Origin of the sequence: Deinococcus sp. NW-56 (assembly GCF_002953415.1) — a bacterium.
Taxonomy (GTDB): Bacteria; Deinococcota; Deinococci; order Deinococcales; family Deinococcaceae; genus Deinococcus.
On the sequence record NZ_CP026517.1, the window covers coordinates 57,672 to 114,567 of the forward strand.

50 protein-coding genes and 1 pseudogene (2 of these 51 only partly in view) are annotated in these 56,896 nt (G+C 71.7%); 35 read left to right on the top strand and 16 right to left on the bottom strand.

Going from position 1 to position 56,896, the window contains the following annotated elements; translation table 11 throughout:
• Positions 1-1,098, bottom strand: partial view of a dihydroxy-acid dehydratase gene (ilvD, locus tag C3K08_RS14155; RefSeq protein WP_104992135.1) — the 5' portion only. The gene continues 654 nt to the left of window position 1, outside the view; the window shows 1,098 of its 1,752 coding nt (coding positions 1-1,098); its start codon is at positions 1,096-1,098; its stop codon lies beyond the left edge, outside the window.
• 73 nt (positions 1,099-1,171) lie between these two features.
• Here ilvD and C3K08_RS14160 point away from each other — a divergent pair, with 73 nt between their 5' ends.
• From C3K08_RS14160 to C3K08_RS14190, 7 genes are all read left to right on the top strand, one after another.
• Positions 1,172-1,471 carry a hypothetical protein gene (locus C3K08_RS14160; RefSeq protein ID WP_104992136.1) on the top strand — a complete coding sequence of 100 codons (300 nt, stop codon included), beginning with the start codon at positions 1,172-1,174 and terminating at the stop codon, positions 1,469-1,471.
• 297 nt (positions 1,472-1,768) lie between these two features.
• On the top strand, positions 1,769-3,448 hold the full coding sequence (ilvB, locus tag C3K08_RS14165) for a biosynthetic-type acetolactate synthase large subunit (RefSeq protein WP_104992137.1): 1,680 nt from the start codon (positions 1,769-1,771) through the stop codon (positions 3,446-3,448).
• Positions 3,445-4,026, top strand: a complete 582-nt coding sequence (gene ilvN, locus C3K08_RS14170) for an acetolactate synthase small subunit (RefSeq protein ID WP_199777058.1) — start codon at positions 3,445-3,447, stop codon at positions 4,024-4,026. Before ilvB ends, ilvN begins: the two co-directional genes overlap by 4 nt.
• Positions 4,027-4,114: 88 nt before the next feature.
• Positions 4,115-4,453, top strand: a complete 339-nt coding sequence (locus tag C3K08_RS14175; RefSeq protein ID WP_104992386.1) for a cupin domain-containing protein — start codon at positions 4,115-4,117, stop codon at positions 4,451-4,453.
• 116 nt (positions 4,454-4,569) lie between these two features.
• Positions 4,570-5,580 carry a ketol-acid reductoisomerase gene (gene ilvC / locus C3K08_RS14180; protein ID WP_104992138.1) on the top strand — a complete coding sequence of 337 codons (1,011 nt, stop codon included), beginning with the start codon at positions 4,570-4,572 and terminating at the stop codon, positions 5,578-5,580.
• A 117-nt stretch (positions 5,581-5,697) separates the two neighbouring features.
• A complete protein-coding gene (locus C3K08_RS14185) occupies positions 5,698-5,886 on the top strand; it encodes a hypothetical protein (RefSeq protein WP_104992139.1) in 189 nt (62 codons plus the stop codon).
• A 267-nt stretch (positions 5,887-6,153) separates the two neighbouring features.
• Positions 6,154-7,701 carry a 2-isopropylmalate synthase gene (locus C3K08_RS14190; protein WP_104992140.1) on the top strand — a complete coding sequence of 516 codons (1,548 nt, stop codon included), beginning with the start codon at positions 6,154-6,156 and terminating at the stop codon, positions 7,699-7,701.
• Positions 7,702-7,730: 29 nt separating this feature from the next.
• Here C3K08_RS14190 and uvrA read toward each other — a convergent pair whose 3' ends face one another.
• A complete protein-coding gene (uvrA, locus tag C3K08_RS14195; protein WP_104992141.1) occupies positions 7,731-10,244 on the bottom strand; it encodes an excinuclease ABC subunit UvrA in 2,514 nt (837 codons plus the stop codon).
• 202 nt (positions 10,245-10,446) lie between these two features.
• On the opposite strand from uvrA, the gene C3K08_RS14200 reads away from it, so the two are divergent.
• On the top strand, positions 10,447-11,667 hold the full coding sequence (locus C3K08_RS14200) for an MFS transporter (RefSeq protein WP_104992142.1): 1,221 nt from the start codon (positions 10,447-10,449) through the stop codon (positions 11,665-11,667).
• Positions 11,668-11,922: 255 nt separating this feature from the next.
• On the opposite strand, the gene C3K08_RS14205 is transcribed toward C3K08_RS14200, so the two are convergent.
• Positions 11,923-13,827 (bottom strand): hypothetical protein, encoded by a 1,905-nt coding sequence (locus C3K08_RS14205; RefSeq protein ID WP_104992143.1) that lies wholly within the window; start codon positions 13,825-13,827, stop codon positions 11,923-11,925.
• A 225-nt stretch (positions 13,828-14,052) separates the two neighbouring features.
• Positions 14,053-14,406: an HD-GYP domain-containing protein gene (locus tag C3K08_RS14210; RefSeq protein ID WP_304529220.1), complete on the bottom strand. Its 354-nt coding sequence runs from the start codon at positions 14,404-14,406 to the stop codon at positions 14,053-14,055.
• A 2-nt stretch (positions 14,407-14,408) separates the two neighbouring features.
• Between C3K08_RS14210 and C3K08_RS14215 the strand changes: the two genes are divergently transcribed.
• Positions 14,409-14,645 carry a zinc ribbon domain-containing protein gene (locus tag C3K08_RS14215; RefSeq protein ID WP_158679949.1) on the top strand — a complete coding sequence of 79 codons (237 nt, stop codon included), beginning with the start codon at positions 14,409-14,411 and terminating at the stop codon, positions 14,643-14,645.
• Here C3K08_RS14215 and C3K08_RS14220 read toward each other — a convergent pair.
• Both C3K08_RS14220 and C3K08_RS14225 read right to left on the bottom strand, forming a co-directional pair.
• Positions 14,630-15,493 carry a hypothetical protein gene (locus C3K08_RS14220; protein ID WP_104992144.1) on the bottom strand — a complete coding sequence of 288 codons (864 nt, stop codon included), beginning with the start codon at positions 15,491-15,493 and terminating at the stop codon, positions 14,630-14,632. The two genes, C3K08_RS14215 and C3K08_RS14220, sit on opposite strands and share 16 nt — an antisense overlap.
• A 119-nt stretch (positions 15,494-15,612) precedes the next feature.
• Entirely contained in the window at positions 15,613-15,783 is a 171-nt protein-coding gene (locus C3K08_RS14225; RefSeq protein WP_158679950.1) for a hypothetical protein, read from the bottom strand.
• A gap of 543 nt (positions 15,784-16,326) precedes the next feature.
• Between C3K08_RS14225 and C3K08_RS18835 the strand changes: the two genes are divergently transcribed.
• The 6 genes from C3K08_RS18835 (at position 16,327) to C3K08_RS17995 (ending at position 21,032) form a co-directional block, all read left to right on the top strand.
• Positions 16,327-18,213, top strand: a complete 1,887-nt coding sequence (locus tag C3K08_RS18835) for a sensor histidine kinase (protein ID WP_104992146.1) — start codon at positions 16,327-16,329, stop codon at positions 18,211-18,213.
• Positions 18,206-18,859, top strand: coding sequence for a response regulator transcription factor (locus C3K08_RS14235; protein WP_104992147.1), 654 nt, complete (start codon positions 18,206-18,208; stop codon positions 18,857-18,859). Before C3K08_RS18835 ends, C3K08_RS14235 begins: the two co-directional genes overlap by 8 nt.
• Positions 18,860-18,926: 67 nt before the next feature.
• Positions 18,927-19,448, top strand: a complete 522-nt coding sequence (locus C3K08_RS14240) for a heme-binding protein (protein WP_104992148.1) — start codon at positions 18,927-18,929, stop codon at positions 19,446-19,448.
• A 74-nt stretch (positions 19,449-19,522) separates the two neighbouring features.
• On the top strand, positions 19,523-20,128 hold the full coding sequence (locus C3K08_RS14245) for an ankyrin repeat domain-containing protein (protein WP_104992387.1): 606 nt from the start codon (positions 19,523-19,525) through the stop codon (positions 20,126-20,128).
• Between the two features lie 276 nt (positions 20,129-20,404).
• Positions 20,405-20,812 carry a hypothetical protein gene (locus C3K08_RS14250; RefSeq protein ID WP_104992149.1) on the top strand — a complete coding sequence of 136 codons (408 nt, stop codon included), beginning with the start codon at positions 20,405-20,407 and terminating at the stop codon, positions 20,810-20,812.
• A 58-nt stretch (positions 20,813-20,870) separates the two neighbouring features.
• On the top strand, positions 20,871-21,032 hold the full coding sequence (locus tag C3K08_RS17995) for a gamma-glutamyl-gamma-aminobutyrate hydrolase family protein (protein ID WP_158679951.1): 162 nt from the start codon (positions 20,871-20,873) through the stop codon (positions 21,030-21,032).
• A 16-nt stretch (positions 21,033-21,048) separates the two neighbouring features.
• Here the strand turns inward: C3K08_RS17995 and C3K08_RS14260 are convergent, their stop codons facing one another.
• Genes C3K08_RS14260 through C3K08_RS14280 form a run of 5 tightly spaced genes read right to left on the bottom strand, consistent with a single transcriptional unit; the run spans position 21,049 to position 26,417 of the window.
• Positions 21,049-22,524 carry a glycoside hydrolase family 3 protein gene (locus C3K08_RS14260; RefSeq protein ID WP_234009253.1) on the bottom strand — a complete coding sequence of 492 codons (1,476 nt, stop codon included), beginning with the start codon at positions 22,522-22,524 and terminating at the stop codon, positions 21,049-21,051.
• Positions 22,525-22,526: 2 nt separating this feature from the next.
• Complete coding sequence (locus tag C3K08_RS14265) at positions 22,527-23,528, bottom strand: serine hydrolase (protein ID WP_104992150.1); 1,002 nt, start codon at positions 23,526-23,528, stop codon at positions 22,527-22,529.
• On the bottom strand, positions 23,525-24,460 hold the full coding sequence (locus C3K08_RS14270) for an N-acetylmuramic acid 6-phosphate etherase (protein WP_104992151.1): 936 nt from the start codon (positions 24,458-24,460) through the stop codon (positions 23,525-23,527). The genes C3K08_RS14265 and C3K08_RS14270 overlap by 4 nt, the downstream gene beginning before the upstream one ends.
• A complete protein-coding gene (locus C3K08_RS14275) occupies positions 24,457-25,641 on the bottom strand; it encodes an anhydro-N-acetylmuramic acid kinase (protein ID WP_304529221.1) in 1,185 nt (394 codons plus the stop codon). Before C3K08_RS14275 ends, C3K08_RS14270 begins: the two co-directional genes overlap by 4 nt.
• Complete coding sequence (locus tag C3K08_RS14280) at positions 25,638-26,417, bottom strand: GntR family transcriptional regulator (RefSeq protein WP_104992153.1); 780 nt, start codon at positions 26,415-26,417, stop codon at positions 25,638-25,640. The genes C3K08_RS14275 and C3K08_RS14280 overlap by 4 nt, the downstream gene beginning before the upstream one ends.
• Positions 26,418-26,535: 118 nt before the next feature.
• Between C3K08_RS14280 and C3K08_RS14285 the strand changes: the two genes are divergently transcribed.
• From C3K08_RS14285 to C3K08_RS14330, 10 genes are all read left to right on the top strand, one after another.
• The gene (locus C3K08_RS14285) at positions 26,536-28,311 is read left to right on the top strand and encodes an ABC transporter substrate-binding protein (RefSeq protein WP_104992154.1); all 1,776 of its coding nucleotides are present in this window, start codon (positions 26,536-26,538) and stop codon (positions 28,309-28,311) included.
• Positions 28,312-28,479: 168 nt separating this feature from the next.
• Entirely contained in the window at positions 28,480-29,451 is a 972-nt protein-coding gene (locus tag C3K08_RS14290; protein ID WP_104992155.1) for an ABC transporter permease, read from the top strand.
• Positions 29,448-30,575, top strand: coding sequence for an ABC transporter permease (locus tag C3K08_RS14295; RefSeq protein ID WP_104992156.1), 1,128 nt, complete (start codon positions 29,448-29,450; stop codon positions 30,573-30,575). The genes C3K08_RS14290 and C3K08_RS14295 overlap by 4 nt, the downstream gene beginning before the upstream one ends.
• A 27-nt stretch (positions 30,576-30,602) precedes the next feature.
• Positions 30,603-32,363: an ABC transporter substrate-binding protein gene (locus C3K08_RS14300; RefSeq protein WP_104992157.1), complete on the top strand. Its 1,761-nt coding sequence runs from the start codon at positions 30,603-30,605 to the stop codon at positions 32,361-32,363.
• 312 nt (positions 32,364-32,675) lie between these two features.
• A complete protein-coding gene (locus C3K08_RS14305; RefSeq protein ID WP_234009254.1) occupies positions 32,676-33,800 on the top strand; it encodes an exo-beta-N-acetylmuramidase NamZ domain-containing protein in 1,125 nt (374 codons plus the stop codon).
• Positions 33,797-35,386, top strand: coding sequence for a family 10 glycosylhydrolase (locus C3K08_RS14310; protein ID WP_104992158.1), 1,590 nt, complete (start codon positions 33,797-33,799; stop codon positions 35,384-35,386). Before C3K08_RS14305 ends, C3K08_RS14310 begins: the two co-directional genes overlap by 4 nt.
• Positions 35,387-35,390: 4 nt before the next feature.
• The gene (locus C3K08_RS14315; protein ID WP_104992159.1) at positions 35,391-36,275 is read left to right on the top strand and encodes a BadF/BadG/BcrA/BcrD ATPase family protein; all 885 of its coding nucleotides are present in this window, start codon (positions 35,391-35,393) and stop codon (positions 36,273-36,275) included.
• Entirely contained in the window at positions 36,272-37,300 is a 1,029-nt protein-coding gene (locus tag C3K08_RS14320) for an SIS domain-containing protein (RefSeq protein ID WP_104992160.1), read from the top strand. Before C3K08_RS14315 ends, C3K08_RS14320 begins: the two co-directional genes overlap by 4 nt.
• A gap of 89 nt (positions 37,301-37,389) precedes the next feature.
• Positions 37,390-39,225 carry an N-acetylmuramoyl-L-alanine amidase gene (locus tag C3K08_RS18310; protein ID WP_199777059.1) on the top strand — a complete coding sequence of 612 codons (1,836 nt, stop codon included), beginning with the start codon at positions 37,390-37,392 and terminating at the stop codon, positions 39,223-39,225.
• 116 nt (positions 39,226-39,341) lie between these two features.
• Positions 39,342-40,247, top strand: coding sequence for an ABC transporter substrate-binding protein (locus C3K08_RS14330; RefSeq protein ID WP_104992161.1), 906 nt, complete (start codon positions 39,342-39,344; stop codon positions 40,245-40,247).
• Between the two features lie 7 nt (positions 40,248-40,254).
• On the opposite strand, the pseudogene C3K08_RS14335 reads toward C3K08_RS14330, so the two are convergent.
• Positions 40,255-40,533 (bottom strand): annotated as a pseudogene (locus C3K08_RS14335) (zinc ribbon domain-containing protein); the annotation flags it as partial.
• Positions 40,534-40,570: 37 nt separating this feature from the next.
• Between C3K08_RS14335 and C3K08_RS18605 the strand changes: the two are divergent.
• The 10 genes from C3K08_RS18605 (at position 40,571) to C3K08_RS14385 (ending at position 50,394) form a co-directional block, all read left to right on the top strand.
• The gene (locus tag C3K08_RS18605) at positions 40,571-41,149 is read left to right on the top strand and encodes an HNH endonuclease signature motif containing protein (protein WP_234009255.1); all 579 of its coding nucleotides are present in this window, start codon (positions 40,571-40,573) and stop codon (positions 41,147-41,149) included.
• 204 nt (positions 41,150-41,353) lie between these two features.
• Positions 41,354-42,523 (top strand): ABC transporter permease, encoded by a 1,170-nt coding sequence (locus C3K08_RS14350; RefSeq protein ID WP_234009256.1) that lies wholly within the window; start codon positions 41,354-41,356, stop codon positions 42,521-42,523.
• Entirely contained in the window at positions 42,520-43,461 is a 942-nt protein-coding gene (locus C3K08_RS14355; RefSeq protein WP_104992163.1) for an ABC transporter ATP-binding protein, read from the top strand. Before C3K08_RS14350 ends, C3K08_RS14355 begins: the two co-directional genes overlap by 4 nt.
• Complete coding sequence (locus C3K08_RS14360) at positions 43,458-44,168, top strand: ABC transporter permease (RefSeq protein WP_104992164.1); 711 nt, start codon at positions 43,458-43,460, stop codon at positions 44,166-44,168. Before C3K08_RS14355 ends, C3K08_RS14360 begins: the two co-directional genes overlap by 4 nt.
• Before the next feature lie 368 nt (positions 44,169-44,536).
• Positions 44,537-45,355 carry a hypothetical protein gene (locus C3K08_RS14365; RefSeq protein WP_158679952.1) on the top strand — a complete coding sequence of 273 codons (819 nt, stop codon included), beginning with the start codon at positions 44,537-44,539 and terminating at the stop codon, positions 45,353-45,355.
• Between the two features lie 86 nt (positions 45,356-45,441).
• Positions 45,442-46,053: a hypothetical protein gene (locus C3K08_RS14370; RefSeq protein WP_104992166.1), complete on the top strand. Its 612-nt coding sequence runs from the start codon at positions 45,442-45,444 to the stop codon at positions 46,051-46,053.
• A gap of 54 nt (positions 46,054-46,107) precedes the next feature.
• The gene (locus tag C3K08_RS14375) at positions 46,108-46,347 is read left to right on the top strand and encodes a hypothetical protein (protein ID WP_158679953.1); all 240 of its coding nucleotides are present in this window, start codon (positions 46,108-46,110) and stop codon (positions 46,345-46,347) included.
• Positions 46,344-46,466, top strand: coding sequence for a hypothetical protein (locus C3K08_RS18755; RefSeq protein WP_255411736.1), 123 nt, complete (start codon positions 46,344-46,346; stop codon positions 46,464-46,466). Before C3K08_RS14375 ends, C3K08_RS18755 begins: the two co-directional genes overlap by 4 nt.
• 67 nt (positions 46,467-46,533) lie before the next feature.
• Positions 46,534-49,254 carry a phosphoenolpyruvate carboxylase gene (locus C3K08_RS14380; protein WP_104992168.1) on the top strand — a complete coding sequence of 907 codons (2,721 nt, stop codon included), beginning with the start codon at positions 46,534-46,536 and terminating at the stop codon, positions 49,252-49,254.
• Between the two features lie 6 nt (positions 49,255-49,260).
• Positions 49,261-50,394: an N-acetylglucosamine-6-phosphate deacetylase gene (locus C3K08_RS14385; RefSeq protein WP_104992169.1), complete on the top strand. Its 1,134-nt coding sequence runs from the start codon at positions 49,261-49,263 to the stop codon at positions 50,392-50,394.
• Positions 50,395-50,706: 312 nt separating this feature from the next.
• On the opposite strand, the gene C3K08_RS14390 is transcribed toward C3K08_RS14385, so the two are convergent.
• The 4 genes from C3K08_RS14390 to C3K08_RS14405 form a co-directional block, all read right to left on the bottom strand.
• The gene (locus tag C3K08_RS14390; protein WP_104992170.1) at positions 50,707-51,657 is read right to left on the bottom strand and encodes a tyrosine-type recombinase/integrase; all 951 of its coding nucleotides are present in this window, start codon (positions 51,655-51,657) and stop codon (positions 50,707-50,709) included.
• A gap of 130 nt (positions 51,658-51,787) precedes the next feature.
• Positions 51,788-53,473 (bottom strand): ATP-binding protein, encoded by a 1,686-nt coding sequence (locus tag C3K08_RS14395; RefSeq protein WP_104992171.1) that lies wholly within the window; start codon positions 53,471-53,473, stop codon positions 51,788-51,790.
• Positions 53,470-54,300: a protein-glutamate O-methyltransferase CheR gene (locus C3K08_RS14400; RefSeq protein WP_104992172.1), complete on the bottom strand. Its 831-nt coding sequence runs from the start codon at positions 54,298-54,300 to the stop codon at positions 53,470-53,472. The genes C3K08_RS14395 and C3K08_RS14400 overlap by 4 nt, the downstream gene beginning before the upstream one ends.
• 1 nt (position 54,301) lies before the next feature.
• On the bottom strand, positions 54,302-56,896 hold the 3' portion of the coding sequence (locus tag C3K08_RS14405; RefSeq protein ID WP_104992173.1) for a response regulator. It continues 2,328 nt past the right edge of the window; 2,595 of the gene's 4,923 nt are visible here — the last part of the coding sequence; its start codon lies beyond the right edge, outside the window; its stop codon occupies positions 54,302-54,304.

Below are 56,896 nucleotides of genomic sequence, written 5' to 3' on the forward strand. Positions count from 1 at the left end.
GGGAGCGGGCGCCCCTTCCACGTTGGCTTCCAGCGGCTGCCCGGTCGCCGTCATGCAGCCCCGGTGCAAGATGCCGTCCCGCTGAAACAGTTCGCGCAGGATCACGCTGACGCCGCCCACCTCGTCGAGATCCTGAATGTGAAAGTCGCTGCTGGGCGCGATCTTGCACAGGTTCGCCACCCGGTCAGAGACCTCATTGAGCCGCTCCAGCGGGTACTCCACCCCGATCTCGTGCGCGATGGCGAGGGTATGCAGCACCGTGTTCGTCGATCCGCCCATCGCCATGTCGAGCGCAAAGGCGTTGTCGATGGCCTCGGCGGTCACGATCTGGCGGGGGGTGATGCCCCTGTCCAGCAACACGAGCAGTTGCCGCGCCGCCGCCCGCGCCAGCTCATGCCGCCGGGGGTCCGTCGCGGGAATGGTCCCGTTGCCCGGCAGGCTCATTCCCAGCGCCTCGCACAGGCAGTTCATCGAGTTGGCGGTGAACATCCCCGAGCAGCTCCCGCAGGTGGGGCAGGCCTGTTCTTCGAGCTCGCGCAGTTCGTCGGCGCCCATCCGGCCCGCCTGAAAGGCCCCCACCCCCTCGAACACCGAGGCGAGGTCTACCCGCCGCCCCGACTTCGTGAGGCCGCGCAGCATCGGCCCGCCGCTCACGAAGATGGTGGGGATGTCGCAGCGCATCGCGCCCATCAGCATCCCCGGCACGATCTTGTCGCAGTTGGGAATGCAGATCATCGCGTCGAACTGGTGGGCCTGCACGACCGTCTCCACCGAGTCCGCGATCAGTTCGCGGCTGGGCAGGCTGTACTTCATGCCCGCGTGGCCCATCGCGATGCCGTCGTCCACGCCGATGGTATTGAACTCGAAGGGAATGCCGCCCGCCTCCCGGACCGCCGCCTTGACCACCCGCCCGAACTCCTGAAGGTGCACGTGCCCCGGAATGATGTCGATATAGCTGTTGCACACGGCGATAAAGGGCTTGCCGAAATCGCTCTCGCGCTCGATCACCCCGGTCGCCCGCAACAGGCTGCGGTGCGGGGCGCGTTCGAAGCCCGACTTGATGGTGTCGCTGCGGCGTGCTGGCGCGGAGTCTCCCATAGACCACCCTAACGCGCGGGGCGGGGCGTGGACTGGCAGTTGATCAGACGGGTGATAACTTGGAGCGCCTTCCATGACCCGCGCCCGTGACCGCCGCTTCCTGCTCGCCTTCAGCGTGGGCTTTCCCGCCTTTTTCATGACGCTGGGGCTGCATGTGCTGGTCGGCTCCGCCTTGCCGGGCCTCACCGTGGGAGAGAGGATCGACAGCTTTCAGGCGGTGTCGGGTGGGCTGATCGGGACCGGAGCGGCTCTGCTGTTGCTCGCGCTGCGGCTCAGGCCGGAAAGCACGGGAAGGGCCGCCGTGCTGGGTGGGGCGTTAGGGGTACTGATCGGCGGCGTGGCGGCGTGGTTTCTGGTGCCGATCTACGTCTGACCGGATTCAGCATCAGCCATTCGGCGCTGCTCCGGACCTGACCCCCCTCCCTACACTGCCCCACTCGTCTAGGTCGCCGCCGCGCCCGGCCCCCGCCCGCGCCGTACGGTGCTGCTATGCCGCCGCGCACCGTGATCGCGCTTCTTCTTGGCTCCGGGGTTTCTGGAGGCTGAGCGTCCGCGCGTTCCCACAGAACACCCCGCCCCCGAGTCCGAGGGCGGGATTTTCCGTCTTGTCACAGGAGGAAACGATGAACGCCTGCACCCAGTCCCCCCCGTTCCGAGCCGGGAGCCCCCGGTGACCGGCCCCACGCCCAACGGCGCCCAGGCCCTCTGGCAGACGCTCGCCGCGCACGGGGTCGGGACCGTCTTCGGCTATCCCGGCGGCGCGATCATGCCGGTGTACGACGCGCTGACCCTCTTCCCGGACATCCGTCACATTCTCGCGCGGCATGAGCAGGGCGCGATCCACGCGGCCGAAGGCTGGGCCAAGGCGACCGGCGACCTTGGCGTGTGCCTGGCGACCAGCGGGCCGGGCGCCACCAATCTGGTCACCGGCCTGGCCGATGCGATGATGGACTCGGTGCCGCTGCTGGCGATCACCGGCAACGTGGCCCGGCACCTGATGGGCACCGACGCCTTTCAGGAGGCCGACATCACCGGGATCACCCTGCCGATCACCAAGCACAACTACGTGGTGCAGGACGCGGCCGAGTTGCCGCGCATCGTGGCCGAGGCGATCCGCATCGCCCGCTCGGGGCGCCCCGGCCCGGTGCTGGTGGACATTCCCAAGGACGTGCAGCTCGCGGCCTTCTCGGGCGAGGTCCACGGCCCGCACGCCCCGCCCGAGGCGCCCGCCCCCCTGCCCGAGGCGCTGGAAGCCGCCGCCGCGCTGCTGCGGGAGGCCCGCAAGCCCGTCCTGATGGTCGGCGGGGGTGCCCAGGGAGCCGCCGCCGAGGTCACCGCCTTCGCGCGGGCCTGGCGCCTCCCGACCATCACCACCCTGATGGGCCTGGGGGCCTTTCCCGCCTCCGATCCGCTGTGGCTGGGGATGCCGGGCATGCACGGCTCGGTCGCCGCCAACCGCGCGATCTCGGAGGCGGACGTGCTGGTCGGCATCGGCCTGCGCTTCGACGACCGGGTGACGGGGCGGGTGAAGGACTTTGCCTCGCACGCCAGCATCATCCATATCGACCTCGACGCCGCCGAGATCAGCAAGATCGTGCGGGCACATGTGCCGGTGCGTGCCGACGCGGGGCAGGCCGCCCGGCTGCTCACCGAACGGGCACAGCCCCTGAGCCATCCCGAGTGGACCGCTGCGCTGGCCGAGTGGCGCACGCGCGGCGAGCACCCCAGCCACTGGGGCGCGGCGCAGGCGGTGCGGCAGGTCGTCTCGCGTCTGGGGCCGGACGACATCCTCAGCACCGACGTGGGCCAGCACCAGATGCTCGCCGCGCAGCTCGCCCGCTTCCAGAAGCCCCGGCGCTGGCTGACCTCGGGTGGCCTGGGCACCATGGGCTTCGGCTTCCCGGCGGCCATTGGCGCGGCGCTGGCCGAACCCGGCGTGACCAGCATGGTGATCGCCGGGGACGGCGGCTTCCAGATGACCGCCCAGGAACTCGCCACCCTGACCAAGTACGGGATTCGCAACGTCAAGATCTGCGTCGTGAACAACTCCTACCTCGGCATGGTCCGCCAGTGGCAGGAACTCTTCCACGGGCGCCGCTACTCGGAGGTCTACCTGGGCGACTCCAATCCCGATTTCCTGAAGCTGGCGGACGCCTACGGGATTTCCGGCTGGCGGGCCGACAACTCGGCCGACCTGGAGGGCGCCCTCGACGCCTGGCTCGCGCACGACGGCAGCGCCCTCCTGGAAGTCGTGGTCCCGAACGAGCACGGCGTCTTCCCGATGGTGCCCGCCGGAGCGGCCCTGAGCGAGATGATCGAGACCGAACCCGTGCCGGGAGGCCCCGCATGACCGCCGACCAGCAGGCCGCGCCGCAGGACCATCTGGTCAGTGCACTGGTGCGCGACGAGCCGCGCGTGCTGACCCGCATCACGTCCCTCTTCGGCCGCCGCGCCTACAACATTCGCAGCCTGTCGGTGGGCAGCACCGAGCAGCCGGGGGTCAGCCGCATGACCTTCGTCGTGACCGGCGACCGCGCGATCGTCGAGCAGGCGATGAAACAGCTCGAAAAGCTGCACGACGTGCTGCATGTGATCGATCACAGCCTGGAGAAGTTCGTGGACCGCGAACTCGTCCTCGTGAAAGTCGCCATCACCCCCGAAAGCCGGGTGGAGGTCCGCCAGATCGCCGAGGACTTCCGCGCCCGCATCGTGGACGTGGGCCGCCGCGCCCTGACCTTCGAGGTGACGGGCGACGAGGGCAAGGTCACCGCCTTTATCGAGCAGATGCGGCCCTTCGGCATTCTGGAGACGATGCGAACCGGCCGGGTGGCCCTCACACGCGGCTCCAACGCCGATATTCCGGGCCACGTCTACCACGGCGAGAAGCGGGCACTGGGGCCTCTGCTGGCCTCCGCTGCCGAGGACTAGCGCGACTGTAGCCCCGCTGACTTGCGAAGACATTCATGACCTTTTTCTGTTTTTCCGGTCGGGGCGGGGAATGAATACTGGGGGCACCATGTCAGACACCACCGCTCAGAAGGTCGATTCCCGCCACTCGCCCAAGGGTCCAGACGGCCAGAAATACCTCGTCAGCGGCAAGTCCCTCTCCATGCGGCTGTGGGAGGACCAGCAGCCGGGCGGGGGTGACGAGCTGCACGCCCGCCCCTACGAGACCGTCGGTTTCGTGATCTCGGGCCGCGCCGAGCTGCACGTCGAGGGGTCGATGCTGCTGCTGGAACCCGGCAACTCGTGGGTCGTGCCCGAGGGCGCCCAGCACCGCTACCAGATCCTGGAGCCGTTCACCGCCGTCGAGGCCACCCACCCGCCCGCCCAGGTTCACGGCCGGGACGAGTAGGCCTGCCTAGCGGGGCAGGGGAGGGCCGAAAGAGGCACCCCTGCCCCGCTTCTTTGCGGCGCACCTCTCCTAGCCCACCCCCGCCCCCCGACCGCACTCTGTAGGACAATGCACGTATGGCCGCAACCATGTACTACGACCGCGACGTTGACCTCTCGCCCATCGAGGACAAACTGGTCGCGATTATCGGCTACGGCTCTCAGGCCCACGCCCACGCCCAGAACCTGCGCGACAGCGGCCTGAACGTGGTCGTCGGCCTGCGCGAGGGGTCCGCGAGCCGCGCCAAGGCCGAGCAGGCGGGCCTGCGCGTGGCGACCGTCGAGGACGCCACCCGCGAGGCGGACGTGGTCATGCTCCTGATTCCCGACGAGGCGCAGCCCGGCCTGTACGAGGCGAGCATCGCTCCTCACCTCACGCCCGGCAAGGCGCTCGCTTTCGGGCACGGCTTCAACGTCCACTTTGGGCGTATCACGCCGCCCGAGGGCGTGGACGTGTTTCTGGTCGCGCCCAAGGGGCCGGGGCACATGCTGCGGCGCATCTATGCCGACGGCGGCGGCATGCCCGGCATCTTCGCCGTCGCGCAGGACGCCAGCGGCGGCGCCCGTGCCCTGGCCCTGGCCTACGCACGCGGCATCGGCTGCACCCGCGCGGGCGTGCTCGAAACCACCTTTAAGGAGGAGACCGAGACCGACCTCTTCGGGGAGCAGTCGGTGTTGTGCGGCGGCGTTACCCACCTGATCCAGGCGGGCTTCGAGACGCTGGTGGAGGCCGGATACCAGCCCGAGATCGCCTATTTCGAGACGCTGCACGAGGTCAAGCTGATCGTGGACCTGATCTACGAGAAGGGCTTTTCAGGCATGCGCCACTCGATTTCCAACACCGCCGAATTCGGCGACTATGTGACCGGCCCGCGCATCATCACGGACGAGACCAAGGCCACCATGAAGGACGTGCTGACCGACATCCAGCAGGGCCGCTTCGCCGAGCGCTTCATCGAGGACGCCGAGGCCGGATTCCCGTACATGCGGGAGCAGCGCGGGAAGATGCGCGGCCACCTGCTGGAAACCGTGGGCGCCGAGCTGCGGGGCAAGATGCCCTTTATCGAGAAGAAGGAACTGGAAGTTTAATTTCCTCCCGTTCCGGCCGCCTGCCCATGGGTGAGGCGGCCTCTCGCCGTCCACGCTCGCGGAACGCTTCCGTTTTTGGGGGTGGTGCGGTCCAGGTGCAGAGCGCACACTCAGGCCATGAAGACCTCGCAGATTCTCAAAAAACTCCGTTCAGAACACCTCTTTCGCCGCCCTGCCCAGCCGCGCCTGAGCTGGGAGCGTGGGGGAGAGGAGATCACCAGCCGCGCCCTGGTCGTGACCGAGGAAGAGGTCCGCACCCATCACCGGCTGGAGGCGCAGACCACGGCCGAACGCTACGCGAACTGACCCCCTGACGCTGCCCGCCCAGCCTTCCGTCCCGAAGCTGGGCGGGCGCATTTCTGGCACCGTCCGTATACTGCGTCGGCCCGTGCAGACAACTCGCGCCCGCTGCGCGGCCTGACCCGTACAGTGACCTATGCCCATGTTCAGCGGCCTGCTTCTTCTTCCCGTTCCTCCGGTGGAGTGAGCGGCGGAAAGCAGCGCCCGCCCGGCCCCCGGAGGAAAGCCTCTCCGGGGGCTTTTTCTTTTTCCCCTCGCGCGACAGGAGACCCCATGACCCAGCAGTCCCAGCAAGGCCGCATCCGCATCTTCGACACCACCCTGCGCGACGGCGAACAGTCGCCCGGCGTGGCCCTGAACCACGGGCAGAAGCTGGAGATCGCCCACCAGCTCGCCCGGCTGGGCGTGGACGTGATCGAGGCCGGGTTTCCCATCGCGTCCCCCGGCGACCTCGAAGGCGTGTCGCGCATCGCCCGCGAGGTGCGGGGGCCGGTCATCGCCGGGCTGGCCCGCGCGGGCCGCGCCGATATCGAGGCGGCGGCGAGGGCGGTGGAGGCTGCCGATAAACCCCGGATTCACACCTTCATCGCCACCAGCCCGATCCACATGGCCCGCAAGCTGAACCTGGAGCCGGACGCGGTGGTCGAGCGGGCGGTGGAAGCGGTGCGGCTGGCCCGCTCCTTCGTGGACGATGTGGAGTTCAGCGCCGAGGACGCCACCCGCTCCGAGCGCGACTTCCTGGTCCGCATCTTCCGCGCGGTGGTGGAGGCCGGGGCGAGCACCATCAACGTGCCCGACACGGTGGGCTACACCACGCCCGCCGAGATGCGCGAGCTGTTCGCCTACCTGAAGGCCGAGCTGCCGGAACATGTCATTCTCTCGGCCCACTGCCACGACGACCTGGGAATGGCGGTGGCGAACTCCATCGCCGCCGCCGAGGGGGGCGCCCGGCAGATCGAATGCACCGTGAACGGCATCGGCGAGCGGGCCGGAAACGCCAGCCTGGAGGAGATCGTGATGGCCTTTCACACCCGTGGGGACGTGTACGGCTACGAGACCGGCATCCGCACCCGCGAGCTGTACCGCGCCTCCCGGCTGGTGAGCCGCCTGAGCGGGATGCCCGTGCAGCCCAACAAGGCCATCGTGGGCGACAACGCCTTTGCCCACGAGTCGGGCATCCATCAGGACGGGGTGCTGAAGGCCCGCGAGACCTACGAGATCATGCAGGCCGAACAGGTGGGCCGCGAGGCCGCCGTGCTGGTCATGGGCAAGCACTCGGGCCGCGCCGCCTTCCGCAAGGCGCTGACCGACCTGGGGTACGCGCTGGACGAGGAGCGCATGGGGCCGCTGTTCGCCCGCTTCAAGGACCTCGCCGACCGCAAGGGGCAGGTCTCCGCCGACGACCTGCGGGCGCTGGTGGACAGCCGCAGCGACGTGCCGCAGACCTTCGCGCTGGAGGGCTTCCAGATCACTTCCGGCATGAACATGACTCCGGTGGCCTTTGTGCGCCTGAAGACTCCCGATGGTTCCGCCGAGGCCACCGCGCACGGCGACGGCCCGGTCGAGGCGGCGTTTCAGGCCATCGGGCGCCTCACCGGGATCAGCCCGGTGCTGGAGAGCTACCGCATTCAGGCGGTCACGGGCGGCGGCGACGCGGTGGGCGAGGTCAGCATCGGCGCCCGCTACGGCGAGATCAGCCTCCACGGCACGGGGGTCGCCACCGACGTGGTCGAGGCCAGCGCCCGCGCCTGGCTGCGGATCGTGAATCAGGTCGTCGCTGGAATGGGCAAGAGCCGCCAGGTAACGCAGGCCTCGGTGTAGGGACTGGCCTCCGCCCCACTGAGCGGGGGTCAGCCCAGGCCCAGCGCCCGTGCCAGGTAGGGGGCCGTCCGGCTGCCGGGCACCCGCGTCACCTCCCCCGGCGTGCCCTCGACCACGACCCGCCCACCCGCCTCGCCCGCGCCGGGGCCGATGTCGATCACCCAGTCGCTGACGGTCACCACGCCCATATCGTGCTCGACGGCGATCACGGTGTGCCCGGCGTCCACCAGCCGCCCGAGCTGCCGGGTCAGCCGCTCCACGTCGGCGGGGTGCAGGCCGGTGGTGGGCTCGTCGAGGACATAGACCGCGTGGCCGCGCCCGGCCCGCTGCAACTCGGTCGCCAGCTTGATGCGCTGCGCCTCGCCACCCGAGAGCTCCGTCGCGGGCTGCCCCAGCCGCAGGTACCCCAGCCCCACCTCCCGCAGGGTGTCCAGCGCGCGGAAGACCGCCGCGTCGTCCCGGAAAAAGGCCCAGGCCGCGTCCACCGTCATCCCCAGCACGTCCGCGATGCTTTTCCCCCGGTACTCGACCTCCAGCGTCTGGGCGTTGTAGCGCGTGCCGTGGCACACCGGGCAGGGCGCGTACACGCTGGGGAGAAACAGCAGCTCGACCATCACCCAGCCCTCGCCCTGGCAGTGCTCGCAGCGCCCGCCCTTCACGTTGAAGGAGAATCGGCCCGCCCCATAGCCACGTTCCCGTGCAAGCGGCGTGGCGGCGAACAATTTGCGAACCTGGTCGAACAGCCCCGTGTACGTCGCCAGATTGCTGCGCGGCGTGCGGCCGATGGGCTTCTGGTCCACCCGGACGAGGCGCGAGACGGTGTCTACGTCGCCCCCGAGGCTGGCGGTGGTCGGCGCGGGGGCATCCTCGGTGTCCTCCTCCTCGTCCCCCTGGGCCAGGTTTTGCCCCAGCCGGGCCGCCAGCGTCTCGACGAGCACCTGACTCACCAACGTCGATTTGCCCGACCCCGACACCCCCGTCACGCTCGTCAGGACGCCCAGCGGAAAGCGCACGGACAGGCCCCGCAGGTTGTGGCGGGTCACGCCCGTCAGCTCCAGCCAGCCGAAGGGAGAGCGCGGGTCGTGCGGTTCGCGGGCCTCCTCCCGGAAGAGGTAGCGGGCCGTCTGGGACGCTTCCACCGCCCGCAACCCTTCCGGCGGCCCGCTGTAGAGAATCTCGCCGCCCCCCTCGCCCGCGCCCGGCCCCACGTCGACCAGCCAGTCGGCCCGCCGCACCACGTCGAGGTCGTGCTCGACCACGAACAGCGAGTTCCCGGCGGCCTTCAGCCCCGCCAGCGCCGCGAGCAGCGCCTCCGTGTCGGCGGGATGCAGCCCGGCGGAGGGTTCGTCGAGGACATACACCACGCCGAAGAGGTGCGAATAGAGCTGCGTGGCGAGGCGCAGCCGCTGAAGTTCCCCCGGCGAGAGGGTGGGCGTCGAGCGTTCGAGGTGCAGGTACCCCAGCCCCAGATTCAGCAGCACCTCCAGCCGCGCGACGAGGTCCCCGGCGAGGCGCTGCCGGGCGAGGGCCTGCTCGGGGTGGGCCTGCGCCTTGCTGCCGTGCTCCTGTTCCCCCGCGTAGGGCCGCAGAAGGTCGGCCACCTGCGCCAGCGGCAGCCGCGAGAACTCGGTGATGTCGTGCCCCGCGAAATGCACCGCCAGCGCCTCTGGCCGCAGCCGTTTGCCGTGACAGACCGGGCACTCCGTGGCGATCATGTACTCCTGCACCCGCCGCTTCATGGCCGCGCTCTCGGTATGGGCGAAGGTGTGCAGGACATGCCGCCGGGCGCTGGAAAAGGTGCCCATGTAGTCGGGAGGGTCCCCGCGCTTCACGGCTCGCCGCGTCTGCTCCGGGGTTCGGCCGGGGTAGACGGGCACGACGGGCTGCTCGTCGGTGAAGAGAATCCAGTCGCGTGTCTCCTGCGGCAGCTCGCGCCAGGGCACGTCCACGTCGATGCCCAGCGTGACGAGGATGTCGCGCTGATTCTGCCCCCCCCACGCCTGCGGCCACGCGGCGACCGCCCGCTCGCGGATGGTCAGCGAGGGGTCGGGCACCATCGAGGCCTCGGTCACCTCGTAGACGCGTCCCAACCCATGGCAATGCGGGCAGGCGCCTTCCGGCGTGTTGGGGGAAAAGCCCTCGGCATAGACGATGGGCTGCCCCTGGGGGTAGTCCCCGGCCCGCGAGTAGAGCATCCGCACCAGATTCGACAGGGTGGTCACGCTGCCCACCGAGGAGCGGGTGCTCGGCGCCCCGCGCTGCTGCTGGAGGGCCACCGCCGGGGGCAGCCCCTCGATGGCGTCCACGTCGGGCGCCCCCACCTGATGAAAGAGGCGCCGGGCGTAGGGCGACACCGACTCCAGGTACCGCCGCTGGGCCTCGGCATACAGCGTCCCGAAGGCCAGCGAGGACTTGCCAGAGCCGGACACCCCGGTAAACACCACCAGGGCGTCGCGCGGAATCCGCAGCGACACGTCCTTGAGGTTGTGTTCCCGCGCCCCACGCACCTCCACGAACCCGGAATCCTCGCGCGAGAAGGTCATCGCCCCGCAGTATGGAGAGCCTCCGGCGCGGGGGCGAGCGAGTCCCAAGGTTGGCTGAATCCGGCCTCGTGCCTGCTGCCTGCGTCCACCTTCCCAGAACCGTCCGGACAAGACCCGTGTCACGGCATCTCCTGCTCTCGCCTGGTGTTGTCTCCAAGGTGGTGATATAGGCCCAAGAGTGGCGCCGCCTATGCTCCTTGCTGTGACCTCCGTCCCGGCTTCCCTGCGCCGCGTCTATGACGCCTACCCGGCGGGGTTCTGGGTGCTGTGGTTCGGCACGATTCTCAACCGGGTGGGCGAGTTCGTGGTCCCGCTGCTGGGGTTTTACCTCACGGCCGAGCGGGGGCTGCCGGTGGCGCAGGTCAGCGTGATTCTGGCGATGCTGGGCGCCGGTCGCTTCCTGGCCGAGGGGTTCAGCGGGTCGCTCAGCGACCGGCGCGGCCCGGCCTTCACGATGACGCTGGCGCTGTCGGGCGGGGCGGTGATGCTGCTCGCGCTGTCTGCGGCGGGCAGCTTTTCCACGCTGGTGCTGGGCGTGCTGGGCTTTTCCCTGTTCTCCGCGATGTACAAACCGGCCTCCAGCGCGGCGGTCGCGGACCTCACGAGCGGGGCACAGCGGACGCGGGCCTACACGCTGCTGTACTGGGCGATCAATGTGGGCGCCTCGGTCGCGCCCGTGCTGGGCGGCTGGCTCGCCGGGCTGTCGTATCGGCTGCTGTTCTACCTCGACGCGGCGACAATGGCGGCCTATGCCCTGCTGATCGCCCTCTTCTTTCCCCGGCGGCCCCGCCCGGCCCCCGCACCGGGCTCGCGGCGACGGCTGCTGCCCCGCGACCGGCTGCTGGGGCTGTTCTGCCTGGCGACCCTGCTCTACAGCCTGACCTATCAGAGCTACAAGCTGCTCGCGCTGGTCTTCGCGCAGGAGGGCTACACGCCCGTGCAGTACGGGCAGCTTCTGGCCGTCAACGGAGCGCTGGTGATCCTGCTGGGGCTGCCCGTCGGCGGGTGGATCTCGCGCCGCAACCATCCGCGCTGGCAAGCGGTGGGGGCGGCGCTGCTGGGAGTGGGGTTCCTGGGGCACGCCTTTGCCACGGCGCTGTGGCAGCACCTGCTGGCGGTGGCGGTGTGGTCGGTCGGGGAAATCGTCGCCTACAGCATCAGCAAGACCATCATCAGCGAACTGGGGCGGCCGGAGCAGCGCGGCACCTATATCGGTCTGGTCGGCAGCATGAGCGGCCTCGCCACCCTGCTCGCGCCCCTGCTGGGGGGCCTGCTGCTCACGCGCCTGGGTCCACAGCCCATGTGGCTGGTGATCGCGGGCCTGGCCTTCGCCGGGGCCGCCCTGTACCTGTGGTTGGAGCGCGACGTGGAGGAGCGCCGGGCCAAGACGGCGGCGCTGGAGCAGGCCCCTCTGGCCGGGTGACGGGACGGAGCCGGGGCCGCCGTCTCCCTTCACCCGGCCCCAACCTGGGCCATCCGGCCTGTTGCGCTCTCATGTTCCGTCCGTCACCCTGGGGGAACCAGCCTCCGAGGCCGCCGCTCGCGCAGCCCACGCAGGGAGGCCGCCCTCCGGCGAGCCGGGTGCCGCGCGGGGCCACTGGACCGGGCAGGGCCACGCGGCCCCGTAGACGCGCCCCTGCCCCCCGCACCACCCGCCGGAACCCGCCTCCCCCTTCTTTCAGGGCCGCCACCACGTCAGCGTGTTGCCGTCCCGCACCAGCAGGCGGCCATCCGGGGCAAACGCCGCGTCGGGAAAGGGCAGGTCCCGCCCGCAGCCTCCCAGCCGGTTGAAGCCGCCCGCGAGGCTGGCGGGCGCTGCCAGCCTCCTGCCACGGCTGAGGTCCGCCAGGGCGTACCCGTACAGCGCCCAGCCGCACGCGTCCCCGCTGCCCTCGCGCAGCAGGGCCAGGCGGCCGTCCGCGCTCAGCGCCGCCAGGCCCCAGCCCGAGTTGGGATCGGGGGTCGTCGGCTTCAGGCGCAGCACCGGCCCCGCCTGCCCGGTGGCCGTGTTCAGCCGCCAGAACTCCATCTCCACCGGATCGCGCCGGGCGTCCGGGGCCATGCTGGACAGCGCCGCCCAGCGTCCGTCGGCGGACACGCTCAAGCCGAAGCCGCCCCGCCGCCAGTCCGTCCTCCAGAGGGGTTTCCCGCTCAGGCTGGTGGCCGAGAGCCGTTCGCGGTACCCCTGTTCGGGGCCGTTCTTGTCGTCCGCCACCGTCAGGACCACGCGCGAAACAGGGAAAGTGGCCCCGGCCGTCAACGGGAGCGGCTGGCCCCCCGCCGTCCACGCCTGAGCCTGCTCTTGCCCGCTTCTTGGGTTCCAGACCTGGGCCGACACCACCGTCCCGTCGGGGCTGAAGGCGAGCCGCTGCACGTTCCCGGCGGCGTTCCACTGCCGCAGGACCCGGCCCCGGAAGTCGTGCAGGCGAATCAGGTTGGCCTGAGCGGAGGCGAAGCGGTCCCCACGCAGGGCGGCGAGGGCGTTCACGTTGAGGGGCACCACCGTTCGCAGGCCCTTTCCCTCCAGCAGCGCCACCCGGCCCAGCCCCCCACCCCGCTGTAGCGCGACCAGCGCCCGCTGCCCACTCAGGGGCACGGCGTCCGTCACGGCCTCGCCCAGGCCGCGCAGGAAGCCCCCGTCCGCGAGGCGGCGCACCTCCGGCACGCTCCCCTGGCGCAGGGTCACGAAGGCCCGGCCGTCGGGCGAGGGCCACGCGCCCCGCAGACCCACCTGCGGCGAGAGGTCCCACACCCTGGCGCCGTCCTCGCGGTAGAGGGCCAGGAACTGCCCGTTCCGCAGCGCCCCCGTCTGGCGGTCGTGGGCATTGACCGCCATCAGCAGGCCGTACCCTTCTGACGTGTTCCCCACCCAGGTCAGCGACGGCGAGGTGCCTTCCAGCAAGAGCTGGCCCAGCGCCACCGGCCGCCACGTCTCTCCTTCCCGGAGGAACAGGGTGGCGGTCCCGTGCAGGCCGTAGGAGTCTTTCGGCAGGATCGCCAGCAGCGCGAGCCGCCCCCCGTTGTCACTCAGGGCCAGGGCCACCGGCTTGACTCCCTTGGGCAGGGGAAAGCGGGTGGTCTTGCCCACCTCGATCCGAACGAGGTCCTGGCCCTCGACCCGTGCCCGGACCTGCCCCGCCTGGGTGCAGACCTGCAACGACAGGCTGGAGATGGGGCAGGGGTCGCTGCGGAAGGTCTTCCTGCTGCGGGGGCTGAAGGTATACCCCAGCCGCACTGGGCGGTTCTGGCGCCACCCACGCGCCTCCAGGTGAAGGAATTCGCCCGTCATGCCCCGCAGGCTCAAGGTGGGCGCGTCTCCCACCTCTCTCGGCATGGCGAGGACCTGACGCCCCAGCGCAGCCCCCGTCGCGGCCTGCCAGCGCCGCAGTTCTCCAGTGGTATCCAGGGTGTAGACCTCGCGGCTGTCGGGCGACCACGCGGCGCCGCCCGCCGGGACCCATTCCGGCAGGGCGAGGTGGCCGAAGGTACCAGCCGAGTGGCCCTGGACCGTGAAGGTGCCCGTGGGACCGGCGGCAGCGGCGACAGGCAGGGCCAGCAGAAGCGAGGTCAGCAGCAGGCGCATGGGCTCAGTCTGGGCGGGAAAAGCTGACCGGGCGTGAGCGGGGCCGTCCCGTCTCCCGCCTGGCCCGTCCCGCCGCCTGCGGCGCGGGGACTCATACGGGTTCCGTCCACTCCGTTATCCAACCGGGAGAGCGCTGATGGGCTAACTCCTTTCCCGGCAACCGTTTTTTCCTCCTCGCTCTGCTCGGATTGAACAGATTTCGTACCTGTTCAACCGGAATCCGTATCACTCGCCTGCCGGGTCCGGGGTGGGCGCGGGGGAGGGGCACTTCTGAACCTCCCCGGCAAAAGCGTCGACCACCGCCGCGTCAAACTGCTGGCCGCGCTGGGCCAGCAGCTCGGCCAGGGCCTGCTCGGGCGTCCAGGCCCGCTTGTAGGGCCGCTGGCTGATGAGGGCGTCGTACACGTCGCACACCGCGAAAATCCGCGCCAGCAGGGGAATGGCTTCCCCCGCCAGGCGGTCCGAGTAGCCCGTGCCGTCCCAGCGCTCGTGGTGGTGCCGGATGACCAGCAGGGCGCCGGGTGCCAGGGCGGGCATCCGCAGCGCCATGGCGTGGCCCGCGCTGGCGTGCGTCTGCATCTGTGCATCTGTGCCCAAGTGCCGGAAGGGCAGTTGTCCGCGTAGACCCCCGATTCACCTCACAGGCGTGTTCCCAGTGTGGGCATACCTGCCGAGAGAACCGGGTCAGTCAATCGCGGTTTGTGTGTCAGAGTCGCGGCCATACGGCGAATGCCGACCACAACGCCGCTCTGAACATTCATGCGTTCACCGAGAAGCCCCGCAATGAATCGCGGGGAGTAGGTCACTCCAGGCCCTGAATGCCGAGGGTGGCGCGGTACTGACCCTTGGCCGACTCCCCGATCAGCAGCAGGCCCACCCGCGCCTTCCCGTCCTGGGTCAAGGTCCACAGGCTGCTCGTCAACGTGCCCGCGTCGGCGCGGTTGCGCAGGGTCCACCCGGCCTGCCGGAGCTGCGCGGCGTAATGGTCGAAGAGGGCCGCCCGCGAGAGCGTGCTCTCGATCCCCGCGTACTGGGTCACGTTATCGCCGCCGCCCCCGCCCCCACGCGGGGAGACCGTGGCCTGGGCCGGGGGCGTCAGTCTCGGCAGCAAGCGGGTGGGGTCGAAGCGGTCGTCCTGGGCGTAGCGCAGAATCTGCGCCAGTTCGGGCGAACGTTGCCGACCCAGCGTGACCTGCGTGACCCCGCCGACCACGCGGGTCTGGATGGTCAGTTGCTGGTCGGGGTTCTGGCGGTAGTAGGGACGGCCCCCGACCGGCGTGCTGGGCAGGAATCCGCCCTCCGGGGACGGCCCGCCGGGGGGCAGGGGAAAGACCTTCCAGCCTGCCGGGGCCAGCACGCGGGCGAAGTGGGCGTCGACCTGCTCGGGGGACAGCGCCGTGTCGAAGTAGACGGTGACGCCAGCGGGGTAGGCGGGATCGGGCGTCTCGGTCACCACGCTGCCGATCACCCGGCTGCCCTGGGGCAGGGAAAAGCCGAGGTCCGCCGGAAGCTGTCCCACCAGCACGCTGCTCCGGAGCGAGGCGGGTCCCCACAGCGGCGTGACGACCCGCCCAAGAAGTTCACGCTCGGGCGAGGCGGCGGGAGTCTGGGCCAGGGCCGAGGACAACACCAGCGCACCCAGCAGGGCCAGCAACTTGGAGGACATGCCCCAGCGTCCGGGGCCGGGCCTGACGGGGCGTGAGGGCAGGGTAAAGACCGGGCGGGCCGTCCCCGGCTCATGCGGAACCCGGCGGGTCTGGGCCGTCGATCCCCTGACCGCCCCCGTCAGGGCCTGGGAAGGGAGGCCGCGTTGTAGGGCACGGGAGGGCGCCCGTCTCCCCAGTCCACCTCCACCCACAGGGCCGTCGCCTGCTGGACCAATGCCCGCTGCGCCTCGGCGGGGGAACCGAAGATCAGCATGGACATCCCCATGCCGGGCACGAGCTGCCGGTTCATGCCGGTGCGCGGCCTCCAGTGCAGAACCTCCTTCCCGGAGCCGTCGCGTAACACCAGCCAGGCCTGCCACCGCCCGACCTCCTGAAAGTCCCGGATGGGGGCGCCCAGAGGGTCACGCCGACCGGGGCGGGCAGGGCCTCCCCGGAGCTGAGCCTTGACTCGAACTCCTGGGCCGCCCGGACGGCCTCGGGGTATCTGGGGTCGGTCCGGGTACACGCTCCCCGCAGCGACTCGGCGGGCGGCGTGAACCAGACCTGCCGCTCTCCGGCCCGCTCTCTCGCGGCGTTCAACTCCGCCTCTGTTGAAGGCGTGTCCGGTGTGCGGCAACTCCGCAGGCGCTCGGCCTGGGTGGGATACAGCAGGCGTTCCGGGGAGGGCGCCGGGGCCGTGCCCAGGCCACCCGCGAGCACCAGCGGGAAAAGCCACATGGGGCCAGTCTGCCTGCCTGCGAACGCCCGGTCATGAGGGAGCGGGGCAGGGGTGGGCGGGGCGCCCCACCGCCTCCCTTGACACGCCCGCGCCGTCCGCCGCCATCATGGGCGGGTGAAGCCTCTGCGCCGCGCCGCGCTGCTCGCCTGGCTGGGGGCGACGCTGGCCGTGGGATGGCTGGGGTGGACGGCCTCGGTCCGGGACGCCCAGGCCCGGTTCGAGACCGGGGCACGCATCCTGCACCGGGTGCTCTCGCAGCGCAGCGAGCAGCAGGAGACCGTGCTCGCCAGCCTGACGGCCCTGACCCGCGCGGGGGTCGGGGACGCCGCCCTGCACCAGTACGCCGCCGCCATGCGCGGCCAGTACCCGCAGATCGTGGGTGTGCAGCGCTGCCGCGCCCGCTGTGAGCTCCTGGGGCCGGGCGGGGCGGCGCTGCCGGACACGCCGCTCGCCCCGGATGGGGTGGGCCTGCGCTGGCACCCCACCTCGCCCACCCTGTACGCCCTCTCGCGGGGAGAGGTGCGGGTGTGGGTCGACGCCCGGCGCCTCTTCCGGGCCGACGACTTCACGGACCTGACCTCGACCTTTCGCCTGCGCCGCCCCGGCGACGGGCGGCTGCTGGCCGAGTGGGCCGGGGAGACCCCGGCGGGCCGGGCGGGCGGGCCGCTGCCGGTCCTGCGGGTGGGCAAGGTGCTGGGCAGCGCGGGTCAGCCCTTCGCCTTCGAGGGCGAGCACCCGCTGCGCTGGGCCGAGGTGCCCCTCGCGGGCCTGGCGCTCCTCGCCGGGCTGGCGGCCCTGGCAGCCATTGGCGGGGTCCGCCTGGTCGAGGGCCGCGAGCGTGCCCGCCGGGCCGCCCAGGCGGCCGAACGCGCCCTGGCGGCCGAACGTGCCCGCGCCGAAGGGGCCTTTCACGCGGTGGGCGAGGCATTGATCGTGACCGACGGGGCGCACCGGGTCCGCCTCGCCAACCCGGCCGCCCGGACCCTGCTGGGCGCCGCCCTGGCCGAGGGCCGCGACCTGCGGGAGGTCACGCACTTCCGGGCCACGCTCGACCAGGCGCCCTTCGACCCCGGCGCCTTCTGGGGCCAGCCCATCCCGGTGGAGCTGCCCGAGGGGGTCACGCTGGTCACGGAAGGCGGGGCACGGCGGGTGGAGGGAGCGCTGGCGCCCGTGCCCGTGCCGGGCGCGGGCGCCGGGTGGGTCCTCGTGCTGCGCGACGTGGGGCCGCTGCGGGCACGGGTGGTCGCGGCGCTGGAGGAGGGGGAGCGCCGGGTGCGCGAGCACGCCGAGACGCTGGCGCACGTGACCCGCCTCTCCACCCTGGGCGAGATGAGCGCGGGCCTCGCCCACGAACTCAACCAGCCCCTCACGGCCATCGTGAGCCACGGGCAGGCAGCCCTGCGCCTGCTCGACGACCCCGAGCGGGACGACGCCCGCGTGCGCCGCTCGCTGGAGGCGACCGTGACCCAGGCCAAGCGGGCGGCGAGCGTGATCGCGCACCTGCGCACTCTGGTGCGGCGCGCACCCACCCAGACCCGCCCGGTCGACGTGAATCAGGTGCTGGACAACGTCTCAGCCCTGATGGCCCACGAGGCCGAGCGGGCCGCCGTGGCCCTGGTGACGCGGGCCAGCTCGCGGCCCCTGATCGTGCCCGCCGACCCGGTGCATCTGGAGCAGGTGCTGCTCAACCTCGTTCGCAACGGGGTGGAGGCCGCGCGGGGGCACCCTGGGGCCGGGGTGGAGGTCGTCGCCCGCCGCGAGGGAGCCCAGGCCCAGGTGGAGGTGCGCGACACCGGCCCCGGCCTGGCCGACAGCGTGCGGGGGCGGCTCTTTACCCCGTTCACCACCACCAAGCCGGGCGGACTGGGGCTGGGCCTCTCGCTGTCGCAGACGCTGATGCAGGGCATGGGCGGCGACCTGCGGGGCGAGAATGGCCCCGGCGGGGGCGCCATCTTCACCGTGACGCTCCCCCTGGACGTGGAGGCGCCCCAGTATGTCTGAGCTCCCGCCCACCGAGCCCACCGTGTTTCTCGTCGACGATGACGACGCGGTGCGCGACGCCCTCGCCACCCTGCTGGGGACGGTGGACCTGCGCGTGCGCGAGTACGGGGACCCGCTGACCTTTCTCGCGCAGCTCGACCGCGAGGCCATCGGCTGCCTGATTCTCGACGTGCGGATGCCGCACGTGAGCGGCCTGCACCTGCAGGAGCAGCTCACGCGCGAGGGGGTGGACCTCCCGGTGATCGTGATGACCGGACACGGGGACATCGACGTGTGCCGCCGCGCCTTCAAAGCGGGCGCGGTGGAGTTCCTCACCAAGCCGGTGGACGAACTCGCGCTGCTGGAGGCCACCGGCCTGGGCATCCGGACCCACCTCGCGCGGCGGTCGCGGCAGGCCGCGGCGCGGGAAGCCCGCGAGGCCCTGGCGGGGCTCTCCGCGCGGGAACGCGAGGTCCTGCGGCTGATCGTGGACGGGGCCAGCAACAAGCAGGCTGCCCGCACCCTGGGCATCTCGGCCCGGACGGTGGAGACGCACCGCGCGAGCATCCTCGGCAAGCTGGGCGTGGCCTCTCTCGCGCAGCTCGTGCGGGTGTACCTCGCCAGTGTCGGGGACAGCGCGGGGGCCAGCGCCGGGGAGGGTCCGTAATTCTACGGAGGCCGCCCCGCACTCGCCCGAATGGTGCGTGGCTGGGTCCCCACGTCAGAGTGGGGCCATGAACCGGACCCTGCTCGCCGCGCTCGCCCTGAGCCTGCCCGCCGCCGCCCTCGCCCAGACGGCCCCCGCCGCCCAGCCCGCGCCGCCGCCCGTGCAGCTCGCCACCACCGCGACCGTCACGCAGGCGAGCCTCAGCCTCGCCGCCGCCCTGCGCGTCGCCCAGCTCACCGTGCAGAACTGTGCCCGGCAGGGGTACAACGTCGCGGCGACGGTCGTGGACCGGGCCGGGATCACCCTGGCCGTCGCCCGCGCCGAGAACGCCGGGCCGCACACCGTGGACGCGAGCTACCGCAAGGCGTACACCAGTGCCTCGGCCCGCAACCTGACCTCCGCGCTGGCCCAGAACCTGGCGAACACCCCCACCCTGGCGGATATCCCCGGCTTCCTGATCCTGGCGGGCGGGGTGCCGGTGCGCGTGAATAACGTGGTGGTGGGCGCGGTCGGCGTGGGCGGTGCTCCCAGCGGCCTGACCGACGAGAAGTGCGCGGTAGACGCCCTGACCGCCGTCCTGGGCCGGTGAGACGAGCCCTGCTGGCCGCCCTGCTGCTGCTCCCCGTCGCGGGGGCAGGGGGGGCGGCCACCCCTCTGGGACAGATGAGTCAGCCGAACCTGAATACGGCCCTGTGGGCGGCGGCCGAACGGGGTGACGCCGCCCGCGTCCGCGACCTGCTGGGGCGCGGTGCCTCGCCGGATGCCCGGCGCCCGGACGGCCGCACCGCCCTGACGGCCGCCGCCCTCGGGAACCACGTCGCGGTGGCCCGGCTGCTGGTCGCGGCGGGGGCCGATCCCGACCCGCAGGACACGGACCGCAACAACGCCCTGCTCGTCACCGGCGAGACCGGGAGCGTGCCCATGCTGCGCGAGGTGCTGCGGGCAAGGCCGGACCTCACCCGCACCAACCGCTTTGGCGGCACGGCCCTGATTCCGGCGGCCGACCGGGGGCACGCCGAGTACGTCCGCGAGATTCTGAAGACGGGCATCGACGTGGACCACGTCAACAACCTGGGTTGGACCGCCCTGCTGGAGGCGGTGATCCTGGGTGACGGGGGGGCGCGGCACACCGAGATCGTGCGCCTCCTGCTCGCGGCGGGAGCCAGTCCCAACCTGGCCGACCGCGACGGGGTGACACCCCTGGCCCACGCGAAACGGCGCGGCTTCCGGGGGATGGTGGCCCTGCTGACGGCGGCGGGTGGGCGCTGACCCGGTGGGGGGGTGGCCCTTCTCACGTCCCCTGGGGGGTCACGGCGCCGGACGTGCGGTGTCGGGCGGGCCGGGTTCGTCCGGGAGGCTGAAGTGGAAGGTGGTCGTAAAACGGGCTGCCGGGCCGTGGCCCGTACTGGAGATGAGGCCGTTCTGTTGCGCAAAGCTGCCCTCAAGAACCCATGAGTGGGCCAGGGTATCCGTGGGCAGGTTTCACCGCAGCCGCCGGATGGCCGGTATCTCGCCCGGCGGCGGTGACGGGTACTCTGGGAGGCGATGACCGCCGACCCCCGGACCGACCGCATGAGTGCTTTCGCGCAGGCTTTGATGACCCTGATGGTGGGGCACGGGGTCGCGGCCATCCGGCCCCACGGTGGGGGCGGGACGCTGGGCCTGACCGAGAGCGGCGAGTTCGTCACCCGCGACCTCGCGTTCGAGTTCCTGGCCCCCGCCGACCACCGGGCCGCCGCTGGGGCGCTGGGCCTCGTGCCCGTGCCCGGCGACGGCCCGCGCGGCATGGCCGACGTGCAGGCCTTTGTCCGGGCGGCGGGGCAGGTCTACGACGCGCACGGGGTCCACAGCCTCGACCTCGGCCCCGGTGCCCTGCTGGGCTTCCGGCCGGGTCCCTCGGGCATGACCTTCGTGACCGACGGGGTCGCGGTGACCCTGCGGAGGGAGGGGTAAGCGCCCGGCCCCTGCTCGGCCTCGGCACCTCGCAACTTCTCCAGGTTGACCGCAGGACGTGAACGGCAGGCCCCGCCGCTCCGCGGAGGCCGTCCGCCTCGCCGGGGGCCTGCCGCTGTTGCTGCCCAACCTGCCGGAACTCGCCGCCGACTACGCCGTGCAGGTCGACGCGGTGGTCCTCACCGGGGGCGCCGGGCTGCTGGGCGTGCGGGTGGGGTGATCCCACTCAGGTGGTGCTACAGGAAGGCCCGGCCTCCCGCCGTCACCTTGCCCGCCAGCCACCCCTCCAGGGCGTCGAGCGCCTCCGGGCGCACGCCGTAGGTCAGCAGGGCGGGTGCGTCCACGTCCAGCATCGCGTACGGATTCCACAGCGCGAGGTGCAGGTCGGGGGTGGCCCGCCGCCACGCGGGGTGCCGGTGCCGGGAGGTCGTGGCGAGAATCAGGGTCCGCCCCGGCGTCCGCAGGGCCGCCCAGTCGAGCGTCTCCGGGCTGGCGGTGAGGCAGGCCTCCACGTCGTAGAGGCGCGAGAGCCGCCGCGCGAGGTCGTGCCCGGTCACGCCCGCCTCCGTGACGTTCTGGCCCGGCACATCGTCCAGGGCCACCAGCGTGACCGCCGAGCCGGGCGGCGGGGGCCGCGGGTCACCCCAGGCGGTCAGCCCCCGTCCCCACGCCTCGCGGAAGAGGGCACGGTTGGCGGCCTGCTCCCGCGCCGGGTACCCGCCGGGCTGCGGGCGGCTGGGAAAGCGCCGGGCCAGCGCGTCCAGCCGGACCAGCTTGCCGGGCACGTCCGGCACCCGCCCGGCGGCGAGAGCTTCTTCCACCGCCCGCAACGTCTCCTCCTGCGCCAAGCGGCGGCCCAGCGCCATCACCAGATCGGCCCCGGCCTGAAGCGCCCGCACCGCCGCCTCGCCGCGCCCGTAATGGTCGTCGATGGCCTTCATGCCCATCGAGTCGGTGACGACCACACCCTCATATCCCCACTCCTTCCGCAGTAGGCCCGTCAGTACGGCGGGCGAGAGGGTCGCGGGATGCTCCGGGTCCAGCGCGGGGTAGACGATATGCGCGGTCATCACGGCGGGCACGTCGGCCTCCCCCAGGGCGCGGCGAAAGGGCACGAACTCGCCCGCCTCCAGCGCGGCGCGGGGCTTGTCCACCCTCGGCAGAGCGAGGTGGCTGTCGAGGTGGGTGTCTCCGTGCCCCGGAAAATGCTTGACACATCCGGCCACGCCCTCGGGGAGCGAGCCCTCCAGCCAGGCGAGCGCGAGGTCGGTCGCCCGCTGCGGCTCCGACCCGAAGGCCCGGTCCCCGATCACCGGGTTGTGCGGGTTGACGTTCACGTCGAGCACCGGGGCGAAATTCCAGTTGATCCCCAGCGCCGCCAGCGGCCGGGCCACCGCCGCGCCGACCGCCCGCGCCAGCGCTGGGTCGTCCGCCGCCCCCAGGCTCATCGCGCTGGGCGGAAAGGGCCAGAAGGGGGTGCGGTACACGCCGCCGCCCTCCTGGTCGATGGCGATCAAGGCCCCCTCGCCCAGCACCTCCCGCACCTCCGCGACGAGGCGGGCGAACTGCTCCTGGGTCCCGATGTTCTTCCGGAAGAGGCACACGGCGCGGATACGCCAGCGGCGCAGGTGCTCGCGGGTGTCGGGGTCGAGGTCCGGGCCGGGGAGGTCCACCATCAGGAGGGGTCCGGCGTGGGGGGCATCAGGCAGCATGGTCACTCCCTTCCCGCGAGCAGCGTGTTGCCCACCGCCCGGCGCAGGGTCTGGATGTCGAAGGGGCCGTGGCGGCTGGGGTGGACCCGGTTGGTCAGCAGCACCCAGGCCAGCCCCCGCGCGGGGTCCACCCACAGCCCGGTCCCGGTAAAGCCGGTGTGCCCAAAGGCTCCCGCGCCCGCCAGGCTGCCCCCGCTCCAGCCTGGCTGCGCGGCCACGAAGGCGAGGGTGCGGCCCGGCGCCTGCGGGGAGAGCGCCGCCGCCTGCCCCGCCGGGGAGAGCCACCCGCCCCGCAGCAGGGATTCGGCCTGGGAGAGCACCCCCGCCAGCGTCCCGAACAGCCCCGCGTGTCCGGCGACCCCACCCAGCGCCCAGGCGTTCTCGTCGTGCGTCTCGCCGCGAAGTACCCGCCCGCGCCAGGGGCAGCACTCGGTGGCCGCCGTCCGCTCGGGGTCGGGCGTGAAGGTCAGGCCGGGGTCCAGCGCGAAGTCGCGCAGGGGCCGTCCCCGCACCCGCTCCAGCACCGTCCCCAGCAGCAGATACCCCAGGTCGCTGTACACCACCTCGCCGGGGGCCGAAACCGGCCAGGGTTCCTGAAGCAGCCGCGCCCGGATCGTCCCCGCCTCGCCCCAGGCATAGATCGGCGCCCAGGCGGGCAGGCCCGCCGTGTGGGTCAGGAACTGGCGCAGCGTCCGCGTCCTCAACTCCGTCTCCTGCATCCAGGCGAGGTCGGGGAGATGGGTCGAGAGCGGATCGCCCAGGTCCAGCACCCCCGCCTCCACCCCACGCAGCACCTCACGCGCGGTGAAAAGGGGCTTGGTCAGGCTGGCGAGGTCCCACCAGAACTCCTCGTCCAGCGGCACGGGCTCCGGTTCCAGCGCCGCGTGGCCCAGGGCCAGGGTCGCCCGCTCGCCCGCCGCGTCCACCACCCCCAGGGCCGCGCCGGGCAGGCCACTTTCCTCCACCGCCCGGCGTAGCACCTCGCGGGTGCAATTGGAAATCATTCTTCCCCCAGGGCGAGGCGGGCGTGGCCGTTCGCCGCCTCCAGCCGCGCCCGCGCCTCCGGTGCGTCCACGCCGAGCCGCAGCATCACGACCGCCGTCTTGACGTGACCCCCGGCTCCCGCGAGGGCGGCCCTGGCTTCCGCCTCCCCCGCGCCGGTCGCGTGGCAGGTCAGGGCCAGGGCGCGGGCTTCGAGCTTGGCGTTGCTGGCCCGCAGATCCACCATCAGGTTGCCGTAGACCTTGCCCAGCCGGACCATCAGGGCGCTCGACAGGGTGTTCAAGGCGATCTTCTGCGCGGTCCCGGCCTTGAGCCGGGTGCTGCCGCTGATCACCTCCGGGCCGGTGTCCAGCAGCACCGGGCAGTCCACCGCCGCCAGCAGGGGAGCGCCGGGGTTGTTGGCGAGGCCCACCGTCAGCGCCCCCGCCGCCCGCGCCCCCCGCGCCGCCCCCAGCACGTAGGGGGTGGTGCCGCTCGCCGCGAGGAGCAGCGCCACGTCCCCCGTCCCCACCCCGGCGCCGACCACATCCGCCTCGCCCCGCGCGGGGTCGTCCTCGGCGCCCTCGGTCGCCCGGCGAATCGCCCCGTCCCCTCCGGCGATGAGTCCCACGGCCCGCTCCGGCGGCCACGAGAAGGTGGGCGGCAGCTCCGAGGCGTCCAGGATGCCCAGCCGCCCGCTCGTCCCCGCGCCCAGGTACAGTAGCCGCCCGCCCGCTTGCAGCCGGGGCAGCGCCGCCTCCACCGCCCGCGCCAGCGCCGGGGCCGCCGCCTTCACCGCCGCGAGCGCCGCGTGCTGGTCGTCCACCAGCGCCTGCACCAGCGCGTCCACGCCCAGCCGGTCGAGGTCGGGGTGCCCCGGATGAACCGCCTCGGTGCGGCGGGGGTCGGCGGGAAGGGGCGGCGTGGCGGGGCCAGTCAGGGGGGGAGTCGTCATGCGGGGGTCTCCGGGGGAGGGGGAGCGAGGAGGCTTCCGGCGTGGGCGGCCCGCCGCGCCCCGGTCGCCCCCGGCAGCGTGTTGGGCCAGCCCTGCGCCCGCGCGTAGCCCAGCAGGGCGAAGGCGGCGGCCTCGCGGGTGGCGTCGGTGAAGCCGTGCTCGGCCCAGCCGACCTCCGAGAAAGTGCGGACAGGGACGGGTGAAAGAGCCCGGCGCAGGGCGGCCAGCAGCACCGGATTCCGCGCCCCGCCCCCCGCGACGACCACCTCGTCCAGCCCGCGCGGGAGGACCCAGCGCCGGTAGGCGTCCGCGACCGTCCGCGCGGTGAAGGCGGTCGCGGTGGCGGCAAGGTCGGGCACGGACAGGGCGGGGGGGGAGGGGAGACGCCCCAGGGTCCAGACCTCCCGCCCGGTGGCCTTGGGCGGCGGGGCCTGGAGTTCGGGATGCGCGAGCCACGCGGCCAGCGTCTCCGGATGAAGGGTCCCCGCCGCCGCCAGCCGCCCGCCCTCATCGCACGCCTGCCCGACGAGGGCGGCCACCTCGTCCAGCAGGCAGTTGGCGGGGCCGGTGTCGAAGGCGAGCACGCCGCCGGGGTCTTCCCCCGGCAGGAGGGTCAGGTTGCTGATCCCGCCGAGGTTGTGGACCGCCCGGCGCACCCCCGCCTGCGCGAACAGCGCCCAGTCCGCGAAGGGGACCAGTGGCGCCCCCTGTCCCCCCGCCGCGAGGTCGGCCGGGCGGAAGTCCGCCACGACGGGCTTCCCGGTTCGCTCAGCGATCACCGCTGCCGCCCCGAGTTGCAGGGTGGCGGGCCGCGCCCAGCCCCGCGCGGGGTCAGGCCGGGGATGGTGCGCCACCGTCTGCCCGTGCGAGGCGATCAGGTCCGCGTCCCCGGCGAGGGGCCGGGCGGCTTCGGCCAGCGCCTCGCCCAGCCACCAGTGCAACTGGGTGAGATCGGCCGTGTCCGCCTCGTTCCGCATCGCCCGCAGGACGGCGGCCCGCAGCTCCGGCGGGTAGGGGGTGAAGACGTGCTCCACCACCCGGCCACGCGGCACCCCTCCCGGCAACCGGGGAAAGCGCCCGCCCGCCCCCAGCGTGGGCCAGCCCGGCAGCTCCAGCAGCGCGGCGTCGATGCCGTCGGCGCTCGTGCCGCTCATCAGGCCCAGGACGCGGGGAGGGGTCAAGAGGTGCCCCCGGCGTGCAATTCCATCACGAAGTCGTAGCGGTCGCCCCGGTAATGGGCGCGGCCGTACTCGACCGGGCGCCCGTCCGCCGCCCACGACACCCGCTCGGTGGCGAGCAGCGCCGCGCCGGGAGAGACAGCCAGCCAGCCCGCGAGCGGCTCCTGGGCGTTTACCGCCCGCAGGTGCCGCACCGCCCGCACCGGGCTGAGGCCCCGCCCCGCCAGCAGCGCGTAGAGGCTGGCGTCAGTCACCTCGGCTTCGGTCAGGCGGCCCACCAGCGCGGCGGGCAGGGTGCTTTCCTCCACCGCGAGGGGCTCGCCGTCGGCGGTGCGGAGGCGGCGCAGGCGGTACACCGCGTCTCCCGGCGAGAGGCCCAGCGTCAGCAGTTCCTGCCCGGTGGGACGGCCCTCCTCGAAGCTCAGCACCCGCGCCCCCGGCGTCCCGCCCCGCGAGCGCACGTCCTCCGAAAAGCTGCTGAGCAGCCCCAGCGGACGCGGGCGCCGGGCGGGGTCCTCGTGGGGCGCGTTGACAAAAGTGCCGCTGCCGTGCCGCCGGGTCAGCAATTCCCGTTGCGCCAGCCAGTCCAGCGCCCGCCGCACCGTGACCCGCGAGACGCCCAGTGTCCCGGCCAGCTCGCGCTCGGCGGGCAGGGCCGTGCCGCCCGGCAACTCGCCCCCCTCGATGCGGGCGGCCAGCCCCTGCGCGAGTTGCAGGTAGGCGGGGGTGGCGCTCCCAGCGTCGATAGGCACCAGCCAGGGCAGGGCGGTCAGGGACATCCTGTCCACCGTACCACTTGCAGACCAATCTGGGGAGAGGGTTGCAGAGGTCTCTAAGTGGTCTTATGCTGGGGACGTTACCTCAACCACAATTCGCCCCGTTCCCTGGAGGATCCCCATGCCCACGCGCTCCCCGCTGCCGCGCCTTTGCGGCCTCGCCGGTCTCGTCACCCTCGCCCTGTGCGGCGGCGCCCTGGCCGCCCCCAAGAAAGTCACGGGCTACGGCAACCTCGGCATCACAAACGGCAAGCCCGGCGGCACCTACACCCTGGCGCTGGGGGACAGCCCGCAGAGCCTCTTTTACTACGGGGTGATCGACAACAACCTCGGGCTGATCTCGCAGCAGATGTTCGACGGGCTGGTCGAGTTCAACTACGCGACCTACAAGGTCGAGCCTGCGCTGGCCGAGAGCTGGACCGTCAGCCCCGACGGCCGCACCTACACCTTCCGGCTGCGCCAGGGCGTGAAGTGGAGCGACGGCCAGGCGTTCGACGCCGACGACGTGGTCTTCACCTACAGCCAGATCATCATGAATCCGGAAGCGCGGGCAGGCGACGCCGCCTCCTTCAAGCTCGACGGCAAGCAGGTCGAGGTCCGCAAGGTGAACGCCAACACCGTGCGTTTCGTGCTGCCGCGCCCCAGCCCGGCCTTCCTCCTTCAGATGCGCTCCTTCATCATGCCCAAGCACAAGCTGCTCAGATACTCGCAAGAAGGCGGCGCCAAGCCCGCCGACATCAACAGCGCCTGGCCCAGCAACGTCCGCGAGTCCGAGGTCGTCGGCACCGGTCCCTTCCGGCTCAGCAACTACACCGCCGGACAGAAGGTCACCCTGACCCGCAACCCCAACTACTGGAAGGTGGACGGGCGGGGCACCAAGCTGCCCTACCTGGCCGGGCTGGAATTCCTGATTATCCGCGACCCCCAGGCGCAGGTCGCGCAGTTCCTGGCCGGGAACCTCGACCAGCTCAACATCACCGGGGCACAGTTCCCGGACCTCAAGCAGAGGGAGGTGGCGGGGGCGCCCTTCAAGGTCTTCCGCTCGACGGCGCTGTTCGGCTCGCCGCCCTTCGTGGCTTACAACTTCGACGCGAAGAACGCGGCGCTGGCGAAGGTCTTCAGCGACGTGCGCTTCCGCCGGGCGATGCAGCAGGCGGTCAACCGCGAGCGCATCATCGACACCGTCTACAACGGCCTCGCCAGCCTGCCGGGACACGGGGTCGCGCCCATCAACAAGGAGTGGTACACCAACACCACCCGGCAGCTCGGCTCCTTTAACCTCGCGGCGGCGGGCGAGGCCCTCGACGCGATGGGCATCCGCGACACCAACCGCGACGGCATCCGCAACCTGCCCGGCGGCGGCAACCTGGAATTCGACCTCACCTACGGCACCGATTCCAGCGTGTACCCGGCCATCGCCACCATCCTCCAGAGCGACTTCGCCCGCATCGGCGTGAAGGTCAACCTGCGCGGCATCCTGTCCTCGCGCCTGCTCTCGACCGGGCAGAGCGGCGACTGGGAGATGATCCTGCACGCCTTTGGCGACCAGCCCGATCCCGAGTTGCGTAAGCCCATCTGGCAGCCCGGCGGCGCCCTGTACTACTGGCACCGCAGCCTCCAGCCCGCCCAGGACGGCGGACGGCCCAACCTGACCCGCATGGCCCCCTGGGAGCGCGAGATCTACAACATCTTCGAGGACGCGGCCGTCACCACCAGCGCCAGCCGCCGCAAGGCGCTGTACACCCGCTGGCAACTCCTCTTTGCCCAGAACCTGCCGGTCACGCCCATCGCCAAGCCGGAGAACATCGGCGCCGTCAGCAACAAGTTCGGCAACTATATCTACAACCTCGGCGTGATTCCCGGCTACAACCCGGTGCCGCTGATCTACCAGAAGTAGGGAGCGGTGAATGGTTGATGGTCTGAGGGGGGAGAACATCCCGTGTTTTGAGGGCGAGCTTCGCCCGCCACCCCCCTCCCCGGCCCTCCCCCACAAGGGGGGAGGGAGAAAAGATGGAGCTGCGCCCTTGTTCTTCCCCACACGCCACAAGCCACAGGCGACACGCCCATGCTGACCTACGCCCTACGCCGCATTCTCGGCATGTTGCCCACGCTGCTGCTGATCTCGGTGGTGTGCTTCGTGGTGATCCGGCTTCAACCCGGCAGCTTTATCGACCAGTACCTCGAAGACCCGCGCGTGACCCGCGAGACGGTGGAGTCGATCACCCGGCAGCTCGGCCTCGACCAGCCTGCCTACGTGCAGTACCTGACCTGGATCAAGGGGATCGTCACCGAGGGGGACTTCGGCTTTTCCTTCGTGAACGGGCGCCCCGTCAGTTCGCTGATCTGGGAACGGCTGGGCTGGACCGTGTTTTTGGCGCTGCTGACCCTGCTGGTGAGCTGGGCCATCGCCATCCCGCTGGGCATCTACACGGCCCTGAACCGCTACGGTCCCGGCGCGACGGTGCTGAACTTCTTCGGGTATGTCAGCCTCGCCACGCCGGACTTTCTGGTGGCGCTGCTCCTGATCGCGCTGGTGCTCAACTTCGGCGGGACGAATGTGGGCGGACTCTTCAGCCCGCAGTTTATCGACGCGCCGTGGAGCCTGGCGAAGTTTCTCGACCTCCTCAACCACCTGTGGATTCCGATGATCGCCATCGGGCTGGAGGGGGTTGCGGGGCTGATGCGGCAGATGCGGGCCTCCATGCTGGACGTGATCAACCAGGATTACGTGCGGACGGCGCGGGCCAAGGGGTTGGCCGGGGGCCGGGTGCTGTGGCGGCACGCGGTCCGCAACGCGGTCAATCCCCTGATCAGCCTCGCGGGGCTGAGCCTGCCTTCCCTGATCTCGGGCACCATCATCGCCTCCATCGTGCTGAACCTGCCCACCATCGGCCCCTTCCTGTACGACAGCCTGCTGAATAAGGACCAGTACGTCGCCATGACGCTGCTGCTGTTCAGTGCGCTGCTGCTGCTGGTCGGGAACCTCCTCGCCGACCTCGCGCTCGCGTGGGCCGACCCCCGGATCCGGTTCGAATGACGGCAATTCCCTCCTCCCCACCCGCCCCATCCGCCACCCCCCGCGCGGCCAGCCCGCTCGCACTGGCGCTGCGGCGCTTCCGGCGCAACCGGGTGGGCGTGCTCAGCGCCTGGGTGCTCGCGGGGCTGTACCTGATGGCGCTGCTGTCGGGCTTCCTGGCGCCATATTCCATCACCGCGCAGCATCCCGACTTTCCCAACCAGCCGCCGCAGCAGGTCCACCTGATTCACCAGGGCCAGCTCACGCGCCCCTTCATCTACCCGGTGGAAAAGACGCGCGATCCGGTGACCTTCGCCAGCACCTTCGCGGAAAACCGCGAGCGCCCCGTGCCCATCCTCTTTTTCGTGCGGGGGGACGACCCGGCCCGCTACGGATACTCCTTCCTGGGCGTCTTCCGCAGCCAGTGGCACCTCTTCGGCGTGCCGGAGGGCACCGTCTTCCTGCTGGGCACCGACAAGTTCGGGCGGGACCTGCTCTCGCGCACGCTGGTGGGCTCGCAGGTCAGCCTGACGGTGGGGGTGATCGGGATAGCGATCAGCTTTTCCATCGGCATCGTGCTGGGCGGGCTCAGCGGGTATTTCGGCGGCTGGGTGGACGGCCTGATTCAGCGGACGACCGAGGTGCTGCTGAGTTTCCCGAGGCTGCCCATCCTGCTGGCCCTCTCCACCATCATCCCGGCTCGCTGGCCCAGCACCTGGGTGTATCTCGGCATCATCGCGGTGCTGGCCCTGATCGGCTGGGCGGGGTTGGCGCGGGTGGTGCGCGGGCAGGTGCTCTCGGCCCGGTCGGTGGAGTACGTGCAGGCGGCGCGGGCGGTGGGGGCGTCCGACCTGCGGGTGATCCTGCGCCACATCATGCCCAACCTGAGTTCCATATTGATCGTGACCGCCACCCTCGCGCTGCCCGGTTACATCCTGGGCGAGAGTGCGCTGAGCTTCCTCGGGCTGGGCATCAAGGAACCGATGACAAGCTGGGGCCTGTTGCTCAAGGACGCGCAGAACTTCGAGACGCTGAGCCTCTATCCCTGGCTGCTCACGCCGGGGCTGTTCATCGTGATTTCCGTGCTGGCCTTCAACTTCCTGGGCGACGCGCTGCGGGACGCCGCCGATACCCAGAGCCGCTAACCCCGCGTCCGCCTCCGGAGGTTTCCCATGACTCGCCCCGCTCCACTGCTCGCCGCCCTCACTGCCAGCCTCGCCCTGAGCGCCCCCACGCAGGCCCAGGGCACCCAGGGAAAGGCCAACGTGCCCCCCTCCCTCTTCCAGACGGTCGGCAAGAAGGGCGGCACCCTGACCCTCTCCATCGTGTCCAGCCCGCAGAGCTTCAACTATTTCGCGGTGCTGGACAACAACACCTATGCGGTGATGAACAACGTCCTCGACCGGCTGATCACGCTGGACCCGCTGACCAACCGGCTCTATCCGGCGCTGGCCGAGTCGTGGACCTTCTCGCCGGACGGCCGCAGCGCCACGCTGAAGCTGCGCCGGGGGGTGAAGTGGAGCGACGGGCAGGCCTTCAACGCCGACGACGTGATCTTCACGCTGGTGGACGTGGCGAGCAACACCGGGCTGCGGGCCAACCAGTCCGCCGTCTTCAAGATCGGCAAGGACCCGCTGACCTTCCGCAAGGTGGACGCCTACACGGTGCGGGTGACGGCGCCCAAGCCCTACGGGGCGATGCTCCAGGCGCTGACCTTCGTGCCCATCCTGCCGCAGCACAAGCTGGCGAAATACCAGCCGCTCAAGGACCCGGAGGACTTCATGAAGGCGTGGGCGACGAACGCGCCCCTCTCCGAGATCGTGGGGACCGGCCCCTTCATGCTGAGCAGCTACACGGTGGACCAGAAGGTCTCGCTGGTCCGCAACCCCAACTCCTGGCGGCGCGACCCGCGCGGCACCCAGCTCCCCTACATGGACCGCCTGGAATACCTGATCATCAAGAGCCCCGACGCGCAGATCGCCTCCTTCCGGGCGGGGCAGCTCGACTCGGCGCCCATCACCGGGGCGCAGTTCCCGGACCTCAAGCGGCAGGAACTGGCCGGGGCGAAGTTCCGGGTGATTCGCGGCATCGGCCTGAACAACCCGCCGGTCCACTGGGCCTTTAACCAGGACAGCAAGGATGCCAACCTGAAAAAAGCCTTCTCCGACCTGCGCTTCCGCGAGGCGATGCAGCTCGCCGTCAACCGCGAGCGGATCATCGACACCGTCTATAACGGGCTCGCCAGCCTGCCGGGGCACGGGGTCGCGCCCATCAGCGAGTGGTACACCAACACCCGGAACTACCTGCGCAGCTACAACTTGCAGCAGGCGGGCGTGCGGCTCGACGGCCTGGGCTACCGCGACACCAACCGCGACGGCATCCGCAACTTTCCCAGCGGCGGGCCGAACGTGGAATTCAACCTGCTGCACGCCGCCGACAACGCGATCATGCCGGGCATCGCGGTGATTCTCCAGAGTGACCTCGCCCGCATCGGGATCAAGGTCAACCTCCAGGGCATCACCGGGAGCACCGTGCTGCCGACCGCGCTCGCCGGGAACTTCGAGTCGGTGCTGAACACCTTCGGGGACCAGCCCGACCCGCAGCTTCGCAAGGACATCTGGCAGCCCGGCGGCGCCCTGCACTACTGGCGGCGCAGCCTGCAACCCGCGCAGGAGGGGGGCACGCCCAACCTCGCGGCGATGACCCCCTCCGAACGTCGCATCTACGACATCTTCGCGCAGGCCGAGGCCCTGGGAAACCAGGCCCAGCGCAAGCGGCTCTATACCGAGTGGCAGTGGCTCTTCGCCCGCAACCTCCCGGTCATCCTGATCGCCAAGCCCGACTCGGTGGCCGCCTTCCACGACCGCCTGGGCAACTTCTATGTCAAGGACAACCGGGTGATTTCCAGCAACTACAGCGTGTTCGAGAAGTGAGAGGGATGACGTGAGGACGGTGGGTTTTGAGTTCTGCCTGGGTGCCCCCTCACCCCGCTGCTTCGCAGCGCCCCTCTCCCACGGGGGGAGAGGGGTAAAAGAGCCTCAAGACCTGAAAAAGGCTGGGGTGATCCACAGTCCGGTGAGCTCTGCCACCCCTTCCTCCAAGTGCTTAAGAGAAGTGCGTGTAGGAAGCAAAAAGCCCCTCTCCCCTTGCGGGGGAGGGGTTGGGGAGGGGGGTGGACGGCCACGCCGTCCCAACGCTGGGAGGAGCTTCTTCCTGATCACCGGGGAAGAACTGGGGAGCCCGGAGTGACCCACCGCACCGGCCTGGAACATCTGCTCGCGTCCCCCGAGCAGGCGGCGGGCTGGGGCCGGGTCGGCCTGCTCACCAACCCCAGCGGCGTCACCCGTGACCTGACCCTGGCGGCGGTCGCGCTGCTCCGCGCGGGGGTGGGGCTGACCCAGCTCTACGGCCCCGAGCACGGGGTGGACGGCAGCGGTGCCCCCGGCGAGGCCCCCGAGGTCGAGCGCGACGCGGCCTCCGGCCTGCCGACGGCGGTGCTGTACGGCCTCACGCCGGAGGAGACGGCCCGGCGCCTCGCCGGGGTGGACACGCTGCTGGTGGACCTTCAGGACGTCGGCGTGCGCTTCTACACCTACATCAGCACCGTGCGGGACGTGCTGCGGGCGGCGCGGGAACGGCCGCTGCGGGTGGTGGTGCTCGACCGCCCCAATCCCCTCGGCTTCACGGTGGAGGGACCGCCGCTGGACCCGGCCTTCCGCTCCTTCGTGGGGGTCACGTCGGCGCTGCCCCTGCGCCACGGCCTGACCCTGGGCGAGGTGGCCCGCGTCCTGGCCGCCGAGGAGGGGGTGGAGGCCGAGGTGGTCGGGACGGACGCGCCGGACGGCTGGCACGCGGACCGGCCCTGGGTGCCGCCCAGCCCCAACCTCCCGGACCTTCAGAGCGTGCGGCTGTATCCGGGCACGGCGCTCGTCGAGGCCCTGGACGCCAGCGAGGGACGCGGCACTGCGCTGCCCTTCCGGCTGGCCGGGGCACCGGGGATGGACGCGCAGGCCCTGGCCCGGCGGCTGAATGCCCTGGACCTCGGGGTGACCGCCCGGCCTGCCTTTTTCACCCCGACCACCAGCAAGCACGCCGGGAAGAGGTGCGCGGGCGTGCAACTCCACGAGACGCGCGGTGAGCTGCGACACGCGCTCCCCCTCGGTCTGGCCCTGTTCACCGCGCTGGAGGAAGCGGGCGCGACCCGCAATCCGGACTGGCTCCAGAAACTCCTCGGTGTTCCGGCGGACACCGTTCCCAACACGCCCGAAGCCGCGCTGACCGCCCTCGACGGGTGGCAGGCGTCGGGAGAACAGCAGGCCCTCGCCCTCGCCCCCCACCGGCTGTACCCGCGAAAGGAAGGTTCCCCATGACCGCATTCCCGACGACGCAGGCCCTGAAGTTCGCCCCGCTGCTGCTGGCCCCCCTCCTCCTGACCGCCTGCGGGGGCGGCCGCCCGCAGGCGGCCCCGGATTCCGGGCTGACCCCGCAGCGAATCCAGACGCCCGGCCCGCACGGGGCCCCGCGCGGCCTGGGCCAGCGCGAGCTGCGCGGCCTGTGGGTGGACGCCTTCGGCCCCGGCCTGAAGACCCCCGCCGAGATCGACCGGCTGGTCGCGGACGCGCGGGCGATGAACGTGAATGTCCTGTTCGCGCAGGTGGGCCGCCGGGGCGACTGCTACTGCAACCACGCCGCGATGCCGCGCACGAACGATCCCGCCGTGCCCGCCGGATTCGATCCCCTCGCCGACCTGCTGACCAAGGCGCACGCCCAGGGCATCCAGGTCCACGCCTGGATCATCACGACCGCCCTGTGGAACAGCGCGGTGGTCGCCCCGCCCCCCGGCCACGCCTTCCACGCGCACGGCCCGGCGGCCACCGGGCGCGACAACTGGCTGACGTACAAGGCCGACGGCGCCGTGCGGGCGGGCGCCGACTGGGTGATGGACCCCGGTCACCCCGACGCGGCCGAGTACATCAAGAACATGTATGTCTCGGTCGTGCAGAACTACGACGTGGACGGCGTGCAGTTCGACCGGGTGCGTTACCCCGATTTCAATCCGGTGGGCGGCCCGGTGCAGTGGGGCTACAACTCCACCGCGCTGGAGCGTTACCGCGCCGAGACGGGAACGGCGGGCACCCCCGCCCCCGCCGACCCGCAGTGGAGCGCCTGGCGCCGCCAGCAGGTCACCAACCTGGTGCGCGAGACGGCGCTGGCGGTCAAGGCGGTCCGCCCCGACGTGAGCGTGAACGCCGCGACCATCACCTACGGGGCAGGCCCGGCGGACGAGGCCGCCTTCCAGACCTCGCGCCCCTACGCCGAGGTGGGCCAGGACTGGCTGACCTGGGTGCGCGAGGGCTACCTCGACCTCAACGTGATGATGAACTACAAGCGCGACTTCGTGCCCGACCAGGCGCTGTGGTTCGACCAGTGGAATGCCTTCGCCGCCAGCCTGCTCCAGCGGTACCCCGACGTGGGGCAGGTCAGCGGGGCCGCGATCTACCTCAACGATCAGGCCAGCACGGTCAATCAGATCCAGAAGACGCGGGCGGCGGGCCTCAGCGGCTGGGCCGGATATTCCTACCGCACGACCGACAAGGACGTGAATGCCGGGACGCGCACGAAAGAGCAGGTCTTGCCCGAACTGATCGCCCGCCTCAGCGGTGAGGGCGGCCCCTTCGAGCGCCCCGCCCGCTGGGAGCGCCCCAACCCCGCGCACCTGCGGGCGGTGAGCGGTCAGGTCACGGTGCTGAGTGGTCCCCTGGGTGGCCGCACGGTGCGGCTGCTGGACCACCGGGGGGAAGAACTCGCCCGCACCGAGACGGACGGCAACGGGCGCTACGGCTTCCTGCGGGTGCCGAACGGCCAGCTCCGGGTGGAGGTCGGCGGGGTGAGCACGGACCGCTTCGCCGCCCCGCCCCGCCGGGTGACGGCGCTGCCCCCGCTCGCGCTGCCCTGACTCCATGACGGCGGCTCCCATCGTCCTGGGCCTCGACGCGGGCGGCAGCGGCACGGGCTGGACCCTGCTGCGCGGCGGGGCGGTCCTCGCGCGGGGGCAGGCCCCGCCCCTGACCGCCGCGCTGCTGGGCACCCCGGCGGGAGAGGCGGCGCTGTCGGCCCTGGCCGGGGCGCTGCCTGCCCCGCCGGGGGCCGCCCACGCGGGCCTGCCGGGCCTCCAGGTCGGTTCTCCCGCCGCCGAGACCGCCCGCGCGGCGCTGGCCGGGGCGCTGGGCCTGCCCCCCGCCCGCGTCTCGGTGGAGGGGGACCTCGACCTGGCCTACCGGGCGCACTTCCCGCCCGGCGGGGGCGTGCTGCTGTACGCGGGCACCGGGAGCCTCGCCTACCACGTCACGGCCACGGGCGAGGTCGTCCGGGCCGGGGGGCGCGGCTACCGCCTGGGCGACGACGGCGGCGGCTTCAGCCTGGGCCGCGCGGCGCTGAGGTGGCTCACGGACCGGCTGGATGCGGGCGAGGAGCCCGCCAGCCCACTGGCCGCCGAGGTCGCGTCGCTCACCGACGGCCTGGACTGGCCGACCCTGCGGGCCTTTGCCTACGGCACGCCGGGGGCCGCCGCCCTGGCCTCGCTCGCCCCGGCGGTGGGCCGCGCGGCGGACGTGGGCGACCCGGTCGCCCGTGCCCTGCTGGCGGAGGCTGCCCATGCGCTCGCGGACCTTGCCCGGCGGGTGCTGGCCCGCACCGGGCCGCTGCCGCTGCGGGCCACCGGGGGGGCGCTGCGGGTCAGTCCGCTCCTCCCCGCCATGCTGATGGAACACCTCCCCGGCCTGGAGGTCGTCTGGCTCGACCACGCCGAGGCCGCCGCCCGCCGGGCACTGGAGGCCCGCCCATGACCCAGGACCCCTTGATGCTGCGCGAGGCCCGCGAGGCCCCGGCGGTGATCCGCCGCCAGCTTCTCGACAACCGGGAGGTCATCCGTGCCCTGGGCGCCCGGCTGCGGGAGCGCCCGCCGCCCTACGTCGTGACCGTCGCGCGGGGCAGCAGCGACCACGCCTGCACGGTGCTGAAATACGCCCTGGAAACCACCCTCGCCCGGCCCGTCGCCAGCCTCGGCCCCAGCGTGCATACCCTTTACGGCGCCCGGCTGGACCTGCGCGGGGCGCTGATGATCGCCGTCTCCCAGTCGGGCGCGAGTCCCGACGTGGTGGAGACGGTCGAGATGGCCCGCCGGGGCGGTGCCCTGACGGTCGCCCTGGTGAATGTCGAGGAGAGCGACCTCGCCCGCGCCGCCGAGGTCGTGCTGCCCCTGCACTGCGGCGAGGAGCGGGCGGTCGCCGCCACCAAGAGTTACCTCGCCAGCCTGACCGCCCTGCTGCCGGTGGTGGCGGACCTCGCCGGGGACGCGGGGCTGACCCGCGCCCTGGAAGGGTTGCCGGACGCCCTGGAGCGCACCCTGGCCCTGGAGGCAGAGGCCCGCGACCTGGCCGAACGCTACCGCTTCGCCGAGCGGCTGATCGTGCTGGCGCGGGGGCACCACTACGGGGTGGCGCAGGAGGCGGCCCTCAAGCTCAAGGAAACCTGCGGCCTGCACGCCGAGGCGTCCTCGGCGGCCGAGTTCAGCCACGGCCCGAAGCGGCTGCTCGCCGAGGGGGTGCCCCTGCTGGGCTTCACGTCGGTGGACGCGGCGGGAGAGGCGACGGCGGCGGCCTATGCCGACCTCCTCGCCACCGGGGCGGACCTGCGGACCCTCGGCCCGGCGGCGGGGAGTGCCATGACCACCCCGCCCACCGGGCACGCCCTGACCGATCCGGTGGCGAGCGCCCTGGCGCTTTACCTCTTCGCCGCCGCCCTCGCCGGGCACCGGGGCCTCGACCCCGACCAGCCACCGCTGCTGGGCAAGGTGACCCGCACCCGCTAGGCCCTGCCGCCGCCCCGCCCCATCACAGGTGCGGGCCTACCCTCGGTCCTGTCTCCCGTCCCTTCGTCTTCTCCCCGGAGGTCCCCCCGATGCGCCGACTCCTGCTCACCACCGCCCTGCTGCTCACCGGAGCCGCGCTCGCCCAGGCCCAGTCCGCGCCCACCGCCGCGCCCGCGAGCGCGGCCACCCTGCTGCCCCCCATCAGCGACGCGCCCATCTTCGTGGCCTACCCTCCGAACGGACATACCGTTCCCTATGCCAACGTGCTGCTGGAAGGGAGCGTCAAGCCCGGCGCGACCCTGACCCTGAACGGGCAGGCGGTGGACGTGGGGGGAGACGGCCTCTTTATCGAGTGGGTGCCGCTGAAGCCCGGCGAGAACGTGCTGGTGCTGGAATCCGCCGGGGGCGGGCAGGTGGCCCGCCAGGAACTGCGGGTGACCAGCGCCCCGCCCCAGGTGCTGACCGGCGCGGCGCAGATCGTGGCCGCCAGCCTGACCCCCGCCGCCGACCGGGTGGCCTACCTCCAGACGCCCACCCTGGAGGCGCGGGCGGTGCCGGTCGCCTTCACGGGGACGGCGGGCGGCAAGGCGAGCTTCCGGGTGGGCGACCTCGGCCCCTTCGCCATGACCGAGGCGGCTCCGGGGCGGTATGAGGGCACCTTCCTGCTGCCTGGGCGCCTCGCCGCCGTGCCGGTCCAGGTCACCCTGACGGCTCCGGACGGCACGGCGGCCACCGCCACCAGCGCGGGCAAGCTCAGCGTGACGGGCACCGGGCCGCGCGTGGCCGAGGTCACGGCAACGATTCCGGGGCGCGGCCTCCAGGCGGGCACCTCCGTGTGGCGCAACGGGGTCGGCCGCAACTACGTGGTCTACCCCCGGCCGGGAGCGCTCGCGGTGGTCGTGGGTGAGGACGCGAACACCTACGTCGTGCAGGCGTCGGGCACCCTGACCCTCAACGCGCCGAGAAGCACCCTCACCCTGCGCCCGGAGGGCACGCCCATCCCCCGCGCGGTCTTCACCCGCATCGACGTGAAGGCGGGGGAGACCCACAGCGAGGTGCGCCTGAACCTGCCCACGCGGGTGCCCTTCACGGTGGAGCAGGAGGTGGGGCCGGGCGCGTCCAGCCTGGACCTGCGCCTCTTTCACACAGTTTCCGACGTGGATTACATCGTCTCGGACCTCCCGAACGGCACCGTGCGCGACGTGCGCTGGACCCACGAGGCGGACGGCGTGACCCGCGTGCGGGTGGACCTGAGGGGGGCGCCCTGGGGCTACGACGTGACTTACGAGGGCACCACCCTGGTGCTGCGAATTCGCAACGCGCCGAGGCTCGACGCCGGGGCGCCCCTGACCGGCCGCGTGATCGTCGTGGACCCCGGCCACGGCGGCGACGAGTACGGCGGGGCCGGGCCGCTGCGGGTGCCCGAGAAGAACCTGATGCTCCCGCTCTCCTTGCGGGTAGCCGAGCTGCTGCGGGCCAGGGGCGCCACGGTGATCCTGACCCGCGAGGCCGACGTGACGGTGCCCATCTACAACCGCCCCCTGCTGGCCGAGGAGAAGAATGCCGACCTCCTCGTGTCCATCCACGCCAACGCCCTGCCCGACGGGGTGGACCCCCGGACCAAGCGCGGCAGCGGCGTGTACTACTACCAGCCCCAGGCCCGTGCGCTCGCCGACGCCCTCCAGGCCAGCCTGGTGGGCACGCTGCCCGAGGTGGGCAACGACGGGGTGCATTACCAGAACCTCGCCCTGGCCCGGCCCACCACCCAGCTCAGCGTGCTGATCGAGACGGCCTTCCTGACCGACAAGGGCAACCTGCGGCTGCTGATGAGCGAAGCAGGCCGCGAACGCTTCGCGCAGGCCATCGCCCAGGGCATCGAGCGCTTCTACCGGGACGCGGCGGTCGCGCAGCGGCTGCGTCCCTGAGCGCGGGGCGGTCGTCCTGGCGACGGACCGGGGGCGGGCCGCTATCCTGGGGCGACTCACCCCCGCGGCGCCCCATGCCGGGCAGGCCCCTCCCCCCCCACCCCCAGGAGTTCCCCATGCACAAGCTCACCGCCCTGCTCAGCCTCTCCCTGCTCGGCAGCGCCCTCGCCAAACCCATCGTGGTCGGTTCCAAGCTCGACCCGGAAGCGCAACTGCTCGGCCAGATGATCCTGCTCACCCTCCAGAACGCCGGGCTGGAGGTCGTGGACCGGACCACCCTGGGCGACACCAGCGTCAACCGCAAGGCCATCCTGGCGGGGGAGATCGACATCTACCCCGAATACACCGGAAACGCCGTGTACCTTTTCCCGCAGGCGAAGATCAGCCCGGCCGTCAGCAAGAACGCCGCGCAGATCTACGCCCAGGCCAAAAAACTCGACGCGGCCAACGGCGTCACCTGGCTGCGGCCCGCCAACGCCAACAACACCTGGGCGCTCGCGGTGCCGCAGGCCCTGGCCCGGCAGCAGAAGCTGTCCTCGCTGGCGGACCTCGCCGCGTACCTGAAGCGCGGCGGCACCCTCAAGGTGGCCGGGTCCCCGGAGTTCTTCAACCGGCCCGACACCATGCCCGCCTTTGAAAAGGCCTACGGGTTCAAGCTCAAGGCGAACCAGAAACTCGTCCTGGCCGGGGCGACCCCGGTGCAGACCCAATCGGCCGCCGCGCGGGGCACCAACGGGGTAAACGCGGCGATGGCCTACGGGACCGACGGGACGCTCGGTGCCCTGGGACTGGTCGTGCTCAAAGATCCCAAGGGGGCGCAGCCCGTCTACCAGCCCGCGCCCATCATCCGCACGGCGACCCTGAAGGCGTATCCGCAGATCGAAGGACTGCTGAACCGCGTCTTCGCCACCCTGGACGGCAAGACCCTGCAAATTCTGAACGGCCGCATCGCCGTCGAGGGCCGCAGCGCCCGTGACGTGGCCGAGGGGTACCTGAGAAGCCGGAAGCTGCTGAAGCCATGACCCCGCTTTAACGAGCGAGGCTTGTGTCTGGACTCCACCGCAACTCCGAGTACCGTTTCAGGCGCTCAGCTTTGGCTTCAGCGTCCGACACATCGGGGGTGCATGACAAACACCCCATGCTTGCCCAGTCCTGCCGGACAAGCAATGCTCTGAGTCCCACATTCCTGCTTCCCACAAGGTCGGCATGCAACGAATACCCGCAACACTCGCAGACGAACATCAGCCCCTTCTGGGGACAGTTGTCGCGGCTGCAATGCCCGCACTTCGGGCAGGTTTGCGAGGTGTAGTACCTGCACATGTCAGATATGCTTAAACTGCTGAACATGAGCCATCGGCAGACAAAGCCCATCACGCCTGAAGAAGTGCCGCTGCATCTCAGCGCTGCTCTTGCTCTTTCTACCCAAAGAATGCGGGCTGATGGCAGTGGCAACCTCCGTGCATCCATCACCGCCGTTTGCTTGTCCTGTAAGAAGAAGCGTGATACGTGGGTCAGTACCACTCGCCATGCTCTCAGGCAGGGAAGCTTCACCGGAGATTGTCGCAGTTGTGCCGCCAAGAAAAAGCCCTCTCCCACAGGTGAAAAATCCCGCAATTGGAAGGGTGGGCGCAGGATTATGGGAGGGTACGTGATGCTTCGTGATGCTTCGCATCCAGCATCGCAAAACGGCTACGTGCAGGAACATCGCGTCGTTATGGAAAAGCATCTTGGGAGGCATCTCTACAGAGGAGAAACCGTACACCATAAGAACGGTATAAAGACTGATAATCGCCTGGAAAACTTGGAACTATGGGGGAAAAGTCATCCCGCAGGCCAAAGGTTTGAAGAAATGTCCTCCGACTGCCTGCGGATGCTGATCAAAGATGCTCAATCCATCCTTGAGTCAAGGGGAGAGTCTTGCTAGCAGTTCAGCGCATCCCGGTAGGCCAGCGTCACCGCATCCAGGGCGGCTTTCTGCCCCCTAGTGTGATTCAGCTTGAGCTTGGCGGTCAGCGTCAACTTCACCAGGAGAATTTATGCCCTATGTGTACACAAGGCAAGGCCGCCTGACGGTGGCGCTCCGGCTCCTCCCCATCCCTGAAGGCAGGGGCGTCCCCGGAGCATCTTGGTGAGCGCCGCCCGCCCGCCCCACCCCAGGCCCCACCCCAGCGGCGGGGCAGAGCTCCTGATCCGGCTGGGGGCCGCGCTGCTGCTCCTCAGCCTGCCCCTCCCCTGGCTGGAGCTGCGCCCCAACCGGATCGCGGCCGGGGAGCCCCTGCACCTGGGCGCCTGGGCCTGGGCGGAAGCGGCCCTGGCATTGGCGCTGCTGCTCGCGGCCCGCCGTCCCGGTCTGGCGGTGGGGCTGGGCAACCTCGCGGTGCTGGCGGGCGTGGCCGCGCTGGGGCAGGGGTCGGCCGCCGCGCTGGTCGGCCAGCTCCCGGTCGCCCGTGTCGCCGCCGGGGGCGGCTGGTGGCTGTGGCTGCTGGGGAGCGCGGTGGCCCTGTGGGGCGCGGCCTACGCGGGGCGGTTTCGCGGATGGGCCTGGGCGTGGCTGCCGGTCACCCTGGGGTATGTCCTCCTGGGCGGCCTGTCCTCCTGGTCGGTGTGGCAGGAGGGGCAGGTCGAGGCCGCCCGGCTGGGGCAGGAACTCGCCCAGCACGTGCGCCTGACGGCCACGGCGCTGGGCCTCTCGGTCCTGATCGGCGGCCCGCTGGCGGTGTGGTCGGTCCGGCGACCGGGCGCGGGGCAGGTCGTCCTGGCGGTGACGGGCGGCATTCAGACGCTCCCCAGCCTGGCGCTGCTGGGGCTGCTGATCGCGCCGCTGGGGGCCTTGAGTCAGGCGGTCCCGGCCCTGCGCTCCCTCGGCGTGAGCGGGATCGGGACCGCGCCTGCGCTGGTGGCGCTGACCCTCTACGCGCTGCTGCCGGTCGTGCGCAACGGGGTGGCCGCGCTGCGCGGGGTGGACGCCGGAACGCTCGACGCGGGACGCGGCATGGGCATGACGGCGGGGCAACTGTTCTGGCGGGTGCAGCTTCCGCTGGCGCTCCCGGTGTGGCTGGCGGGGCTGCGGCAGGCGACGGTGCTCCTGATCGGGGTCACGGCGGTCGCCGCCCTGATCGGGGCGGGCGGGCTGGGGGTCTACATCTTCCGGGGGCTGAACGCCTCGGCCACCGACCTGATCCTGCTGGGGGCGCTGCCCGCCTGCCTGCTGGCGATCCTGGCGGACGCCGGGTGGCGGGGCCTCGAAGGGGGACTGGCCCGCCGCCTGGGCCTCCCGCGCGGGGCGGGAGGGCCGTGATCGAACTGCATGGCCTGACCAAGCGTTACGGCGACACGTTCGCCGTGCGCGACCTCTCCCTGACCTTTCCGGCGGGCCGCGTGACCGCGCTGCTGGGTCCCTCCGGCTGCGGCAAGACGACCACCCTGCGGATGATCAACCGCCTGATCCTGCCCACCTCCGGCCACGTGCGGCTGGCCGGGCGCGACACCCGCGAGCTGAGCCCCGAGGCGCTGCGGCGCGGCATGGGCTACGTGATTCAGCGGGTGGGCCTCTTTCCGCACCTCTCCGTGGGACGCAACGTCGCGGCCGTGCCCGAGCTGCTGGGCTGGCCCGCCGCGCGGGTGCGGGCGCGGGTGGACGAGCTGCTGGGGCTCGTGGGGCTGGAGCCGGGCGCCTTCCGGCACAAGCGCCCCGCCGAGCTGTCGGGCGGGCAGGCGCAGCGGGTGGGCGTGGCGCGGGCGCTGGCCGCCGACCCGCCCGTCCTCTTGATGGACGAACCTTTCGGGGCGCTCGACCCCATCGCGCGGGAGGCGCTGCAGGGGAAGGTGCTGGAAATCCAGCGCCGCCTCGCCAAGACGGTCGTGCTGGTCACCCACGACATCCCGGAGGCGCTGCGGATGGCCGACCACATCGCGCTGATGCAGGCGGGTGAACTCGCCCAGTTCGGCACCCCGGACGACCTCGTGCGCCGCCCGGCCAGCCCCTTCGTGGCGCAGTTCATGGGCCTGGACGCGGCCCTGGAGCAACTCGGTGGGATACGGGTGGCGAATCTGGCCCGGCCCGGCGACGCCCACGGTCTGCCGCGCTTGCCCGCCGGGGCGGACGCCCGCACCGCGCTCGCGCTGATGCTGCGTCAGGGCACCGACGGGGTGGCGGTCGTGGGGGAGGGGGGGGCGGTGATCGGCGTCATCGGGTTCCGCGACCTGGGCCACGACCCCCGCTCCGGGGGAGCGTGAGGCGCCGTCCCTGGGCCGCGCTCGTCTGGGGCCTGCTGCTGGGGCTGTGCCTCTGGCCGGGGCTGCTGCCCCCCCTGCTGGCCCCACTCGCGGGGGGCGAGGCCCCGGCCCTGGAGGTTTCGCTGTGGCGCCTGACCGCCGCGCACCTCGGGCTGGTGCTGCTCGCCGAGGCGCTGGTCTTGCTGCTGGCGGTCCCCTTGGTCCTGTACGCCACCCGCCCCGGCCGCGGAGCCGTGCTGGGACTCCTCGAGGCGCTGGCCGGGCTGGGGCAGACGGTCCCCACCCTGGCGATTCTGGCGCTGGCGGTGCCGCTGCTGGGCTTCGGGGTGGCGCCCACCCTGCTGGGGTTGGTGCTGTACGGGCTGGTCCCGGTCGTCTCCAACGGGGTGGCGGGCCTGCGCGGGGTGGACGCGGACGTGCTGGACGCCGCGCGGGGCCTGGGCATGACCGCCGGGCAGCGCCTGTGGCGGGTGGAGGTACCGCTGGCCCTCCCAGTGTGGTGGGCGGGGGTGCGGACCTCGCTGGTGTTCGGGGTCGCCACCGCGGCGGTGGGCGCGGCGCTGGGGGCCGGGGGGCTGGGCCGCCCGATCATCGACGGGCTGTCGCAGCAGAACACCGCGCTCGTGCTGCTGGGCGCCCTGCCCGCCGCGCTGCTGGCCCTCACGCTCGACGCCCTGCTGGGGCTGGCGGCGCCGGAGGAGGGGTAAGCCAGAGAGGGGCGCCCCTCCAGGCCGGACCTGCGGGAGTCGGAAGGGCGGGACAACCGCAAGAACAGCTCCCCGTGGCAGGCTGAAAGAGCGCCCCACGAGGTTTATACTGGGTTCAAAAGGGGACTGAGATGACTGCGCCGACCCTTCTGCGTGTACCCGGTGAGGGAGCGACCCCCGCTCCTCCGGGCGGAGCGCGGGGCCTCCCCGCCCGCCCGGCGTGGGGTGGACTGCCGTGGCTGGCCGGGCCAGACGGGATTCATTCCAGGCGGACCCCCGGGAGGAGCGGCCCCTGAGCCACCGGCCACATCGCCCCCGGTACCTGTCCGCAGGAGCGGGCACCGGGCGGAGCGGAAAGGGGAAAGCCTATGAACACGCGTTCAGGTGTGCTGTTGACGGCGCTGCTGGTCGGGTCGGGGCTGGCGACCGACCCGCCCAAGGTCACCCGGGTCGGGGAGGTCAGTGTGGTGGTCACGCGAATATCCGTTCCCATGCTGGGCGACCGGGACATGGTCGTCGGCACGGGGTCCTTCCGCCCCGGGAGTGATGCGGGCGGCCCCCTGCGGTCGCAGGACCAGTGCTTCGTCGCGGAGATGGACGATGGGCAGGCGGCTCCCACCGGTCAGCCGCCCGGCGCGGCCAGCCCGGCACCCGGCCTCAGCCTCGACGCGGGCGACCCGCTGACCCTGCGGCTGGGCACCCAGGTGTACGCCACTCTGCCCCGGCGCCAGCAGGGCCAGGTGATCTCCTACGCCACGGACATGCCCAACCCCCTGAAAGCGCCCCCCGCGGGCCTGGTCCTCGACATCCCCGGCGCGGCGGGCGGCTTCCCGGCCATGAAGGACCGCGCCCTGCCCACCGCCGCCCTGCTGCGGCTGACCGCCCCGGCGGCGGGCGACCCGGTGACGCCGCAAACGGCGTTTCAGTGGGCCAACCCCAGCAACGACCCGGCCACCCAGGTGATGCTGAGCGCCCTGGACGAGGAGCGCGGCCTGGCCCTGACCTGCCTCGCGGTGGACGACGGCGCGTTCAGCCTTCCTGCCGCCACCGCCGCCGACCTGAAGGCCCGGGGCTGGGGGGAGGGGCTGCTGACGACCTACGGCCGCATGGCCACCCGCACCTACCAGCAGGGGGACGCGCGGCTGACCCTGAACTCCATCGTCATGCAGGTAAACACCGGGTTCTAGTGGGCCAGAGAGCGGCCTGGCTCCGGGCGGCGGGCCGCGCCCCCAGGAACGTCCGGATGGAAGCTGTGAAGAAAGGAGCTGGCCGTATGACAAGGTCCCTGTTCGCCCTTCCGCTGCTGCTGGGCCTCACCGCCGCCCCCGCGCAGAACACCGTGCAGGGTGCCGGGCCACTCGCCGGGGGAGAGGCCGCGCTGGGCAAGACCTACACGCTGTACCTGGGCACGGCGGACGCCCTGAACTTCACCCTGAACCGGGTGGAGTACCTCTCCGGGCGCTTTCTCACCGACCCCGGCACGGCGGACGAGCGCGACTACCTGCGCGAGGCCGGGAAGAAACTCGTCGCCCTGCACTACAGCGTCCAAAACCCGCAGAAGCGCGACTACAACTTCCGCGCCGACTCCTCGCTGAAGGTCACGGGCGTGGACAGCGATAACAAGGAGGTGGCCCGGACGCGCGGCAGCATGGCCTACGACGAGATCACCCGCAAGACCGCCTCCATGACCCTGAAGCCCGCGCAGAAGATCAACGTGATCAGCATTCTGGAGCTGGGCAGCCGCGCCAGCCTCCCGAAACTGCTGGTGGAGACGAACAAGGCCACCCGGGCGGTGTGGCGTTATGACCTGCGGGGCAAGGTCGCGGCCCTGCCCTACCCCTTCCGCGATCCCGGCGTGCCCGACGGCAGCGCCGCGCTGGACTAGGGCATCCCGCTGCGGCTCGGCCAGTTCGTCCCGGCGCGGGAGGTGGATTTCAGGGTGACGGGCGTGCAGTCCAGCACGGCGAACACGCTCGACCGCAAGGTGCCCCCCGGCGGCAAGATCCTGGTCGTCACCCTGACGTACCGCAACCCGCACTTCCGGCCCTTCAAGATCGGGAACGCCTTCCCGCCCGTGCGCCTGAAGGTCTTTGACCAGGACGGGGCGTGGCCGGGGGCGAGGTCGGGAAACTGTATTTCGCGTCCCGCGACCAGCAACTCGACGGCGAACTGGGGATGAACAAGGAAATCGGGGCGCGTGTCGCCGTCGCCCTGCCCGCGGGCCTCACGCCCAGGCGTCTGGAATTCACCGACGCCAACAAGCGCACCTTCTCCCTAGACCTGAGTGGCGTGAAGTAAAGCGGTGCAGGGTGCCCACGGCAGGCCGACGGCCCTGCCCAGGCGTCGGCCCTCATACTGGGAGCGCATGTTGCCCGCTAACTTTCCCACGGTCGATGCCCAGGAACTCGGTGAGACGCTGAACTTCCTGACCGAATGCCTGCGCGAGATGCTCACCGAGGCCGGGGAGGCCGAGCTGGCCCGCCGCCTGGGGTCGCCCGCAGCGGGGGGGCAGCCGGACGCGCCGGAGCCGCTGCGGGCGGCGTCCATCGCCTTTCAGCTGCTGGGAATCGCCGAGCGGCACGCGGCGGCCCGGCAACGGCGCCGCACCGAGCGCGAGCAGGGGCACGCCGCCCTCCCCGCCTTGTGGGGCGACGCGCTGCGGCAACTGCGCGGGGCGGGGCTGGACGCCGCGACCATCGCCCAGGGTCTGGGGGACGTGGGGGTGGAGGTCGTCCTGACCGCCCACCCCACCGAGGCCCGCCGGGCGACCGTGCTGGAGCATCACCGTCGGCTCGAACGGCTGCTCGAGGAACTCGACGACCCCCGGCACTCGGCGGCGCAGCGGGCTGAGTTGCGGGAAGACGTCAAACTCATCCTGGGCCTGCTGTGGCGCACCGGGGACGTGCAGCTCGAGCGGCCCCAGATCGCCGCCGAGCGGCAGGCCACCTTGTACGCCCTGCGGCAGGTGTTCGTCCCGGCCCTGCAGCAGCTCGACGGGCGGCTGAGCGAGGCCTGGCAGGAGGCGGGGCTGGCGGGGCGCCCCACCTTTCCGCAGGTGCGCTTCGGCACCTGGGTGGGCGGCGACCGGGACGGGCATCCCTTCGTGACCCCGGAGGTCACCCGCGAGAGCCTGCTGGACCTGCGGACCCAGGCCCTCGCCCGCGTGCGCGAGGACCTGACGGCGCTGGCGGGCCTGCTCAGCCTGTCGGGGCACCTGCAACCCCCCCCGGCGGGCCTCACGGCCTTTCTCGCGTCCGCCCCGGCCCTGGGCGAGCGGGGGCAGGCCGCGCTGGACCGCAATCCCGGCGAGCCGTGGCGGCAGGCGGTGAACCTGATGCTCGCCCGCCTGCCCGACCCGGATGGAGCAGGGGACGCGCCGGGCCGCTACCGGCGGGCGACCGAGGTGCAGGCGGACCTGCGGGCGCTGGGCGGCTGGCTGGAGGACGTGGGTGCGGGCCAGATCGCGCGGGGCGCGGTGGAACCGGTCCTGCGCGGGGTCGAGGCCTTCGGCTTTCACCTCGCCGCACTGGACATCCGCCAGAACAGCCGCGTCCATGAACTGGCCGCCGGACAGCTCCTGCGGGCCGCCGGATTCGCGGACGCCGACTACGAGGCCTGGAGCGAGGAGCGCCGGGTGGCGTGGCTGGAGGCTGAACTCGCCTCGCCGCGCCCGCTCGTGCGCCTGGGGCAACCCGTCGGCCCGGAGGCCGACAGCGTGCTGGGTTGCTTCGCGGTCCTGACCGAGACCCAGGCGCGGCACGGCCTGGACGGGGTGGGGGCACTCATCGTGAGCATGACCCGGCGGGTGTCGGACCTGCTGCTGGTCTACCTCTTCGCGCGGGAGGCGGGCCTGCTGGTGCCTGCACCGGACGGCCCCGCGTGCCCGCTGCCGGTGGTGCCCCTCTTCGAGACCATCGAGGACCTGGAGGCCAGCCCCGCCATCCTGGAGGCGTTCCTGACCCACCCGCTGACCCGCCGCAGCCTGGCGCAGCTTCAGGGGGACGCGCCGGAGCCTGCCCAGCAGGTCATGATCGGCTACAGCGACAGCAACAAGGACGGCGGCCTGCTCGCCAGCCTGTGGGGCCTGTACCGGGCGCAGGAGACCCTGACGCGGATGGCCGACGGGCACGGGGTCCGGCTGCGCTTTTTCCACGGGCGCGGCGGCACCATCAGCCGGGGGGCGGGGCCGACCCACCGCTTCCTGAAGGCGATTCCGCCGCGGGCGCTGCGCGGCGACCTGCGCCTCACCGAGCAGGGCGAGGTGATCGCCCAGAAGTACGCCAACCCCACCTCGGCCACCTTCCACCTCGAACTGCTGCTGGCCGGAACCGCCCGCGTCACCCTGCTGGAGCGGGCGCAGGCGGGCCGCGAACCGACGCCACCGGGCCTGCCGGAGGCGCTCGACCGGCTGGCGGGCTGGAGCCGCGAGCACTACAGCGCCCTGCTCGCCGAGGACGGCTTCCTCGACTTCTTCCTGGGGGCCACGCCCCTCGACGCCATCGAGGAAAACCGCATCGGCTCGCGCCCGACCCGGCGCACCGGGCGCCGCACCATCGCCGACCTGCGGGCCATTCCCTGGGTCTTCAGCTGGACGCAGGCCCGCTTTTTCCTGTCGGGCTGGTACGGGGTCGGCACCGCGCTGGAGCGCCTCGCGGCCGAGGACCCGGCGGCCTTCGCGGCCCTGCGCGAGCACCTCTACACCTGGGCGCCGCTGCACTACGCCCTCAGCAACGCGGCGACCAGCGTGGCCCTGACCGATCTGGAGGTGATGCGTGGGTACGCCGAACTGGTCGAGGACGCGGCGCTGCGCGGGCACTTCATGGCCGCCCTCGAGGCGGAGCTGGAGCGCACCCGCACCCACCTCGAAGCGCTGTACGGCGGCCCCCTCGCCGAACGCCGCCCGAACATCCACGGGTTGATCGAGTTGCGCCGCGAACCGCTGCGCGGGCTGCACGCCCAGCAGATCGACCTGCTGCGCCGCTGGCGAGCCGCTCGGCACGCGCAGGACGGATCGGGGGCCGAGCTGCTCGCCCCCCTGTTGCAGACCGTGAACGCCATCGCGGGCGGTCTGGGCGCGACGGGCTGAGCCGTCATGACCGGTGAGCGGACTCTGCGCGGGCACCTCGTCCTGCCGGGGGGCGTGGTACCCGGCGAGGTGCGCTTCGGACGCTACCTGGAGGCGGTCACGCCGCTGGAGGACGCGCCCGGCGACCTCTATATCCTCCCCGGCTTCATCGACACCCACGTCCACGGCGGGGGCGGGGGGGACACGATGGACGGCCCCGGCGGGATCGCGGCCCTCGCGCGGCTGCACGCCCGGCACGGCACCACGACCCTGCTGCCCACCACGATCACGAACCCCTGGGAGGCCGTCCTGGCGGCGCTGCGGGGGGTGCGGGAGGTCATGGAGGCGGGAGGGGTGCCCGGCGGTGCGGACCTTCCCGGCGCCCACCTCGAAGGCCCCTTCCTCAGTCCGGGTCGCCTGGGCGCCCAGCCGCCGCACCCCCGGCTCCCGACCCCGGAGCGGGTGGCCGAGGTGCTGGCCTCCGGCGTGGTGCGGGCCGTCACCCTGGCCCCCGAGCTGGAAGGCGCGACCAGGGCGGCCCTCGCCTTCGCCCGCGCCGGGGTCCGGGTGGGGGTCGGGCACACGCGGGCGGACGCGGAGACGGTGGCGGCCCTGCTGCACGCGGTCCACGCCGCCGGAGGCCGCACCGCCGCGACCCACCTTTACAACGCGATGGGCGGCATCGAGGGGCGGTTACCTGGCCCGGCCGGGGCACTCTTGGCCGACCACCACGCCTTTCTGGAGGTCATTCTCGACGGACACCACGTCCATCCCACTGCCTTCCACCTCGCCCGCCGCGCCGCGCCCGGCCGTGTCCTGCTTGTCAGCGACGCGATGCGGGCGGCGGGCCTGGGGGAAGGGGAGAGCGACCTCGGGGGCCAGCGGGTGACGGTCCGGGGGGGCCGGGCCACCCTCCCGGACGGGACGTTGGCGGGCAGTGTCCTCACCCTCGACCGGGCGCTGCGCCACGCGCGGGCGGCGGGCGTGCCCCTGCCCGAAGCGAGCGCGATGCTCAGCGCGGTTCCGGCGGCATCGCTGGGCCTGACCGACCGGGGACGGCTGGTGCCGGGCCTGCGCTCGGACCTCGTCGTGCTGGACCGGGCGTTGGAGGTCCGGGAGGTCCACGTGGCCGGGCAGCCCGTGCTGGGGAAGGGGGACTGATCCGGACTCCGATGGAAAGGTTGACTTGTCAACCTGAACATCCGACCGGAGGGAGGAGAAGCCAGGGGTTCTGGGGTATGGAGCCACAAGCGGTGCTTTCCTGTTTGTTGCGGCATTGAGCGGAATCCGTATGAGGTGGGGGCAGGCTGACCGGCCCTCATACGGCTTCCGGAGAATCCGTTCCAGCCCCCCTCCTGCGGAGCTGTGCCAGTCCGCCTCGCTTCGGTGCTTCCACTCCTCTCCGTCACCGTTGTTCTTTCTCCTTCCAGTCGGGTTTCCAGGTCTTACAGAACTGTTCAACCGGAATTCTTATCAAAAGTCCTCGACCTCCCCCGCCACGTCGTGGTCGTCGACGGCCACGTAGCGCCTCGTGGTGTCCACGCTGCTGTGGCCCAGGAAGAGGCCCACCCGCGTGAAGTCCCGCGTGGCCCGGTACAGTCGGGTACCCGAGTGCTTGCGGGCCGCGTGAAAGCCGCGCCAGGCGTGCCCGTGCCCGGCCTGCCGGAAGGCCTGCCGGAGGCGGTAGGCCGCCTGCGCGTAGGTCCACTCGAAGAGTGTCCCGTCGGCCCGCAGGGGGGAAAGCCCCGCGAGGGCCGTCCGCGTCCGGCGTCCCAGCGGCACCCGCCGCACCTTGCCCCCCTTGCCGCGCACGGTGACCGTGCCCCCCTGCAGGTCGTCTGCCCGGACCCCCAGCGCCTCCCCGGCCCGCAGGCCCCCGTGGGCACACAGCAGCAGCAGGGCCGCCAGCCGGGGATCGCAGTGCGCCAGCACGTCGTCGATCTCGCGCAGGTAGGGCGGGTTCTTCACGATCCCCGGCGTGGGGTCAGGCGGCACGTGGGCGTCCTCGAAGGGCTGCGCCTCCGTCGCCCCGGCCCACCGGAGCGCCCGGTAGAGCGCCCGCACCCCGGCGACGTACTGGGCCACCGTCGCCGCCGAGAGCGCTCCCGTGCGTCCCCGCCCGCGCGAGGGCCGCGTCTGCAGGTGCGCCACGTACCGCCCCCCGTCGCGCCGTCCGGGGCGCAGGAGCTGCACGCCCGCGTCCCGTGCCCACGGCACGAAGTCCCGCACCGCCAGCGCGTAGGCCGCCCGCGTCTTGCCGCTGCCCCGCGCCCCCTTGCGGCTGCCGGCCAGCAGGTACGCCAGCGTGACCTGCACCAGCCCCTCGGCGTCGTAGGTGCTCGCGGCCTCCACCGCCCGCACCCGCAGCGCCGAATCGCTGAGGCTGGCGAGGGCCAGCGGCGCCTCATGTCGGACGAGGGTCATGGACCCCCCGGAGACAGGCGAACTGGGCGTCTGGACATGGCGCTTCAGTGTAGCTCAGTAAGGTTGGTTCAAACTAAGGTACATTAGTGTGAAAAAGGATGGGTCCCGGCCGGACCTGGGAGCCGGGAGGTCAACCCACGCGCTCTGCCTCCGGGACCGCCGCCCCGGCCTCTCCCCCCCCGGGCGGACACGGCAGCGAGAAGCTGAAGGTCGCCCCCTCGCCCTCGCGGCCCTCGGCCCAGACGCGGCCTCCATGCCGGGCCACGATGCGCTTGACGTTCGACAGGCCGATGCCTGAGCCTTCGAAGGCGTCGGGAGAATGCAGCCGCTGAAACACCCCGAACAGCTTGTCCTGATAGGCCATGTTGAAGCCCACGCCGTTGTCCCGGACATGCACGACCTGCTCCCCGCCCCGCGTCTCCCCCCAGACCTCGATGCGGATGCGCTCGCGTGGGCGCGAATACTTCAGCGCGTTGGACAGCAGGTTGGTGACCACCTGCCGCAGGGCCGTGAGGTCCCCATGCACGACGGGCAACTCGCCCACGACCCAGTCCACCGGCCGTCCCCCCTCTTCGTGCGCGAGTTGCCCGACCACCTCGTCGACCACCGCCGCGAGCGGCACCGGCTGGAAGCGCAGGTTCTGACGCCCGGTCCGGGCAAACTCCAGCAGCCCGCTGATGAGGTGGTCCATCCGCCGTGCCGAGTCCTGAATGATGCCCACCCGGCGGACCACGGCGGGCGGCAGGCCATGCGTCTCCACGTCGCGCCGCAGCAGGTCCGCGAAGGAGGCGACGTGCCGCAACGGCGTGCGCAGGTCGTGCGAGATGGAGTGGGCAAAGGCCTCGAGTTCGGTGTTCACGTCCTCGAGTTGCGCGGTACGCTCCTGCACGCGGACTTCCAGCGAGGCGTTCAGCGCGACGAGCTGCGCCTCGATCCGCTTGCGGTCGGAGATGTCGCGGCCGGTAGAGACGACGTGGGTGATGCGCCCACGCTCGTCCCGGATGGGCGTGAGCGTCTTTTCCTTGTGGTAGAAGCTGCCGTCCCGGCGGCGGTGCCGCACCTCGCCCCGGTAGGGTTCGCCCTGCAGCAGCCCCACCCACACCGCCTCCATCCGGGCCACGACCTCATCGTCGGGCCACAGCAGGCTCACGTGCTGGCCCAGCACCTCGGCACGGGCGTAGCCGGTCATGGCCTCGAACGCCGGGTTGACATACTCGAAGCGCCCGGCGCGGTCGGTGATAAAGATGGGGTCGGCGGCCTGCTCGACCGCGCTGGAAAGTTTGCGCATCTCGCGCTGAGCCGCGCGGCGTTCGCGTTCACCCTCACGGCGCAGGCGGTCCTGCGCGGCCTGGGCCGCCCGAGCTTCGAGTTCGCGCAGCCGCCGCTCGTGGGCCTGCACGGTCAGCGTCTTGAGGTGCAGGTCCACGAACACCCCCACCTTGGCCCGCAGCACCTCGGCCTGCACCGGAGAGAAGATGAAATCCACCGCCCCCAGCGAGTAGCCCCCCAGCATGTCCGCCTCGGCGCGGTCGTGGGCGGTCACGAAGATGATCGGGGTCGTCTCGGTCTGGGGGCGGCTGCGAATCAGGGCGGCCGTCTCGAAGCCGTCCATGCCGGGCATCCGCACGTCGAGCAGGATCACCGCGAATTCCTGTCCCAGCAGCAGCCGCAGCGCTTCGCGCCCGGAGGACGCCAGCACCACGTTCTGCCCCAGGCCTTCCAATGCGGCGGCCAGCGCCAGCCGCTTGGCGTCCTGGTCGTCCACGATCAGGACGTTGGCGAGCGGCAGCGTGTCCGTCTGGTCCCCGGCGGTCATGAGACCCTCCGGTAAAGCTTCTCCGCCGAGTTGAGCGTCGAGAACCGCCCCGCGTGCGGGCTGAAGTCCAGCGACTCGTGCCGCCCCAGCGCCAGCACCCCGAAGGGCATCAGGCTCCCCAGCAGCAGGCCCTGCACCTGGTCTTGCAGGGGCCTGGAAAAGTAGATCAGCACGTTGCGGCACAGGATCAGGTGGAACTCGTTGAAGGAGCTGTCCGTGACGAGGTTGTGCTGCCCCCAGATCACCGGGCGCCGCAGCCGGTCCACCACCCGGCCGTGCCCCCCGTGCTGATCAAAGTAGGCCGCGAAGTCGGCTCGGCCCCCCGCCTCCCGGTAATTCCGAGCGTAGGCGTCCAGCTTCTCCTGCGGGTACACTCCCGCCCGCGCGACCTCCAGCGCCGACGCGCTGAGGTCGGTGGCGTAGAGGCGGGTGCGGCCGAGCAGCCCTTCTTCCTCCAGCACCATCGCCAGCGAGTAGACCTCCTCGCCGGTCGCGCAGCCCGCGTGCCACACCCGCAGGAAGGGATGGGTCCGCAGCACCGGCAGCACCTGCTCGCGCAAGGCCCGGTAGAAGGAGGGATCACGGAACATCTCGGTGACCGGGATGGAAAGCGCTCCCAGCAGGCGACCCAGCGCCTGCGGCTCGTGCAGCACCCGGTGTTGCAGGGCACTCACGCTGGGCAGCCCTTCCACCTGCACCGTGTGAAGCACCCGCCGCCGCAGGGTGGCCGGGGCGTACCCCCGGAAGTCGTGCCCGTAGACGCGGTAGACCGCCTCCAAGAGCAGCTCGGTTTCCACCGCCTCGACGGATTCACGGGAGGCCTCCATCTCAGCGGTACAGCCACACGCGCAGCAGCGAGAGAAGCTTGGCCGTGTCCACCGGCTTGCTGATGTAGTCGCTGGCCCCCGACTCGATGGACTTCTCGCGGTCGCCGGGCATCGCCTTGGCGGTCAGCGAGATGATGGGCAGGCCTTTGAACTTGCGGTGCTGGCGGATCAGGCGGGTGGTTTCGTACCCGTCGAGTTCGGGCATCATCACGTCCATCAGGACGACGTCGATGTCGGGCGTGCTTTCCAGCAGGCCGATCGCGTCCCGGCCGTTCTCGGCGGTGAAGACCTGCATGTGGTGGCGTTCGAGTACCGCTGTCAGCGCGAAGATGTTGCGGATATCGTCGTCCACGACGAGCACGCGCTTGCCGCGCAGCAGCGGGTCCTCCTGGCGGGCGCCCTGGAGGAGTTGGCGCTGGGCCTCGGGCAGCGTCGCCTCCACCCGGTGCAGGAAGAGCGTGACCTCGTCGAGCAATCTCTCGGGCGAGCGCACGTCCTTGAGGATGATCGACTTGGCCGCCTTGCGCAGTTGCGTCTCCTGTCCCCGCGTAAGGTCCTGCGCGGTGTAGACGATCACCGGGATGGCCCGCAGCGCCGGGTTCTTCTGGAGGGCCGCCATCAGGTCGAAGCCGCTCATGTCGGGCAGCTTGAGGTCGAGGACGATGCAGTCGAAGGGCGCGGTCTCCAGCGCGGCGAGGGCCTCGGCGCCGCTGCCCACCGCCGTGGTCTTCACGTCGCCGTTGCCAATCAGGTCCACGATGCTCTGCTGCTGCAGGGCGTCGTCCTCCACGACCAGGAGGTTCTTGACCCGCCGTTCCAGAAAGGTCTCCAGGTCCGAGAAGGCCTGCGTGAGCGCCGTCCGGTCGCCCGACTTGGTGACGTGCCCCAGGGCGCCGAGCTTGCGCCCCATCAGGGAGGCTTCCTCGCCCGAGATGATGTGGACCGGGATGTGGCGGGTGAGTGGATCGCGCTTGAGGTGGTCGAGCACCGCCCAGCCGCTGGTGTCGGGCAGGCTGAGGTCCAGCGTGATCGCCGAAGGCCGGTGCGTCTGTGCGAGCCGCACCGCCGCCTCCCCGCCGGAGGCCACGATGCCCTTGAACCCGCGCTCGTGGGCGAGGTCGAGCAGGATGCCCGCGTAGGTGGGGTCGTCCTCCACGATCAGCACCGTGCGGTCCCCCGGCCCGATGTCGGCGCGGTCGTCGGCGACGCGGGGCGCGGGCGCAGACCGGGCAGGAGGGGCCTCGGCCGGGGCCGTGAGGCTCGGCGGCAGGTCGGTTCCCGCACGGGCGAGGGGGGCCGCGTCCGGCACCAGCCGGGGCGTCGTCGCCTGGGTCAGCACCGGACGGCGCTCGGGGTCGGGCTCGTTGCGGGTGCCCCCGGTGGGCAGGTACAGGGTAAAGACGCTGCCCACCCCCGGCGTGCTCTCCAGCGTGATCTCGCCGCCCAGGATGCGGGCGAGTTCGCGGCTGATCGCCAGGCCCAACCCGGTGCCGCCGTACTTGCGGCTGGTCGAGCCGTCCGCCTGCTGGAAGGCCTCGAAAATTACCCGCTGTTTATCGGCGGCGATCCCGATACCGGTGTCCGACACCCGGAAGGCCAGCGCCCCCACCGCGCGGCTCAGGCCAGGGTCGGGAGTCCAGCCGCCGGACACCGGGGCGATGGTGAGGCGCACCTCGCCCTGCTCGGTGAACTTCAGGGCGTTGGAGAGCAGGTTTTTCAGAATCTGGAGCAGCCGCTTCTCGTCGGTGACCAGGCTGGCGGGCAGGCCGGGCGCGAGGTCCACCGCGAAGCCCACGCCCTTGTCTGCCGCGACCGGGCCGAAGCTCGCCTCCAGCGGCTCGGTGAGCGCCGTCAGCGGCACCTCGGCGGCGTCGGCCGTCACGGTACCCGACTCGATCTTGGACAGGTCGAGGATGTCGTTGATCAGGGTGAGCAGGTCGTTGCCCGACGCATAGATCGTCTTCGCGTAGGCCTGCTGCTGGGTGCTGAGGTTCCCCTCCGGGTTCTCGCGCAGCTGGTTGGCCAGCAGCAGCAGGCTGTTCAGCGGCGTGCGCAGCTCGTGGCTCATGTTCGCCAGGAACTCGCTCTTGTACTTGGAGGTCAGGGCGAGCTGCGCGGCCTTTTCCTCCAGCGCCTGCCGGGCCGACTCGACCTCCAGGTTCTTGGTCTCGACCTCGCGGTTCTGCTCGGCGAGGAGGCGGGCCTTGGCCTCCAGTTCCTCGTTGGTCTGGCGCAGTTCTTCCTGCTGGCTCTGGAGTTCCTGCGCCATCCCCTGCGACTGGCGCAGCAGCGTCTCAGTCCGCATGGTCGCCTGGATGGTGTTCAGCACGATGCCGATGGACTCGGTGAGCTGCTCGAGGAAGGCGAGGTGGGTCGCGCTGAAGCCCGAGAAGGAGGCGAGCTCGACGACCGCCTTGGTCTCGCCCTCGAACACCACCGGCAGCACCACGATGGTGCCCGGCGTAGCGGCCCCCAGCCCGGAATTGATCTGCACGTAGTCGTGCGGCACGTGCGTCAGGACGATGGGTTCCTGCTCCAGCGCACACTGCCCGACCAGCCCCTCGCCCAGCCGGAAGCGGTTGCCCAGCCCCTTGCG

Coding starts and splice junctions, on each gene's coding strand:
- C3K08_RS14160 (WP_104992136.1), top strand. CDS start 1,172: ATGACCCGCGCCCGTGACCGCCGCTTCCTGCTCGCCTTCAGCGTGGGC.
- ilvN (WP_199777058.1), top strand. CDS start 3,445: ATGACCGCCGACCAGCAGGCCGCGCCGCAGGACCATCTGGTCAGTGCA.
- C3K08_RS14175 (WP_104992386.1), top strand. CDS start 4,115: ATGTCAGACACCACCGCTCAGAAGGTCGATTCCCGCCACTCGCCCAAG.
- ilvC (WP_104992138.1), top strand. CDS start 4,570: ATGGCCGCAACCATGTACTACGACCGCGACGTTGACCTCTCGCCCATC.
- C3K08_RS14185 (WP_104992139.1), top strand. CDS start 5,698: ATGAAGACCTCGCAGATTCTCAAAAAACTCCGTTCAGAACACCTCTTT.
- C3K08_RS14190 (WP_104992140.1), top strand. CDS start 6,154: ATGACCCAGCAGTCCCAGCAAGGCCGCATCCGCATCTTCGACACCACC.
- uvrA (WP_104992141.1), bottom strand. CDS start 10,244: ATGACCTTCTCGCGCGAGGATTCCGGGTTCGTGGAGGTGCGTGGGGCG.
- C3K08_RS14205 (WP_104992143.1), bottom strand. CDS start 13,827: ATGCGCCTGCTGCTGACCTCGCTTCTGCTGGCCCTGCCTGTCGCCGCT.
- C3K08_RS14210 (WP_304529220.1), bottom strand. CDS start 14,406: ATGCAGACGCACGCCAGCGCGGGCCACGCCATGGCGCTGCGGATGCCC.
- C3K08_RS14220 (WP_104992144.1), bottom strand. CDS start 15,493: ATGTCCTCCAAGTTGCTGGCCCTGCTGGGTGCGCTGGTGTTGTCCTCG.
- C3K08_RS14225 (WP_158679950.1), bottom strand. CDS start 15,783: ATGAACCGGCAGCTCGTGCCCGGCATGGGGATGTCCATGCTGATCTTC.
- C3K08_RS14235 (WP_104992147.1), top strand. CDS start 18,206: ATGTCTGAGCTCCCGCCCACCGAGCCCACCGTGTTTCTCGTCGACGAT.
- C3K08_RS14240 (WP_104992148.1), top strand. CDS start 18,927: ATGAACCGGACCCTGCTCGCCGCGCTCGCCCTGAGCCTGCCCGCCGCC.
- C3K08_RS14245 (WP_104992387.1), top strand. CDS start 19,523: ATGAGTCAGCCGAACCTGAATACGGCCCTGTGGGCGGCGGCCGAACGG.
- C3K08_RS14250 (WP_104992149.1), top strand. CDS start 20,405: ATGACCGCCGACCCCCGGACCGACCGCATGAGTGCTTTCGCGCAGGCT.
- C3K08_RS14260 (WP_234009253.1), bottom strand. CDS start 22,524: ATGCTGCCTGATGCCCCCCACGCCGGACCCCTCCTGATGGTGGACCTC.
- C3K08_RS14265 (WP_104992150.1), bottom strand. CDS start 23,528: ATGATTTCCAATTGCACCCGCGAGGTGCTACGCCGGGCGGTGGAGGAA.
- C3K08_RS14270 (WP_104992151.1), bottom strand. CDS start 24,460: ATGACGACTCCCCCCCTGACTGGCCCCGCCACGCCGCCCCTTCCCGCC.
- C3K08_RS14280 (WP_104992153.1), bottom strand. CDS start 26,417: ATGTCCCTGACCGCCCTGCCCTGGCTGGTGCCTATCGACGCTGGGAGC.
- C3K08_RS14285 (WP_104992154.1), top strand. CDS start 26,536: ATGCCCACGCGCTCCCCGCTGCCGCGCCTTTGCGGCCTCGCCGGTCTC.
- C3K08_RS14290 (WP_104992155.1), top strand. CDS start 28,480: ATGCTGACCTACGCCCTACGCCGCATTCTCGGCATGTTGCCCACGCTG.
- C3K08_RS14295 (WP_104992156.1), top strand. CDS start 29,448: ATGACGGCAATTCCCTCCTCCCCACCCGCCCCATCCGCCACCCCCCGC.
- C3K08_RS14300 (WP_104992157.1), top strand. CDS start 30,603: ATGACTCGCCCCGCTCCACTGCTCGCCGCCCTCACTGCCAGCCTCGCC.
- C3K08_RS14310 (WP_104992158.1), top strand. CDS start 33,797: ATGACCGCATTCCCGACGACGCAGGCCCTGAAGTTCGCCCCGCTGCTG.
- C3K08_RS14315 (WP_104992159.1), top strand. CDS start 35,391: ATGACGGCGGCTCCCATCGTCCTGGGCCTCGACGCGGGCGGCAGCGGC.
- C3K08_RS14320 (WP_104992160.1), top strand. CDS start 36,272: ATGACCCAGGACCCCTTGATGCTGCGCGAGGCCCGCGAGGCCCCGGCG.
- C3K08_RS18310 (WP_199777059.1), top strand. CDS start 37,390: ATGCGCCGACTCCTGCTCACCACCGCCCTGCTGCTCACCGGAGCCGCG.
- C3K08_RS14330 (WP_104992161.1), top strand. CDS start 39,342: ATGCACAAGCTCACCGCCCTGCTCAGCCTCTCCCTGCTCGGCAGCGCC.
- C3K08_RS18605 (WP_234009255.1), top strand. CDS start 40,571: ATGAGCCATCGGCAGACAAAGCCCATCACGCCTGAAGAAGTGCCGCTG.
- C3K08_RS14365 (WP_158679952.1), top strand. CDS start 44,537: ATGAACACGCGTTCAGGTGTGCTGTTGACGGCGCTGCTGGTCGGGTCG.
- C3K08_RS14370 (WP_104992166.1), top strand. CDS start 45,442: ATGACAAGGTCCCTGTTCGCCCTTCCGCTGCTGCTGGGCCTCACCGCC.
- C3K08_RS18755 (WP_255411736.1), top strand. CDS start 46,344: ATGAACAAGGAAATCGGGGCGCGTGTCGCCGTCGCCCTGCCCGCGGGC.
- C3K08_RS14380 (WP_104992168.1), top strand. CDS start 46,534: ATGTTGCCCGCTAACTTTCCCACGGTCGATGCCCAGGAACTCGGTGAG.
- C3K08_RS14385 (WP_104992169.1), top strand. CDS start 49,261: ATGACCGGTGAGCGGACTCTGCGCGGGCACCTCGTCCTGCCGGGGGGC.
- C3K08_RS14390 (WP_104992170.1), bottom strand. CDS start 51,657: ATGACCCTCGTCCGACATGAGGCGCCGCTGGCCCTCGCCAGCCTCAGC.
- C3K08_RS14395 (WP_104992171.1), bottom strand. CDS start 53,473: ATGACCGCCGGGGACCAGACGGACACGCTGCCGCTCGCCAACGTCCTG.
- C3K08_RS14400 (WP_104992172.1), bottom strand. CDS start 54,300: ATGGAGGCCTCCCGTGAATCCGTCGAGGCGGTGGAAACCGAGCTGCTC.